Genomic DNA, 57671 nt, shown 5'->3' with positions numbered 1-57671 from the left:
CACTAATTAGAGCGGGTTTTTCTAATGCAACGCTTAATAATGTAGATATTAAGCTACCTATTAAATTAGATGTTAATTATAATTTCGATAAAGCAAAGCTGAATAATACAAGGATTGAATTAGATATCCCTAGTGGGGAGTTAAGTCAACTTAATTTATTGGCGTTATTTGGTGATGATAATCACTATTCTAATAATGTATTCCAGTCAGTATTAACAATTAATGATAAAAAAATTAAAAATGATTTATTGAGTAAATTAAAAAAATCCTTTGATTCAAATATTAGATATTTTGACAATAAGCATGATATAAAAGATAAGTTTTTAAGCAGTATCTAAAAGGTATTGTTACTTAATCGCCACTAGCGCCATCACTTCCCCCTGAATCGGATGATGAGCAATCAGTACTGGAATTATCATTTGAACAAAAATGATTGCTAGCACGATGGGAATTGTCACTAGTGGTACTTTCATAAACTGGGGGGACATAACGGGTATTTGATGAGGATGACGTTCTGTGGGAAGCAATGTCTTGGTAGTTTTTTTTCACTTCAAATATTTGGCTTTTCCCTTTCGACCAACCAATAGTCACAAGCGTCGTATTTTTCTTGACGCTGATATGCAGCATTTTTCCACAAAAAATATGCATTTTACCCAGTGCTTTTATTTGGATATAACCGCTGTCTTTTTCTGTGATAGTCACGGGTTTCTGGCTATGGATGGTGTAACGGTCACCATGAATATCGATGGTGACTGTATACGCTAATGGTTTCGGCTGGATATTAAAAAGGACAAAAAGTAATCTATCGAACATTGTGTTTTATTTCTTAATAAGTCAGGTGAGTACCATAATTGATTGGCATTATTTAATATATCATCATTGTCTGATTCAGTGGTTTATTAACAACTGAATAAATATACATCATTGTATTGAATGTTTTGTCCAAAATAGTGACATGATATTGACTTGATTTTTAGTCGAATAGAGGTAGTCATATGTGTGTAACCAGATTTCATGAGGCTATTTGGAAACAGGATTTTAAAATTTTAGGTAAGGCGTTATCTCGCTCTATCCACGATAAACTTTGTGGGAGGATGAGTAAAATACATAATATTGAAAAACCATTTCCACTGTATAAGTATGACCAAAAGAGAACAAATATAGTCCCTAATTTACAATCAAAATATGTCTATTATGGCGAAGGAGTCCATGATAACTCTGTGGTTTTGTTAAGTTATATAAAGCTCCCTATTTTTTAATAAAAAAATGCCCCAAAATCACATTGGGGCAAATTCTACAGAGATGGCTTAACAATTTGAAAATTATAACGTTGTAGCCTGTTTGCGTTTACGGAGTAATTTCACAATAGGCGGCAGGATTAAAACAACAACGGCGAGGATCAATAAGCTTTGTGAAATAGTACTGCTCCAAAGAATATCGAAATTACCATTGCTGATAGATAATGAACGGCGTAAGTTTTGTTCTAACATCTCACCTAATACAAAACCTAATATAAGTGGGGAAAGCGGGAAATTCATTTTCCGTAGAATAAACCCAAAAACACCTAACCCCATCATCAACAGCAAGTCAAAAGTAGTGCTATGAACTGCATATACACCAACAGCGGAAACACTGGCAATTGCGGGAACTAAAAACCACAAAGGGACAGTCAACATACGTGTGAATAGGCCAATTAATGGAATATTCATGATTAACAACACGACGTTAGCAATAAGTAATGCAGCAATTAGCCCCCAGACAATTTCCGGTTGTTCGGTAAACATTCCCGGTCCAGGAGTGATATTATAGAGCGTTAGCGCCCCCATCATCACCGCAGTTGTCCCTGAGCCTGGAACGCCAAGTGTTAACATAGGGATAAATGAGCCACATGCTGAGGCATTATTTGCGGCTTCAGGTGCAGCGACACCACGTACATCACCATTACCAAAATCGCCTTTTTCACCACTGATTTTCTTTTCAGTCATATAAGTGATAGCGCTGGCGATAGTGGCACCTGCACCGGGTAAAACTCCAACAAAGAAACCGACGAAAGACGAACGCAGTGCGGGCCCTGCGCAAGCTTTGGCTTCTTTGCGGTTAAATAGCATTCTACCCGTTTTGCGGATCAAACCTTGGCCTGTAGCGGTACCTTCAAGCATCAATAAAATTTCACTGACTGAAAATAAACCAATCACAACGACAATAAATTGCACTCCATCAGAAAGATGGACACTATCAAATGTAAAACGATATTCCCCTGAGTTGGCATCGACACCGACGGTGGCGAGTGACAAACCAATTAATGCGGCAAGTAATGATTTAATAGGGTTTTGGCTCATCATACTGCCCAAACAGGCAATAGCAAAAACCATTAAAGCGAAATATTCAGCAGGCCCGAAAGCTAACGACCATTGAGCAAGCAAAGGTGCGAATAAAATAATACCCACAATGGCGATTGTTGAGCCAATGAATGAACTGACCGCTGAAATAGAAAGAGCAACACCGCCTTTTCCTTGTTTTGCCATCGGATAACCATCTAATGTGGTCATTATAGCCGCAGCATCACCCGGAACATTAAGTAGTATCGATGAGATCCGTCCTCCATATTCACAACCTAAATAAACAGTAGCGAGTAAAATTAAGGCAGATTCTGCTGGTAATTTGAGCGCAAATGCGAGTGGCAATAATATAGCGACCCCATTGATAGGACCAAGGCCGGGCAACATGCCAACTACGGTTCCGATAAAACAGCCAATTAAGGCAATCAAGATATTTTGAGGGACGAGCGCAACCTCAAAACCTTGCGATAGATACATCCAAGTTTCCATGAGCTTGCTCCTTAATTAAACAGGCTGCCAATAGGCAAAGTGACATCCAGCAATTTATCAAAGGCATAAAATAAGAAGATGCCAAGGATAGGGCCTGAAATAATGGCTGCCGTTGGTGTCGCACCAAATAGTAGGGCCATGCTGATAGTCAATAAACTGGTAGCAATAGGAAACCCTAACCACTCAAATGCCCATGCATAGATAACTAGTGCGATGACTAAGAGTATTAAGCGGCGCAATACATAAGGTTTCGGCCATTCAACAGCTTCTTGTTTGCCAAATAATAAGGCAAGGGCACAAATAGCCATTAAAGATAGTATGGCGACCGGAAAAGGGCGGGGGCCCAGTGGTTCGTATGAAAATTCACTTTGGATCCCCCAGCCGATATAGATCCCGATAGCACACAGTATTAGCCAGACTATGGCGAATATGCGTTGACTCATCGTTTTCTCCGTTATTTGGCTAAACCAAATGCACGGGCTTGCTCACGATACTGTTCGATTTCTTTTTTTACGTAGCTATCGAGTTCTTGCCCAGTTAAGTTATATTCAAACAAGCCACGAAGTTCACGTTGCTTTTTGAAATCTTCGGTTTGTTGGAGTTTTTGGAATGCCTCGACCCATTGGTTGTAGTCCTCATCGGACACTTTGGGCCCCATATAGAAACCACGAATAATTGGCCAAACAATGTCATAGCCTTGCTCTTTCGCCGTAGGGATTTCGGATAAGCCATCACCGAGGCGTTTATCGGCATAGACCGCTAGGATACGAATTTTGCCTTCATTGATATACGGGGTCATCTCGCTAATATCCCCTGATAACACCTGAATATGGTTTCCAAGTAGAGCTGTTAGGGTTTCACCACCACCTTCAAAAGCAACGTAACGCATTTTTCTTGGATCTATATCGATAGCTTTAGCGAGTAGTGCGGTTTTCATCCAGTCTTGACTGCCAATAGAACCACCGGCTCCAAACACGATGCTATTCGGGTCTTTTTTAAAGGTATCCATTAAATCATTAAGGGTTTTATAAGGGGAATCTGCACGTACAGCAATCATCCCATAGTCGCTGCCCACACTGGCTAGCCAACGGACATCATTCTCGTTATAGCGACCAAACTTACCTTGCGCTAGGTTGAGTAATGAGCCACCTGAGAAGGCAACAATCGTTCCTGGTTCAGCAGGGCGCTGCGCTACGATGGCATTATAGGCTACCGCACCAATGCCTCCGGGCATGTAAGTAACACGCATTGGTTTTTCAATTTCTTTAGTTTCAAGCATGGAAACTTGGACTAATTTACAGGTTAAGTCGAACCCCCCTCCAGGTTTGGCTGGGGCGATACATTCAGTACGCTCTGGTAGAGCACTTACTTGGTTAACGCCAACTAAAAATATTGCTGTTGCTAAGGCCTTGATTGTATATTTTTTCATTTTTCTTTCCTTACTAAGACAATAATTAAAGAACTATGTTATTTACTTCTTGTTGTGTAGATGTTGCATCATTGTCTGACAAAGCTTTCATTTACCTTTCATTAACAAATATTATTATTTTTATGTGATATATATCAGATTGTTTTGTATTTCTGCTTTTTTGTTATGTTAATTTAATGTTAAATTTAAATTATTGATTCCATTTAACCGTAATAGTTGTGATGGATACAGTAAAAACGATGACAATTGCTTTTCAATCACGATAGGTAATGCCAACGTATACAGATAAGTAATTATAATGAGTATGCGGAATGAGAATTTTATTGGTTGAAGACCATGACGAGTTGTCATTGTGGTTACAAAAGGCATTATCGTCATCAGGGTTTGCGGTTGACATTGCCAGTGATGGCGCCATCGCAGATCAATTATTACAAACAGAACAATATGCCCTTGTTGTGCTTGATGTATCTCTTCCACGAATGAGTGGGTTGGAAGTATTGGCGCAAATGCGAAAACGTCATCAAGAGATCCCTGTTTTGCTGTTGACGGCAAACTCGGATGTGGCTGACCGTGTTCAAGGCTTAAATGCAGGTGCGGATGATTATTTAACAAAACCTTTTGATATCGCTGAGTTAGAAGCTAGGATTCGTGCCTTACTAAGGCGTAGCCAAGGGCAAGTCAATGAACCGCAGCGTTTTGGTGCGCTGTGTTATCACGAAGAAGGTTATTTTTTACTTGGTCAAGAACCATTAGGGTTAACCCCAAGGGAATATGCGGTATTAAATACCTTGTTTCACCGACGAGGACGCCCAGTTTCAAAGATGCAATTATTTGAACAAGTGTTTTCTTTGTCCGATGAAGCCAGTTTACAAAGTATTGAATTATATGTTCACCGAGTGAGAAAAAAACTCGCAGGTTCGGATGTTAACATCAATACGTTACGCGGATTGGGATACCGATTAGAGCAGTGTAGTGTATGAAATTAGTCTCTCATCCACGCTCTCTCTTTCATCAGTTGCTGCTCTTTTTCGGTATCCCCCTCATTTTATTGGGGGGATTTTCGGTTTATACCCATTATTATAGTGCTAAGAACGCTGCAAATTTAGCTTATGATAGAACGCTACTCGCCTCTGCTCGTACTGTGGCAGAAAGGCTACAAGTGGTAAATGGGCATTTATCTGTTAGCGTACCTTATGTGGTATTGGATAGTTTCGAACTGAATAATAATGACCGAATTTTTTATCAAGTTATTTCCCCTGACGGTGAGACTATCTCTGGTTATGATGACTTACCGCCAATTCCCTCTTATTGGATGCGCTCACAGCACTATACTGCGCTAGTTTATTTTTATGATGCACAGTATAAGGGCTTACCTATTCGCATTGCAGCGTTTTATCAACCCATTAATGAAGGTGGCATCACTGGAATGGTTGAGATCCGTGTTGCAGAAACCGTTTATTCACGACAAGATCTCGCTAATCAATTATTAATCTCCGCGCTGATGAGCCAAGGTACGGTGGTGCTTTTAACCTTAGTTCTTGCCTATATTTTACTTAGTAAATTATTGGCGCCATTGAAAAAATTGTCCAACTTAATGTTAAGCCGTTCCGCTAATGATTTAACACCATTGCCAGATTTACTGCCATGGTCTGATTTATCGCCATTAATTGATGCATTGAACCGCTATATTTCCCGTTTAAAGCGGATGGTGAGGCGACAAGAGCGTTTCAGTGCGGATGCATCCCATCAATTGAAAACACCATTAACGGTGTTGAAAACACAGGTTTCAGTCGCGATTAACAGTCAAGATGCTAATCAGCGGCAACAGAGTTTACAAGCTATCGATAAAACCCTCGATAATACGATTATTCTCACTGATAGGCTTTTGCAACTATCTCGGTTAAAAGCGCATGAAAAAGAAGCCGTCACGCAGTACCGTGCTGTTAATCTAGTCGAAATTGTTCATCAAACCTGTTTTACGCGGCTGACTCATGCAGAAAGTCAATGTGTGGATTTGGGCTATGAAGGGCTCGATGTGGCTTGGATCAAAGGTGAACCCATTTTATTGGCAGAAATGTGCGCAAATCTAATCGATAACGCAATAAAATATACGCCAGCAAATGGCGTGGTGACAGTGCGTGTTGTAAATAGTGATGACAAGGCGCATTTTGTTTTGGAAGTCGAGGACTCAGGGCCAGGGATCCCAGATGCAAAGATTAACCGTTCTATGGAAGCGTTTACTCGTTTAAATAATGCCTTAGGGAAGGAAGGGGCTGGTTTAGGTTTGGCTTTGGTTAAAGATATTGCTAGTTACCATGGCTCTGAACCACAACTATTAAAAAGTAAATTACTCAATGGATTGTTGGTTCGAATCGCATTTAAAGCTAGTCAAGCACCACGGTAAGAGAAGCGCCCTTATTTGGGCGCTTTGGTGCCAAAGTTTAAACGCAGTAAAAACTGGATGTGTTTAGTCTCGCATTGGTATTAGTGTATTTAGTTGTTTGTTATTTGAAGAACTGTGTTTAAAATCACTAGCCATTGTGTTTTGTTTGAGACTTGCCATTGAGGATGATAATAATGATTCCGTATCTAACTGGTTTTTGTTATTGAAAGGTGTATTAGTCAACTTCTCATTATTTTCTTTTTCATTTAAGGATGCTTCGATTGATTTTATTTTTACATCTGTATTGTATATTTCGTCAAGTAAAGTCGATAAATCTTGTGAAATTAAATTGTTTTCTTTATTTTCTGAATGGTCGTAAAGGTATTTTGCAAGGTTGTTTTTTGAATTAGTTATTTTTTCTTCCCGTAAATAGATCTTATCAGTAGATTCTAATTTCTTTTTTTCGTTTAATTGATGGCGTTGTTCAGTAATCTCTAACAATGCATTTCCAATTGTTTTATAATAAGTTTTCTCGCTAACATTAGATATGGCAGATTTTAATGGAACATAATTATGAATGTTAGAAATAAAATCATTCTTCACTGCTGTTAAGTATTCTTTTTCTCGCCGCATCTCCGATATATTGATATTTTTTTTATCAGATTGTCGAGGAGTTAATAGATGGGGATTATTAATTTCATTTTGTTCGTTTTTTGTGTTTTTAGTGATTGATTTTTCTCTGTTTACTATAGATGTGTTTGATGCATTATTTTTTAGATTTGAATTCACAATAAATACTCCATATTAATTAGGGGCTTTCTAACGTTTGTAATCCGTAATCAATAAAATATAAACCAACTAAACAAAGATAACTAATTTTTATTTAAAATGAGTTCTAAATAGTTATTATTGGAATAATTATATGACTAATTTTTTAATAATTAGATGATTTTAAGCGGAATTCTATATTTATCAGGAATATATTATTAGATATATTGATAAGCTTTTGTGTTTTATTGAAAATCAACTAGGAAAAGACTAAATGTTATATCCATAAATGGTAATCGGAACTAAACAATATAACCGACTGATATATTGAAGTATCCAAATAATAACTGATAATAATAAAAATGATTCAATAAAGGCGCTAAAGCAAATTAGCGCCGTTATCGTTAATTATTTATTAATGAGTTTAAAATCCCACTCTTTTAGTGCTTTAATTGAGTCCTCGTCTTGGTATTTAGCACCGAGTTCAAGGTAATCATGGGCTTTTTGCAGGTCTGCTTTGCTCTTTGTTCCGACCCAACCATTGTAATACATGTAGGCCAGCTTGTATTTTGCCATTCCATGATGAGTCCCTTGCTCTAGGTTTGTCATATCATAATATTTGGCTGCACCAACATAATCTTTTGGTACTCCTTGGCCAAAATACAGCATATCACCGGCTTGGTGCGCGGTATTACTGTCATTTTGTTGTGCGCCTAAGTCAAAGTAATAAAGCGCTTTAGGAAAGTCTTTCTCAATACCGCGCTCATTGTCTTTGCGGTAAAGGTTACCTAAAATATTATAAGCACGAGGATAGCCATTTTTACCTGCTAATTCATAGTAGTAGATCATCTTTTGCGTGTCTTGCGGTACTCTTTCACCCCGAGCATAAGCGATACCTAAGGAGAAAGCTGCCATTTTATCACCCGCTTCAGCCTTCACACGTTGTTCTTCAATTTGTTTAGCAAAGCGACCATATTTTTGGAATGTTTGCTCATCATTGAAACGTTGTTCAATCGCTTGTCGCTCCTGTGGTGATAACTGCTCTAATAATTCAATATTTTTAGGGTCTTTTTTCAGACGCAATGCCGTGTAATAGGCTTGTTTCGCATCCCCTTTTTCCACATAGGCTTTGTACAGGCTACTTAGCGCATGACTCTCATGATAGTTCAATGAAATTAGATACCATTCAATAGCCTTATCGATATCTTTTTTCATATCACATTCACCAGCTAAGTATGTATCCCCCATTTTTTTACTTAAACTTTCAGCTGAACGAATATAATTCCGCGCAGTATTCTTCTCGAAATTCTTCTTTTTTAGCCACTCTTTTAAGTAAGTGCTTGCCTTATCCAGATCGGCATTATCGCTATTACTGCAATATTCACCAGGGTAGTTTATTTCATACAGTTTCTCAATGGCATCTAAGTCGCCTTTTTCATAAGCACGCTGTAAGTAACCCAAAGCTTTCGGCGCATCGGTTCTTGCGTAATAGCTATAAAGATTAAGCAATGCATCTGTACGGTTATTTTCTTCGCTTTGCAGCAATTCTAAATATTTTTTATCATCTTTAGGGCGGTTAAGGTTTTTCTTGTTATTACGAATACCTTTTTGATACAAATTGGCTAATGTATTGAATGCCATACTAGAAATTTCATCATCAGCTGATTTGATACCTTCTTGTAGGTATTGAATGGCTGAATTATAGTCCGTTGAACTGGTTAGAACGTCGCTGTCATACAGGTAGTCTTTGGCTAGTTGGACCTTGGAAAATAAGTCACCTTTTGCTGCACCTTCAAGGTAATTTTGGTGTTTTACTTGTTTATCGCTGGTGACTTGGTCAAGAGCTTGATAAGCGGCTAAATTGCCTGCTTCAATGCTCTTTTTATACCAAGTTTGGGCGGCTAATGCGCGACTGTAATCCTTATACCAATCTCCGAGTTTCATATAGGCTGAAGTATCACCATTTTGCGCAGGAACAACGATGGAGTTATAGGTTTCGATATAATTATCAACACGTTTAGGGTTTGAGTGTTTTTTTAAATAAACAATAGCTTGATCCCAGTCTGGTTCTTTCAACCAAGACATTTTGTCTTCGTTGAGTATCCCCATATACAGGGTTTTTGTATAAAGGCTAATTGCGTTATCATTTCCTTCATCGCTAGCAAGCTTTAAGTATTTTAAGGCTTCTAATTTGTCTTCTTTGATCCCTTTACCATAATAATAGGCTCGGCCTACTTTATATTTAGCCTCTGAACTTTCATTGAGCATTTTCATGCTGATGTCATAGTCATTCATATACTTAATGAACTCGTTCCCCCAACTTCCTGCTTTAATGTAATATTCACGGGCTTTTTGGCGATTTGGTGCAACAAGGCGACTACCGTTTAAATATTGATGTGCTAATTTGCGGGTGTAGTCTTTGCTACCGATAGCGGCTAATTGGTCGTAATAACCAAGAATCTTTGCTTTATTAGCATCAATGAGTGTGTCTTGGCTGTAATAATCCACTAATTCTTTTAAAGCGCTTTTATTATTCAACTTTGCACTAGCGGTCAAGTATTGTAGCCATTTTTTCTCATCGACTTTTTGCCCATAGTTACCGAATTTATAAGCATTGGCGAGGGTACGAATGGCATCAGAGTCATTATTTTTTGCCTTTTCCTGAATAGTAATCAACGAGGCTCTTGCTTTTTCAATTTCTCTTTTACGTGATTTTAAAAAACTGAAATCTGGGTCAGAGATTTTGTTGTAATATTCCATTGCGAGATCATAGTCAGAATCTTCCCCATAATTACCTTTTTGGTAAATTTCCCCCAGCTCATATAAACAGCGGTTGCTGCCTAATGCTGCACACTTTTTATATTGTGGGACGAGGTCTTTCGGTGTTAACCCTGTGATTTTCTGAAAACGCTGCTTATAGTAGGGCTTGTCATTATAATAATTAACGCCATCCAAATTTTGAGCAATATATAAAGACGCGGTGGTATTGCCTAATTCTGCGGCTTTTATAATGGTATCGTAATAAGGTTTTAGCTCGGCATCACTTAGGGTATCAACTTGGGTCAACTGGGTAAGTTGCTTGATGCCATAAAAGTAAGTGATATCCGCATCAACCCCAATTTGTGGTTCGATACGCTTTAAGGCTTCAGTGTTATTTTCGGATAGGGCTAAATCGACTAATAAACGCTTAGCGTGTATGGTAGCCAAACCAAGTTTTAATAAAATGTCATTGGCGGTATTAAAGTCTTCTTTTGACAATCGTGACTTGCTATCAGGTGAAGCGAGTACGTCAACAACTAAGTTCACAGCACGTTTGTTTTCTTCTGGCTTATATTTTAATAATGAGGCTGCATAATGAATACGGCTGCTATCATTATTTTTACTGGATTCTTCATACAGTTCAAAGGCTAGATTGCTATTTTTCTCCGCATCTTCGCGTAATAAATAATCCGCATAGAAATGCGCTAATGTATAGTTTTTTCTTTCAATGACATCATTTTTGAGAATATCAATGATCGTTTTCTCGTCGACGTAGTCTTTTATATCATATTGATAATAGAGTTGAACTAACAGGCGGTCAGCTGTCGACTTGTAGCTATTTTTACTTAAACCTTTTTTCAGTATCTCTACGGCTTCTGGCAAATTCTGCTTAGTACCAAACCCATTGATATAGTAACGAGCTAACTGCATTTGTGATTCATAATCGGGTGCAATTCGGTTAGCTTTTGCGAGTGTTTCAAAGGATTTTTCTGGTGAATAGAATGGGCTATTTTTATTGCGGTATACTTGGCTTACAACGATCAAAGCTTCTGGAGAATTAGGGTATTTCTCGATTAATATCGGAGTATATTTTTTTATAGTATCTACTAATTGTTTATTTGGAAAACGGTAACTGTAAATAGCTTTTTCGATAATAGTAATTAACGATTTTTGATGGCCTAAATCTGCGGCGTTAATTAAATATTTATTCGCTAATTCATCATCGCGTTTTACATCATAATTAAAGGTATTACCTGAATAGACCTGATAGGCTTGGTATAATGCATCGGGATATTGCCCCTCAGCGGCCTCTGTCAAATCTTTAATATTATCTCTATCTGCGAGGTAATTAAAATATAGCGCTTTGGGAGCCCGTTGTTGTATTAAAGGCCGCAAATACATTACAGCTTTATTTTTATTCTTACGGACATCTTCGCCTGTCATGTATTTTTGATATAAAATATACATAGCAGTTTCATCACCTTGACTGGCTCGGGTTTCAAGGTTAGCGATTATTTGTTGTTTTTCTTCTGGCGTTAGTGAGCCATAAATTGATAATGGCGCAGGTTCAAATCTCTCAGCATCGGCAATAAATTCGAAAGCTGATGCCATTGACATACTTTCATATTTTTTTGCAAAAATCTTATTTGGCGTAATACCATTGCCGCCTTCTTTATAAATAGATGCTAATAACATAGCCGGTAATGGGAAGTCTTTACTGACTAAGGGGGTTAAGATTTCGACTGCCTTTTTATTATCTTTATCAACCTTATGGGCAATATAACCGAGTGCAAATTTAGCTAGACGTGAATCTTGTTCCGCAGCCAGTGTAAAGTATTTCCGAGCTAGTTCGGTATTCTGCGGAATATCTTCATATTTAGCTTCCATATAAATACCGCCAACCATCACTTGAGCCTCAATTACACCAAGATCTGCAGCTTTAGTTAAAGAGGTTACGCCATATTTATCGTCAGGGGTATCCTCTATTTGTTGATCATAACGGTAAAAGCCCAGATTATAGAGCGCATTTTTATTGTTCTGTGCTGCAGATTTAACCAACCAACTTAGTGCTTTACTCTCATCAGGTTGAGTACCTATTCCATCTTTATACATTGTGGCTAATGCATAAGCGGATTGGGAGTCAACATCAGCCGTATTTTCAAATTGCTTAAAAGCGGCTTCGGTATCGCCTTGTTGATAGAAATCGTAACCGGCTTGTGCAGAATTGGAATGGCCTAATGCATTGATAAAGTAAATGCCAACTGCAATAGCAATTACTATAAATATGCAAAGCCAAACTTTAAGTTGTTTAGTCATTGTTATTCCTTATTAAAGGTCATGTATGACATGACGTGTTCCATCAGTGCACATCGAGTCAATATTTGGTCTTGAGTGAAAATACTACTTAATGGGTAGAATGATTTTAGTTAAGTCTAATTGCTTAAGAAGAAGATTCAATCAGAATTTCCCTTTATTGCTCAGATTAGCTTTGCACAAGCTTATCAGCGAATGACAGACAAAGGGTGACTGAGACGTTTTAGAGCGTTACAAAATATAAATGACGAAAAACCGTGCAGGAGTGTGGGAAGAAATATATTGAGGAAAATAGATAAAACATAGCCCCACAGAGTGGGGCATATGAGTTCACGACATTGCTTTTATTGCTTTAAGTTATAAGTTGTAGCGGCAGGTTACTGACAAGTATCTTCTTGCTGTGCCACTTTTTTATTACGGCTAAATACTTGCGTCAGTGGGGTACGTAATTGTTGCGCTAACATTACCCCTAATAATACAACACCTCCACCTATTAAATGATAGCTTTTTAATTCTTCGCCAAGAGCAAAAACGGCAATAATGGCGGTAAAGACCGGAGCAAGGTTCATAAAGATAGACGTGGTATTTGCCCCTAACCGCATTACACCTTGGATCCATAGCGCAGGCGCAATGATGGAGGCGGCTATCCCAGCAAATACGACTAGCCCAATATTGTGGCTATTGAGTGACACATCATCAGCTAATAAAAAGTTAGGTAATAGCAGAATAACCCCAAAGAACACCTGCACATAGAGTGAATCCCAGCTAGATAATTGGATTGACCAACGCTTAGTTAATACACCGTAGAGGGCATAAGCTGCTGATGCTATTAGCATCATGATTTCGCCTTGGCCTAAGCCATGAGAAAATAATGAGATAGGGTTACCTTGGCTAACGAGCCACGACAGGCCCAATAATGATAGGGCGGAGCCCAATACAATACCAACAGTTGGGATAACACGTAATACGAAAATACTGATCACAACGGTTAATAATGGGATCAGTGAGTTCATTATCCCCATAAAGGTCGCACTGACACTATGGGCAGCGTAATAGGCTAAGCTTTGGTATAGCATCATACCCAGAGCCCCTAAAATGGCTAATTGCCACCAGTGTTTCATGACGACTTTGTGGTTTCGTAGCACCGAACGTAATACAAATGGGGTCATGACGATTAGCGCCAACGCCCAGCGGTAAAAAGAAATTGCTGCAGGGTCAATAGCCGTGGATGCTGCTTTGTTAACAATCGCATTGATAGACCATAATAAAACCGCAATTAGCGGAAAAAGAAGACTTTTCATTAAAACACTCTCCCGTATCGAATGCGCAGTAGTATACATCTGTCTGGTTTTTTATATATACTGATATTCAGACAATCGATAACGCTTTTCAGACAGGTATCATGGAAACTTCAAAATCAGATATTTGGCAAGTCAGTGAATGCAATATTATTGAGCCTGAACTTATTGCTTTTCGCCACGAGCAAACCGCCGCGCTGACGGAGTACAAATCCCATTCACACCCATTTGGGCAAATGTTATATGTGGTTTGCGGTATTATGGAAATGGAAGTTGCGGGTAAGCACTATTTAGCGCCACCTGAGTTTTGTATTTGGATACCTGCAAATATTTCCCATGCTAGCTTTAATAAAGAAAGTGTCAAATTTCGTATTATTGATTTCTCACATCAATACAATCAAATATTAGCTCAACGGCCGTGCGTGATTAAATTAAGTCCTATATTTCAATCCATCATGAGCGATATGTATCAAAGAGGCATTGTACAACCAGAAACTGAACAAGATCTACGGTTAGCTCATGTACTCATTGACCAGTTTTCATTATCACCTTGCCAAGATACTTATTTGCCTAACACTAAAGACAAGTTTTTAGCGCCAATCTTACTGGAATTGCAAAATGACCCTGCGGATAATACGACCTTGGCTGGGTGGGCAAAACGTTTTTATACCTCAGAGCGTACATTGTCACGACGCTGCCAACAGGAACTCGGTATGTCATTTAGTGAATGGCGTCAGCGCTTGCGCTATCTTCATGCGGTAGCGGGTCTTGAATGTGGTAAAAGTGTACACGAAGTGGCACTTGATGTTGGATATAGCTCTGCGTCGGCATTTATTGCGATGTTCCAACAAATTTCAGGGGTAACCCCCGACCGTTTTCGAGCGAAAGAGTTTGTGACAGAAGATTAGTTTACATTGGAACGTTAACTCTCATAGGCATCTGGGGCAAAGCGTGGCAAAATATTGCGATGCAAAGCCGTATCGTCAATAGATTGGGACAAAACAGTGAAAATTTTAGTTGATGAAAACATGCCTTATGCTCAGGCATTATTTAGTGAACTGGGCGAAGTTAAAGCTGTACCGGGGCGTCCAATACCCGAACACGAATTAATAAACGCGGACGCATTAATGGTACGGTCGATCACCAAGGTGAATGAATCTCTATTGAAAAATACGCCGGTTAAATTCGTTGGAACGGCAACAGCAGGTTTTGACCATGTAGATACTGCATGGTTGGCAACGGCAAATATCGGTTTTTCTTCTGCACCCGGTTGTAATGCTATTGCGGTAGTGGAGTACGTTATTTCATCGTTATTATTCCTTGCGGAACGTGATAACTTTGATTTACGTGATAAAACAGTAGGGGTCATTGGTGTAGGGAATGTCGGTGGGCGTTTAGCTGAGCGGTTAAACGCTTGGGGCGTAAAAACCTTATTATGTGATCCTCCACGTGCCGCTATGGGCCAACAAGAAGATTTTGTGTCTTTTGAAACCGTATTAGCGCAGGCGGATGTGTTAACTTTCCATACGCCATTGAATCTTTCAGGGGAATATCAAACTTTTCATTTAATGAACCAAACCCACTTAGAAAACCTACGTGATGGCACCATTTTAATTAATGCTAGCCGGGGTGAGGTGGTTGATAACCAAGCATTATTAAAAACATTGCAACAGGGGAAACCGTTGAGTGTGGTACTGGATGTTTGGGAACCGGAACCTGATTTGTCTACTGAGCTATTAGCTTTGGTCGATATTGGTACACCGCATATAGCAGGTTACACCCTAGAAGGTAAAGCAAGGGGAACGACGCAAGTTTATGAAGCTTACTGTCAATTTATCGGTAAATCCGTGCAAATTTCCCTTTCATCATTGTTGCCAAAACCAGATATTAGCGAGTTAACCTTCAATGGTAAATTAACGCAAAGCCAACTCAAAAGATTAGCCCATCTTGTGTATGATGTACGCCGTGACGATGCCAAGCTGCGCAAGGTAGCAGGTATTAAAGGGGAATTTGATAAGCTGCGTAAAAACTACCAAGAACGTCGCGAATGGTCATCACTCAATGTGGCTTGTGATAACGCCGATGTTGTCGCGCAGCTTAATGCATTAGGGTTCAGTGCTTATTTAGCAAATTAATTGGTATAATTTTTTATCATTAAACGATCTCATTAATGGGGTCGTTTAGTTTTTATTACTAGAGGAATAGCCATGACTGAAGGTTGGAATATTGCAGTATTAGGCGCAACTGGGGCTGTAGGTGAGGCCATTATCTCACTGCTAGAAGAAAGGGAGTTTCCAGTTGGCGAACTGTATTTACTAGCCAGTGAGCGTAGTGCGGGGGAGAGCGTACGTTTTAGTGGCAAAAGTATTCAAGTTGAAGAGGTGAATGGTTTTGATTGGTCGCAAGCGCAAATTGCTTTTTTTGCGGCTAATGAAGCGGTTAGCATGCAATATGCAGAATTAGCGGCACAGGAAGGTTGTATTGTTATTGATACAAGTGGCGTATTTGCTCAAGAACCTGATGTGCCATTAGTGGTACCAAATGTGAATCCTCAAGTTTTAGCTGATTACCGCAATCGTAATATTATTTCTTTGGCAGATAGCTCCGTGAGTCAATTAGTCACAGCGATTAAACCGCTGGTGGACGCAGCAGGCTTAGGGCGAATTACCTTAACGAATATGTTATCCATGTCGAGTTATGGTAAAGCAGCCGTCGATGAACTTGCAGGGCAAAGTGCACGTTTATTAAATGGTATTCCTGCGGAAGAAGGGCGTTTTAGTAAGCAACTTGCTTTCAATATGTTGCCTTTATTGTCAGACATGGAGGGGAGTGTTGTTCAAGAACGCCGTCTTGTTGAACAAGTGCGCAAAGTACTCCAAGATGAAGGTTTACCTGTTGCTGTTAGTTTTATTCAGTCGCCTGTTTTTTATGGAAATGCTCAAGTTGTCTACTTGGAAACGTTACGCCCTTTGAGTGCAGAAGAAGCGAATGAAGAACTTGAACGTTTTGCGGATATTCAGGTCTCAGAAGAAGGGGATTATCCAACTCAGGTAACGGATGCTTCTGGTAATGACCAACTAAGTGTCGGCTGCGTTCGTAATGATTATGGCGTTCCTGAAATATTACAGTTTTGGTCGGTGGCGGATAATGTGCGCTTCGGTGGGGCACTGATGGCAGTAGAAACCGCTGAAAAATTAGCTCAGGAGCTATTCTACTGATGTCAGAACCAACAAAGTTGTATCGGGTTGCGTTAGGGGTCGAATACAACGGTAGTCGCTATTTTGGTTGGCAACGCCAACAAGAAGTGAAAAGTGTGCAAGGGTGCTTAGAAATCGCCTTGTCAAAGATTGCCGCAGAGCCGATCAACGTATTTTGCGCGGGTCGTACGGATGCAGGTGTTCATGCCACTGGGCAGGTGGTGCATTTTGAAACCTCAGCCAATCGCAAAGAAGCGGCTTGGACTATGGGGGCAAATACACATTTGCCTGCGGATATTGCAGTTCGTTGGTGTAAACCTGTGAATGATGAGTTTCATGCACGGTTTAGTGCCACCGCTCGCCGCTACCGTTATGTGATTTTCAATCATCGCTATCGGCCTGCAATTTTATCTAATGGTGTAACTCATTTTCACTACCCATTAGATGAAAAAAGAATGCATCAAGCGGCTCAGTCACTTTTAGGTGAGCGTGATTTTACCTCATTCAGAGCAGTCCAGTGCCAATCAAAGTCTCCATGGCGTAATGTAATGCACGTGAATGTGAGTCGCCATGGTCATTATGTGGTGGTGGATATTAAAGCCAATGCCTTTGTTCACCACATGGTTAGGAATATTGTTGGTAGTCTGTTGGAGATAGGGTGTGGCAATCAAGGTGTTGATTGGATACAACATCTTCTTGAGCTAAAAGATCGCACCAAAGCAGCGGCAACGGCAAAAGCTGAAGGCTTGTATTTGGTGAGCGTCGATTACCCTGAACAATTTGCATTGCCGCAGAATGTTATGGGGCCTCTTTTTCTTGCAGATGAACTGATATAAAGCAAAATTTTTATTTGTCCCATCATTGTTGGGAATGGCATGGACGCTATCATTAATGAGGATTATATGGAATTCATCACTTTTATTATCGACTTTATTTTACACATAGATGTGCATCTTGCTGAACTCGTTAGAGACTACGGTACATGGGTATACGGGATCTTATTCCTGATCCTTTTTTGTGAAACAGGTCTAGTGGTCACACCATTTTTACCTGGGGATTCGTTATTATTTGTTGCGGGTGCAATTTCAGCATTAGACAGCAATGATTTAAATGTTCACTTAATGGTCGCATTAATGATTACTGCTGCGATTATTGGTGATGCAGTGAATTACACCATTGGACGTGTTTTTGGCGAAAGGTTATTTAAAAACCCGGACTCAAAAATTTTTCGTCGCGTATATTTAGAAAAAACCCATGAATTTTATGAAAAACATGGTGGTAAAGCGATTATACTGGCTCGTTTCGTGCCGATAGTAAGAACATTTGCGCCTTTCGTTGCAGGAATGGGGAAAATGTCTTATCGTCATTTTGCCTTTTATAATGTCGCAGGTGCATTTATATGGGTATTATTATTTACCTATGCAGGTTATTTATTCGGTGATTTACCGATTGTACAAAAGAATTTGAAATTATTGATAGTCGCGATTATCTTTGTTTCAATTTTGCCGGGTGTGGTTGAAATTATTCGCCATCGCCGTAAGGCCGCGAAAGAAAAGCGTGCTACAGCGCAAAAAATCGATAACCGTTAAGCGGTTTAAAAAGTTTTTATCTACAGTGAGATATCATTGTGGTTTAATGGCAAAAAATACCTACTGGTGATAACCAGAGTGAATCAGACAAAAAGGTCCATTAATGAGCTGGATTGAAAAAATATTAAAGAAAGGTAACTTGACCCAATCACACAAAGCCAATATCCCAGAAGGGGTTTGGACGAAATGCGATAGCTGTGGGCAGGTGTTATACGGTGCTGAATTAGAGCGTAACTTATCAGTGTGTCCTAAATGTGACCACCATATGCGTATTCATGCACGCCAACGTTTAGAAACCTTCCTTGATGAAGACTCAACGTCCGAATTAGGTAGTGAACTTGAGCCAAAAGACCTCCTCAAGTTTAAAGACTCAAAAAAATATAAAGACCGACTTTCAGCCGCACAGAAAGAAACGGGCGAAAAAGATGCCATTATTGTCATGAAAGGGACCCTAAAAGGGATGCCGGTTGTCGCTGCGGCATTTGAATTCGCCTTTATGGGTGGTTCAATGGCATCGGTTGTTGGTGCTCGTTTTGTCCGCGCAGTGGAACAGGCTTTGGAAGATAACTGTCCATTGGTGTGTTTTTCATCAAGTGGTGGCGCTCGTATGCAAGAAGCGTTGTTATCATTGATGCAAATGGCAAAAACCAGTGCAGCGTTGGCAAAAATGCAAGAACGCGGCTTACCGTATATTTCAGTACTAACTGACCCAACTATGGGTGGCGTTTCTGCTAGTCTTGCAATGTTAGGGGATATTAATGTTGCTGAGCCTAAAGCCCTGATTGGTTTTGCCGGCCCGCGTGTTATTGAACAAACGGTACGTGAAAAACTGCCACAAGGTTTTCAACGCAGTGAGTTTTTACTCGAAAAAGGCGCTATCGATATGATAGTCCGCCGCCCTGAAATGCGTGACCGCTTGGCTGAAGTCTTGGCAATGTTAACGAATAAGCCTAGTTTTACTGAGGCGCCAATTATTGTTGCAGAAAATGTAGAAGTTGACATTGATATTACTGATGAGACTGATGGCTTTGAGGTAGACGTACAAGAAAAGGAACCTGCAAAGCATAAAAAAGATGATGAGTAATTTAATCATTCCTAATGCCAAGTCTCCATTGGAGACTTGGCTTTCTTACCTCACCGACTTACATAGCCAAAATATTGATATGGGGTTGGAACGAGTCGGTCAAGTCGCTAGGCAAATGAACCTCACACAGCCTGCACCTCGAGTTATCACTGTCACTGGAACTAACGGTAAAGGGACAACGTGCCATACGTTAGAGTCTATTCTGATGGCATCAGGGCTCAAGGTTGGGGTCTATAGCTCACCACATCTTGTTCGTTATACAGAGCGTGTGCGTATTCAAGGCCAAGAACTTGCAGAGTCAGAGTTTTGCGCAGCGTTTGCGACCATTGAATCACAACGTGAAAACATTTCGCTTACCTACTTTGAATACGGTACCTTGGCTGCATTACAGTTATTTAAGCAAGCTGAACTGGATGTGGTTATTTTAGAAGTGGGGCTAGGCGGCCGCTTGGATGCAACAAATGTTGTGGATGCCGATATTGCAGCGATCACCAGCATTGCGTTAGATCATACAGACTGGCTTGGGGCTGATAGAGAACATATTGGCTATGAAAAAGCGGGTATTTTCCGTTCTGGTCACTATGGTGTAGTCGGTGAACCTGATATGCCTGCGTCTATTGCTCAAGTGGCGGATAAACTAGGTACGGTGCTTTTTCGTCGTGGTACGGATTGGCAATATAGTGAACAAGCGGGAAGTTGGTCATGGAAAAGTGCTCAACATGAGTGGCATAATTTACCATTACCGAATGTCCCATTAGCGAATGCAGCAACCGCGCTTGGTGTTATTAGCTGCTTATTATTGATTGATGTTGATATCGCCCAAAAAGTTACAGAAAGCGCAATTCATCAAGGGTTAAAATCGGCTCAATTGCCAGGGCGTTTTCAGGTTATCGGTGAAAAACCATTGATGATTTTAGACGTGGCACATAACCCGCATGCTGCAGGCTATTTAGTCAGTAAATTAGCCGAACTTCCTGTTATGGAAGGGCGTCATATTCGTGCGGTTGTCGGTATGTTAGGTGACAAAGATATTAAAGGCACTCTTGATTGCCTGTCACAGCAAGTTACTGATTGGTATATTGCGCCATTAACTGAATTTAGAGGGGCTGATGTCGCTACGCTTAGCCAACATTTAGCGCAAGCGAATGAATTTGATTCCGTAGAAAAAGCATGGCAACAAGCTTGTCTCGATGCAAAAGAGCAAGATGTGGTTGTTGTGTGTGGGTCATTTCATACTGTCGCCCATGTTATGATGTTATTAGAAAACCAAAAAGGATAGTGCCGGTGGCTAGTAAATTTCAGAATCGTCTTGCTGGCGCCATTGTTCTTGTTGCTGTAGGGGTTATCGTTCTCCCTGCACTGCTTGATGGCGATAAGAAATATAATGAAAATGAATTTGCGGCCATTCCTATTATCCCTAAACCGGGTGATGAAGAAGATATTGAAGCGATAGCGCCTATCGCCAGTACGACATCAACAGCTTCTTCTGAAGGGGCTTCTGAAGCGATGCTGTCAGAAGCGATAACACAGCAGCAAAATGAACAAGTTGAAGCGGCAACATCGGCTGAAAATAATCCACCTGCTGTTGTTGAGCCAGTAAAACCAATCAAGCCAGAAGTTAAACCAGAGCCTAAGCCACAACCGAAAGTTGAACCAAAACCGGAGCCTAAACCCGAAGTGAAACCAGCTCCGCAAGGTAAAGCGTTTGTTGTGCAAGTTATTGCCTTAAACAATGCAGCTAAGGTAGAAGAAATTGTGGCAAAACTCAGGTTGTCTGGTTACCAAGTGTATACGGTTCCCGCTAAGCCAGTGAATAATAAACTCACACGTATTTACGTGGGGCCAGAAGCCTCTAGGCAAAGGCTAGAGGCCGCGTTACCAGAGCTAAATTCGATTACAGGGACTAAAGGGATAATTCAAACCTATAAACCTTAAAATTAAAGATCCAATAATCCCTAAAAGGTAAGGGGATTTAGTAACTTACTGCGGCGATTATGATTTTTTCTTTTCGCCGCTATTTTTTTAAATTTGATAGAAAAATGGTTACGCAAACGTTTTCGTTTTCTGTTAGAATGCACTTCGCTGATGTCGTGAGTGCGAATTTTGGAATGGAATATGGTCTGGATAGATTACGCAATTATCGCCATTATTGGCTTCTCGGCACTGGTTAGCTTGATCCGTGGTTTTGTACGTGAGGCATTATCACTAGTGACGTGGGGTTGTGCTTTTTTTGTTGCAAGTACCTTTTATCCTTATTTAGCCAGCTACTTTACGCGCTTTGAGGATATACTTGTTAGAAATGGCATTGCTATCGCTGCATTATTTATTGCCACCCTTATTGTGGGGGCAGTAGTGAACTATGTGATTAGCTCATTAGTACAAAAAACGGGGTTATCAGGCACAGATCGGGTTCTGGGGATCTGCTTCGGTGCGCTGCGTGGTGTGTTAATTGTTTCGGCCTTATTGTTTTTTCTCGATACATTTACACCACTTCCTCAAAGTGAGGATTGGCAGCGTTCGGAACTTATTCCGCAGTTCAGTCATATCATCAGGTGGTTTTTTGACTACCTGCAAAATGCGTCAAGTTTCCTACCGGAGAATATTTCTCCGTCTGGCTGATGAGGAAAGACTAAATGTGCGGTATTGTCGGTATCGCCGGTGTAACACCGGTAAACCAATCGATTTATGATGCTTTAACGGTGTTACAACACCGTGGGCAAGATGCAGCAGGTATTGCCACTATTGATGGCAAAAATAATATTCGTTTACGCAAAGCGAATGGTCTGGTTAAGGATGTGTTTGAAACACGTCACATGCTCAGGTTACAAGGCTGTATGGGGTTAGGGCATGTTCGTTACCCAACTGCGGGGAGTTCAAGTGCTTCTGAAGCTCAACCTTTCTACGTAAACTCACCTTTTGGTATCACCCTTGCTCATAATGGTAATCTGACAAATGCTCATGAACTCACTCGGAGTTTATTTGAAACAGCACGCCGCCATGTCAATACCACATCGGATTCTGAAATATTACTCAACGTATTAGCTTATGAGCTAGATAGGTTTGACCATTTCCCTCTTGAGCCAGATAACGTGTTTAGTGCTGTCTCAGCGATGCACAAAAAACTACGCGGCGCCTATGCTTGTGTGGCACTTATTATTGGCCATGGGATGTTAGCATTCCGTGACCCTCATGGTATTCGTCCCCTAGTATTAGGGCGTCGGGTCACAGAGAAGGGTGAGCACGAATATATGGTGGCTTCTGAAAGTGTCGCACTTGATACACTAGGTTTTGAGTTTTTACGGGATGTCGCCCCCGGTGAAGCGGTCTATGTCACTGAGAAAGGCCAATTATTTACCCGTCAATGCGCAGAAAACCCACAATTGACGCCATGTATTTTTGAATACGTTTATTTTGCTCGCCAAGATTCCTTTATCGATAAAGTCTCGGTCTACAATGCAAGGTTGCGCATGGGGCAAAAACTTGGCGCTAAAATTGCCCGTGAATGGGAAGATTTACACATCGATGTTGTGATCCCTATTCCTGAGACTTCGTGTGATATTGCTCTGGAAATAGCACATATCCTTGATAAACCGTATCGCCAAGGGTTTGTAAAAAACCGTTATGTGGGTCGGACGTTTATCATGCCTGGTCAACAAGAGCGTCGCAAATCAGTCCGTCGTAAGCTCAATGCGAACCGAGCAGAGTTCCGTGACAAAAATGTCTTATTGATTGATGACTCAATAGTGCGTGGCACCACATCTGAGCAAATCGTTGAATTAGCGCGTGAAGCGGGAGCAAAAAATGTTTACTTTGCTTCAGCGGCACCGGAAGTGCGTTTTCCGAATGTCTATGGCATTGATATGCCAAATGCTAATGAGCTAATTGCTCATGGTAGGGAAGTGGATGAAATTCGTAAATTAATTGGTGCAGATGGGTTAATTTTCCAAGATTTAGCTGATTTGGTGGATGCGGTTCGTGAGGAAAATCCAGAAATTAATGAGTTCGAATGTTCTGTGTTTGATGGTATTTACGTCACTAAGGATATCGACCAAAGTTATTTAGATTATCTGGAAAACTTACGTAAAGATGACGAGCTAAAATTGAAAGATAAGAGTGAGGTTGAAGACCTCGAAATTTATAACGAAGGCTAAATTTTCGTCATAGTTTCGGTTACAGCGTTGTTGGCTTCATTCAGCTACCCAAGTCACATACTTTTGTAGGCTCCTTGGGATAGCTTCATTTGCCGCCTAGCTGTAACCAAAACTATTTAGAAAATTAATCGTGATTCTATTTTTATCATTATTTAATTTTCTAACGTTGTTAGCTTCATTCAGTTACCCAAGTCACATACTTTTGTAGGCTCCTTGGGATAGCTTCATTTGCCGCCTAGCTGTAACCGAAACTATTTAGAAAATTAATCGTGATTCTATTTTTATCATTATTTAATTTTCTAACGTTGTTAGCTTCATTCAGTTACCCAAGTTACCTACTTTTGTAGGCTCCTTGGGATAGCTTCATTTGCCGCCTAGCTGTAACCGAAACTATTTAGAAAATTAATCGTGATGCTATTTTTATCATTATTTAATTTTCTAACGTTGTTGACTTCATTCAGTTACCCAAGTTACCTACTTTTGTAGGCTCCTTGGGATAGCTTCATTTGCCGCCTAGCTGTAACCGAAACTATTTAGAAAATTATAACGTTAAATGAAGGCGTAAGTTACAGTTATATCTGATTTAAAATGCGCAAAATTCGAGTAAACTAGAGGGACATTAACTGCCTATCTGGAGCTATATATGGCTGATTTCAACTCCCTTCCTGATGTGATTAAACCTTTCGTAGATAAAATCAAAGCCACTAAAAAATCCCTTGTTGAAATGACCTTAACCCCCGTTGAAGAGTATGTGTGGTGGGAAAGCCGTGTGGGCGGAATGCCTTATTTGCCGCTTGGTGAAAAATACCCAACAAATAGTGAAGGGACACCACTAAAACTGCTTGCGCAAATTAACTTTGCACAAATGCCTAAGTTAGAAAATTACCCAGAAAAAGGGCTGTTACAGTTTTTTATTGGTGGAGATGATTTGTATGGGGCTGATTTTGAAGATAAGCAAAAACAAGAGGATTTTAGAGTTATCTATTGGGAAAATATTATTGAAGATATTAGCCAGTTAACACAAGATTTTTCCTCAGTAATTGCCGCACATACTGATGACTATTACACGCCCATCGACCATCAATATAGTATTGAATACACACCTGCAGAACAATACATTAGTATCGATGATTTCCAGTTCGGGCAGAAAATCCTTGGGGTTGATAACCTCTATGATTATGAAGAACAGTTTGAAGGTGAAGACTTCTATGATGAATGGGTTGAACCTTACAGTGATTCATTTGAATCGGGTGCGCACTGTATTGGAGGCTACCCATTTTTTACTCAATCTGACCCAAGAGAATATGAAGAAAATATCCAGCAATACGAACTATTACTGCAAATAAATACGGATTATGAAATCGGTATTATGTGGGGGGATATGGGCGTCGGTAATTTCTTTATTCACCCAGATGACTTGAAAAAAAGAGATTTTAGTCGAGTAGTGTATAACTGGGACTGTGGCTGATCACCAAAATCCTTAATATCCTATAGGCTTTTGTCGTGTTGGCAGCGCTTTTCTAACCAAGTTGTATATTCTTGGGATGCCTTCATTTGCCGCCAAGCGACAACTGGAAGCCTTTGGTATATAATCGCAAAAAAATCGCGAATTGGGCTGCTAAATGAAAAAACTGATCATCGGGTTAACTGGGGCAAGTGGTGCTATTTATGGCATTAGGCTGCTTGAAGTATTAAAACCTGTCAAAGGGATAGAAACCCATTTGGTGATGAGTGCAGCCGCACGGCAAACATTGGCGTTAGAAACCAAGTTTAGCGTAAAAGAAGTACAACAATTAGCTGACCATTATTATGATAGCCGTGATATTGCAGCGGCAATTTCATCAGGTTCTTTTCGTACTGAAGGGATGGTCATAATGCCTTGCACAATGAAAACCCTTTCTGGGATTGTGCACAGCTATACTGATACTTTGGTGACCCGAGCTGCGGATGTTGTACTCAAAGAAGGGAAAAAACTCGTCCTAGGGGTACGGGAAACGCCATTACATGTCGGCCACCTGCGTTTAATGGTGCAAGCGGCTGAAATGGGAGCCGTGATCATGCCCCCCATGCCTGCATTTTACCATCAGCCTGAAACTATTTTAGATATTGTTGACCAAACCGTTAACCGCGTTATCGACCAGTTTGATATTACCCTTGAACACGATTTATTTCATCGTTGGCAAGGAGCTAAATAATTTAGTACGGTAGTTATGCTTGGTTATTAAGTATTCTTGAGCCAAACATAACACTAGAGTCAGTATTAAGGTTAAAATTTTCCATCGAAATAGGTAAAAACCATTTCGTCTAGAGATATGAGTAGCGTTAAGAAGGGTTACCTTTCTTTGGAAACCAATAAGTCTTCTAATGCAATTTTTAATTCGATAAATTCGAACTGAAATCCCGCTTCTTCTAAACGTTTAGGTATGGCTTGCTGCCCACCTAATACTAAAGCCGCGGATTCGCCTAAAATAGTTTTGATCACAAAAGCTGGCGTGCGGACAAAAGAAGGGCGGTTAAGTACATCCCCTAAAACAGCAGTGAATTGGTCATTATGCACAGGATAAGGTGCAGTCATATTGAAAGGGCCTGAAAGTGTTGGAGTAGTCAGCAAAAAGTAAATCGCATTGACCATATCGTTGATATGTATCCATGGCATGTATTGTTTGCCGTGACCGATTGGGCCACCAGCCCCCATTTTGAAAATGGGCAGAATTTTACCTAGAACCCCACCATTGGGGGATAATACGAGGCCTGTACGTAATAAACACACGCGTGTTTTGTCGGACGCGGCATTTTCAGCAAGGGCTTCCCAATGTTGCGCGAGTTGATGGGTAAATTCGTCGTGGGGTTGTTCATCTTCTGTGACGACAGATTGGCCTTGATCGCCATAGTAACCCACGGCTGAGCCCGATAAAAAGACGCAAGGCGGTGTTTCACTAGCAGCAATCAGTTCAGCGAGTCGCTGGGTGATTTTCCAACGGCTATCACAAAGGCGTTTTTTCTGCTCATCAGTCCAGCGTTTTTCAGCAATAGGTTCGCCAGCTAAGTTAATGACGGCATCAAAGTCATTGAGATGATTGACGTCATTTAACGTTGTCCAACATTCAACAGCCTTACAAAAATGGCTATACACTTTTTGTGGCGAACGGCTCAATACTGTGACCTGATGACCAAGGGAAATGAGTTTTTGGACAAGAGGCGTACCAATGAGCCCCGTACCACCAGTGATGAGTATATTCATTTTTTGCACCCCTTAAAGCCTCGCCAATGATGAATGTTTACATTATCAATTTTATCGCTGTAATTCAGTGATTGTATGGTTTTTATTTTCTAACTATAGCATTTATAAACTAAGTTTGTGTATTCCGGCGACACGAATGTAAAAATATTGTTACCAATACACATCTTCTCGTCCGATGATCTTTTTTGTGATAGCAACTCAATGCAAATTCAGCTAGGATCGAAAACCGAATGTTAGTTAAAGCATATCTTGTATTGCCTTTTATTGCGGCAATCAATCTATGGCATAAGCTGTTTCAGGCAATTTTGAAAAGGTTTACAGGATGGAACAACAAACCGAAGTCGTTGAGTGGGTAGATATTGTTGATGAAGATAATATCGTGATTGCTCAGGCAACCCGTAGCCAAATGCGAGCTGAGAACTTACGCCACCGTGCAACTTACATTGTGGTGCATGATGGCATGGGGAAAATATTGGTGCAACGACGTACTGAAATTAAAGATTTTCACCCTGGTTTTTTAGATGCAACGGCGGGTGGCGTTGTTACACAAGGTGAGAATATTCTTGATTCTGCTAAACGTGAAGCCGAAGAAGAGCTGGGTATAGCAGGCGTGCCTTTTGCCGAGCATGGCCATTTTTATTTTGAAGATGAGCACTGCCGTGTATGGGGTGGGTTATTCAGTTGTGTGAGCCATGGCCCTTTTGCATTGCAAGAATCAGAAGTGGCTGAAGTGAGTTGGTTAACGGCTAAAGAAATCAGTGCCCGTTGTGATGAATTTACCCCTGATTCTTTAAAAGCACTTTCTTTATGGTTAACTCGTAATAACGAGTCTGAAAAAGCCATTACTTGTGCTGAAAACTCTCAATAAATAAGTTTTAAATTTTAAAAGGGCTATTTTATTTAGCTCTTTTAATTATTTCTATCATATTCAAATCGTTAGCAAGGTATATTTCTGACTAGTATATAATTATTAGTTATATAAAACTTGCACGTTACACGATGTATTCATTTCAACTCTAGATATAATATGATTGAGCTTCGCATTTATCGCTTGCGATATTATGTAATTGCTTGATGTATAAAATAACGCTTCGAGAGAATAAAAATGACAATTCATAAAGCAGACCTCCTTTTGAAACACCAACACCTTGAGAATGTAACAAACAAAGCACGTGAAATTATGGAGCGTGAAGGTATTGAAGCTTTAATTGCAACGGTAGGGGATAATTTTTATCACTTAACCGGTTTTGCCAGCTTCTTTATGTATACCTTTAGGCAGACTGGCTCTGCAATTGCTGTTATTTTTCGTGACCCTTCAATTGAATCTTTGGTGATCATGAATGAATTTGAAGCCGCAAATTTATCGCTTCAAATGCCAAATGCTAAAATTAAAACATTCCCAATATGGGTCGATGTTGACGATCCTTATAATCCTGATAACGGTAAAGTGGTAAAAGCACGGCCGATAAATAGCCCGATAGAAACCATTTTTACGCTCTTAAAAGAGGCGTTATCTGAAGCTGATGTTTATGGTAAACCGGTTGCGATTGAACTAAACCAAATAACCCATATGGGAAAAACATGGTTAGATAAAGTTATCCCAAGCTTAAACTTAGTAGATTCATCCGCTTTATTTAATGAGTTGCGGATGATTAAAAGTGAGTGGGAAATTGCTCACCTAAGAAAATCTGCACAAATTACAGAGGCGGGGATCGCAGCAGCAAGCCAATTAATTAAAGTGGGATGCACCTCTGCGCAATTGACTGCGGCATTTAAAGCTAAAGTGATGGAATATCCAGAGACTAATTATAGTCGTTTTCACCTTATTTCAGTTGGCAGCGATTTCTCCCCGAAAATGTTACCCGATGACGTGCCAGCCAAAGAGGGTGATCTCATTAAATTTGATTGCGGGGTAGATGTTGCAGGCTATGGTGCTGACATAGCACGCACATTTGTCGTCGGTAAGCCGGATGAAAAAGTGAGCCGTATTTATCAAACTATTTTAAAAGGTCATCAATATATGCTAAGTCGCATAGCACCCGGCGTGGCATTAAGTGACGTTTTTAATGAGACGATGGCACTAATCCGTTCTTCAGGGTTACCGTATTATAACCGTGGGCACCTAGGTCATGGTGATGGGGTATTCGTTGGGTTAGAAGAAGCCCCTTTTGTGAGTGCAGCAACGACAGAAGTCTTTCGTGCTGGCATGGTAATGAGTTTAGAAACACCATATTACGGGATTGGTGTTGGCGGTATTATGATTGAGGATATGCTGCTAATTACTGAAGATGGTGTTGAGATGTTAAGCCATTTGCCTCGCGAATTGGTTTCATTAGGGTAAATGGAATAAGGAATTTTCTATGAAATGGTACCATTATTTAGTGATTTTCCCGATCCTAGCATTAACGGTGGGCATTTATTATGCTAACCAAGTAGAACCTTTTGTGATGGGGCTACCCTTTTTAATGTTTTGGATTGTTGTATGGGTGATTATTACCGCCTTAGTGATGTTACTGATAAATGTATTAGATAATAAAAATACTAAGGAAACATCATGAGCTCTGCGTTAATTATTATTACCATTTTTTTCCTTTTTAGTATCTATCTTGCTATTCGGGCTAAAAAAGGGAAAACGATGGATCACGAAGGTTGGTCTGTCGGTGGGCGTAGTTATGGCGCTCTATTGGTTTTTTTACTGAGTGCAGGGGAAATCTACACAACATTTACTTTCCTTGGTGGGAGTGGTTGGGCATATGGCAAAGGCCCTGCTATTTTATACACATTATCCGTCAATGCATTTATGGGGATCTTTTTATATTGGGTACACCCGAGAGTTTGGCGTTTTGCAAAAGATAATGATGTTAGGACAATTTCTGAATTATTTGCTAAAAAATACCAAAGTGCAGGCTTAGGGCTACTGATTAGCTTAATTTCTATTGCTGCAATGGTGCCTTTATTCGTTTTACAACTTAAAGGATTAGGCATTATAGTTTCTCAAGCATCTTATGGTGCTATCCCCGCAGATATGGCGATTTGGATTGGTATTATTGCTGTCACCTTATTTGTAATGATTTCAGGTATTCATGGCTCAGCTTGGACATCGGCACTTAAAGATTTAATGATCTTAATTGTGGTTGTGTTTATTGGTATTTATATTCCATTACATTACTACGGTAGTTTTGGTGAGATGTTTAAAGCCATTGATACTGCAATGCCAAGCTTCTTAACTTTCTCAGATACAGGGCTCAATATTCCTTGGTATATTTCGACTGTATTTCTGTCAGTGGTTGCTTATTTTTGCTGGCCTCATTATATGGCGGCGGTATTTACTGCAAAAGATGAAAAATCTCTGAAGCGAAATAGTATTTTAATTCCAGCGTACAGTTTGATTATGTTATTTGCTTTTTTTGTGGGTTACGCATCAATTCTACAAATTCCGCATCTTGAAGGAGCCGCTGTAGATTTATCCCTGTTTGAAATATCGAAAGAAACGTTTTCACCTGTTGTCGTTGGGTTTATTGGCGCAGCAGGGATGTTGACCGCTTTAGTGCCGGGCTCAATGTTGTTACTCACAACGTCTAACATGCTTGCAGGTGTGGTGCAAAAAGCACTAGGGGTGAGTGAGGAAAAACAACAATCAGGGATGTATGCACGTTTTATGGTGCCATTTGTTGCATTAGTGAGTCTGTATTTTATATTCCACAGTAATGACACGCTGGTCGCAATCATGCTATTAGGGGTTAATATTGTGGCACAGTTCTTCCCTGCGCTGCTGATGAGCTTTAAACAACATAATCCAATGACCCCTGCGGGTGCAATTTGTGGGATTATGGCAGGGGTATTATTCCTTGCAGTGACGTATATTGAAAAAATTTCGTTAGCTCAATTGTTCCCATGGTTAGGGGAAGGCTTAAGCTATATGAATATTGGTATTGCTGCATTTATTCTGAATATTATTATTGCGTGTGCTGTGTCGGTATTTACGCGTAAAAAATTATAATTATTTTCATTGCTACAATTAAATGCCAGTTAAATAATTAACTGGCATTTAACATCTAAATTATTAATTGAGTTTTAATTTAAGTTTGGCATCAGTTTTAAACCTATTTTAAATAATGGTGCGATATTAAATTTGATGGTTTTATTTTGTTGTATAAACAAGGCTTAGCTTTATTATTAATTATGTCATCTGACAGTTTCTTATTTCCTTAATAGTAAACATTAATATAGAAGATATAATTATGCCAAATAATAAATCAGTTGAGTTATTAAAGAATCAGAAAGGAAAAGATAAGTGCCCACCTAATAAGCTAGCTTTATACACTAATATTAATTATAACAATTCAGAACTTGGCGATATTCTTCTTATCTCTCCCAACATTCAACTTGATCAACAAGAGTTAGCATCGTATGGGTTTGATGTTGGTCATCATGATGGGGTTTCTTGTGTTGTTAATAATATGGGTCAGTCAGCCACTCTCGTTGCTGGGCTTAATCTTGATGGGGAAATACTCAAAGTCCTTGCGATGACATCAATCCCTTCTCTTGTTGATTACGGTTGGAATGATGCGACCCGCTCAGTGGTTTCTGCTCCCGTTGAACTAGTGGAGCTTGTGATATCATCTCAAAATCCAGCTGAATTAAAATTAGGCCAACAAGAGCACTTTGAATTTAAAATAGAAAATAAAAGCGGTGTCGATGTCCCTGATGTAACGTTGGATATTACGTCTAAGAATAGTGGTGTAGTTGAAATTATTTCCTATCCTAATACGGTTAATCTCCCTGCAGGAGCCATAACGACAGTTGAGGTATTAGTCGATGGAAAGGGGCTGGGTAATACTGAGTTAAGCGTACGAATTAATACGCCAATCGGTTTTATTAATCAAAACAATAATACTTATAGTGTGACAGCAAAAGTGAATGGCGTTGTGAATTTAACACTGATGGTTGATAGGCAAGTTACTTTACTGAGGGGGATCACAAAGCGCATACCATTAAAGATCACTAATAAAAGTGAAATACCAGTTAATGGTGCTGTCATTGAAGCTGAATCAGAGAATGAATTACTTATGATAGTGAGTGACATTGACCCGATAGTCAATATTGATGCAAATGATTCGACAGTGATTGATATCCCACTCAATACAAGTGCATCACGAGTGGGAAGCACAAGGTTAATTTGCAGTATAACGCCTCCTGCCGGCTATGAAAATGAAGGCGACCATAATGTTAGTTCTAATATCATAGTCACTGCAGAAAAAGATTTAGAGGTCTTACAGAAATATCAGGCAAGTTGGGCTGGGGAAGGTGGTTATCTTTATAGTTATATGCTGACATTAATATCAGAAAATACACGGGTCACTTTATGGGAGTTATCCTTCCAATTACCTCCTGGAGCGAAAGTCTCCGAAAATTGGTATGAAAGCCAGAAAAATTGGTTAAATAAGAGGGAGTCTGGTGGGAATGTGATACTGAGTAATACTAGTGGGCATACAATTGACCCTGGTGTTGAACTCCCATTACAAATTCAGTTAGTTTATCCTAACCAAGCTGAAGCCTATGAATATATCTACAGCCTTCATCTTCGACAAATCAGATAAGGTGTTTCTCATTCAGTTGATACATGAGTATTGAGTGAGGGAATTTTCATTTGGTTGCTGTTTGTTATCTTGGTGAAAAACGGAATGTGTTGCACACATGTCATTATCAAGAATATATTTGCAAGCCGTATTGCGCTGCTATTAGAGATTAAATTTTTTTATAAAAAAGCCAGTCAGTTGAAAGTAACCTGACTGGCTTTTTAACATCAATTATTTATTGATTAGGCATTTTCGTTTTGTACTGCTTGGATAGCAGTTAACGCAACGGTATAAACGATGTCATCAACTAATGCACCACGAGACAAGTCATTGACTGGTTTACGCATACCTTGCAGCATTGGACCAATAGAGACTAAGTCAGCAGAACGTTGTACGGCTTTATACGTGGTATTACCGGTATTTAAGTCTGGGAAGATAAATACGGTCGCTTTACCTGCAACTGGTGAATTAGGCGCTTTGGATTTAGCAACATCAGCCATTACTGCGGCATCGTACTGCAATGGGCCATCAATCATCAAGTCTGGACGTTTTTCTTGTGCTAAACGTGTTGCTTCACGTACTTTCTCAACATCACTACCAGCACCTGAATCACCTGTAGAGTAAGAAATCATCGCAACGCGTGGGTCAATACCGAACGCTTTTGCAGAATCAGCAGATTGAATAGCGATTTCTGATAATTGCTCTGCAGTTGGGTCTGGGTTGATAGCACAGTCACCATAAACAAATACTTGTTCAGGTAATAGCATAAAGAAGACGGAAGAAACTAATGAACTGCCCGGTGCTGTTTTAATTAATTGCAGCGGTGGACGGATAGTGTTGGCAGTGGTATGGACCGCGCCTGAAACGAGGCCATCAACTTCACCTTTTTCAAGCATCAGTGTCCCTAGGACGACATTATCTTCGAGTTGTTCACGAGCAACAACTTCAGTCATACCCTTGTTCTTACGTAGCTCAACCAAACGAGCGACATATTCTTCACGTACTTTGACAGGGTCAACAATTTCAATTCCTGTACCTAACTCAATACCCTGCGCTGCAGCAACACGACGAATATCATCAGGGTTACCTAATAAAATACATGTTGCGATCCCGCGCTCTGCACAGATAGAAGCCGCTTTGACTGTACGTGGCTCATCACCTTCAGGTAGAACGATTCGTTTACCTGCTTTGCGCGCTAATTCCGTTAATTGGTAGCGGAATGCAGGTGGTGATAAGCGATTAGGGCGCTCAGAATCTGCAACCAGTGATTCAATCCAATCACTGCTAATATGACGAGCAACGTAGTTTTGAATTTTTTCAATGCGTTCATGGTCATCTGCGGGAACTTCTAAGCTAAAACTTTGCAGATTCAAGGATGTTTGCCATGTGTTGCTTTTTACCATGAAAACCGGCAGACCCGTCTCAAACGCTTGTTCACACAGTTGACGGATTGGTGCATCGATATTGTAACCACCAGTGAGTAGTACAGCACCAATTTCAACACCATTCATCGCGGCAAGCGAAGCAGATACCAGTACATCAGGACGGTCTGCTGAGGTCACTAATAAAGAGCCTGGGCGGAAGTGCTCAAGCATGTGCGGGATACTGCGCGCACAGAACGTGACTGATTTAACGCGACGAGTTTTAATTTCACCTTCGTTAACAATTTCAGCGCCTAAGTGTTTTGCCATATCAATTGCACGAGTGGCAATTAAATCAAAATTCCATGGAATTGAAGCGAGCACAGGTAAATTTAATGACGCTAACTGTTTCGTATCAAGATTAGCAACAGTTGCTTTGGTGGAGTCATCAAAAATTTCAGACAAATCAGGACGCGTGCGACCTTGCTCATCAACAGGTGCATTTACCTTATTAATGATAACACCGATAATATTTTTATTACGTTGACCACCAAACTCATTACGGACAAGTTCTAAACGCTCTTGCATTTGTGTAATGTTACTATTACCAGTAGCAGTAACGAAAACAATTTCAGCACCCAATGTTTTTGCAATTTCATAGTTTAATGATTGAGCAAATGAGTGCTTACGGGTAGGAACAAGACCTTCAATAAGAATAACTTCTGCATTTTTTGTGTGCTCATGATAACGAGCAACAATTTCTTCCATTAAGACGTCTTTTTTCGACGAGGTTAGCAGCGATTCAACGTATTCCATGTTTAATGGTTCAACAATGGTAGTAATACTTGAATGCGAACGAAGTACTTCGGTAGTTTGGTCTTTATTGCCAGAGACGCGTGGCTGTGCGATAGGTTTGAAAACGCTTAATTGAACACCTTTTTGTTCCATTGAGCGAACGACACCTAGGCTAACGCTAGTTAAGCCAACGCTGGTGCCAGTAGGTATTAACATAATTGTACGGGACACGGGAACCTCTTTATTTCGGTTACTCTAATGACAAAACGATACCGCCAGCAGGTTGCTGGCGGTAGAAGTTGCTTATGCGGTTAAACGCGCAGTATCTTGGGCAATAACCAATTCTTCATTGGTTGCGATAACCAGCGCTGGGCGGCTTTGATCGGTAGTGATTAAACCTTCTTTACCGAAGCGTGCCGCTAAGTTGCGTTCGTGGTCATATTCGAAACCAAGGATTGCCAGTTTCTTCAAGGTGATTTCACGAACTTGTGCTGAGTTTTCACCAATACCACCTGTGAAGATGATAGCATCAAGGCGGCCTTCCATCAGTGCACTATATGCACCCACGTATTTCGCTAAACGATGGCAGAAAACATCCATTGCGCGAGTTGCGTCTTCTTGAGTGCCATAGTTGTCTTCAACATAACGGCAGTCGCTGGTCACGCCTGTTAAGCCAAGTAAACCTGATTCTTTAGTCAGCATTTTATTGATTTGTTCAACGCTCATACCTAAAGAATCATGTAAATGGAAAATGATTGCAGGGTCGATATCACCACTACGTGTTCCCATTACCAGACCTTCTAATGGCGTTAAGCCCATGGAGGTATCAACACATTTACCGTTAACAATCGCAGTCACAGAACCACCGTTGCCTAAGTGGCAAGTGATAACATTGAGCTCATCAACAGGCTTATTCAGTTTTTTTGCAGCTTCACGGGAAACATAGTAATGGCTTGTACCGTGCGCGCCATAACGGCGGATACTATGCTCTGAATAGAGTTCGTATGGCAATGCATACAGATAGGATTCTTGCGGCATGGTCTGGTGGAATGCGGTGTCAAAGACAGCAACATTTTTATTGACCAAGTGCGGGAATGATTTTCTTGCTTCTTCAATACCAATAAGGTGAGCAGGGTTGTGCAGTGGTGCGAATGGGATAGCCGCTTCAATACCGGCAATAACGTCATCAGTAATTAAAACCGAAGACGTGAATTTTTCACCGCCGTGAACAATACGGTGACCGATAGAAGTGATCTGCTCTGACAACTCTGGTTTTTCAGCAAGAATGGTGTTAACAATGAAATCCAATGCTTCGCTATGCGCCGCACCAGCACCTAAAGGAGCTTCCTTTTTAGCACCGTCCATTTTCCACTTAATACGAGCTTCAGGGAGGTTGAAGCACTCCGCTAAACCGGATAAAAATTCATCTCCATTAGTCGGATCGATGATGGCGAATTTCAGTGAGGAGCTACCGCAGTTTAAAACCAGTACCAGCTTACTTGACATGGAAATACCTATCGTTAATTGTTGTTGTGAAGCCTTTTGAAAAACATGAAAAGACTCAGATTAAAAATATATTGCTAGAGCCTAGCGTATTTATGACCTGAAACATCATGATTGATATCATGTTAAAGGCGAAAAAGTTAAAGATCGTGAGACCTTTAGGGGTTGATAAAGCAGGCGCTATCCTTTTTTGCAAAGGCATATAAAAGTAAACCTCTGCACCTAGTGTTGAAATAACGACCAAAAACCCCAATATATATAACTGTTGTCTATCTTCAGTTTCGAAGATGGATAAAGTTACAAAGTAACAAATGCAACAGCAATTCTAAATGTGGCAGATTCTACTAAAATTATTTTATATTTTATACGTTTTTTTTAAAAATAGAGACTTTGATTGATTAAAATCATAAGTGACGTATAAAGTGGTGTTATAGCACAGGGTTACATTGCTATTAGAATAGCTGATATTTAGTAAAGTGACTTAACTTAAGGTAAATGTAATGAAATAATTTCGTTATCTTAAATGTGCTATCATTTTACCATGGTGCAATCTACAAATTATTGCCTCAGTTTTTCAGAAGTCGATAGGAAACGTTTCATGAGTACATTACAAAGTACACCGCCCGGTTTTTTTAAACGCTTTAGATTAGGTAACCGCTATCTGAAGACCTTTCCTATGGAGAAAAAACTGTCGCCAATTTTCCCCGAAATTCGTATCAACAAAGCAGTTCGCTTTGGTATTCGTTTTATGCCGCCCATTGCAATTTTTACATTAGCATGGCAAATCGCGTTAGGTGGGCAATTGGGACCCGCCATTGCTACGGCTCTTTTTGCCTGTAGTTTGCCAATGCAAGGCCTATGGTGGTTAGGTAAACGTGCTGCGACGCCTCTACCATCTAGCTTGCTGAGCTGGTTTCATGAGATCCGTGATAAATTTACTGAAGCAGGAATTGCCATGGCACCGATTGAGCAGCAACCTGATTATATGGCGTTAGCTGACTTGCTAAAGCGCGCATTTAACCAATTAGATCGTTCCTTTATGGAAGATATTTAAGAGATGATTTCTATTAAAAGGTAGATTTAACAATAAGTAATGTAAAAAGGGTATTTAGATCAATAAAAGTTGTGTTTTCACTGTCTATGATTAATGTTGAATGCGAAGATAAGCCATACTTTTTAGTGGGAGAACCATGATGGAAATGACTAACGCACAACGCTTGATCTTATCGAATCAATATAAAATGATGACCATGCTTGACCCTGATAATGCAGAACGTTATCGTCGTCTACAAACCATTATTGAACGTGGTTATGGGTTACAAATGCGTGAGTTAGACAGAGACTTCGGCCATTTAAGTGAAGATACCTGCCGTACTGTTATTGATATCATGGAAATGTACCATGCACTGCAAGTTTCTTATAGCAACATGGCTAACAAGGAAGAGATTGATGGCCGCCGTGTGCAGTTTTTGGGCTTTGATGCCGCAACAGAAGCACGTTATTTGAGCTACGTCCGCTTTATGGTAAATACAGAAGGGCGTTATACCCACTTCGACAGCGGGACGCATGGGTTTAACTCACAAACGCCAATGTGGGATAAATATGTACGGATGTTAGCGATTTGGCATGCTTGTCCACGCCAGTATCATCTTTCAGCGGTAGAGATTTCCCAGATCTTCAATGCTTAGTGCTCGTCGTATTTTGCGCTGTAGCGTTGTTGACTGCGTTCGGCTACTCGTCTCTGGTCGCTTAGCTACAGCACAAACTTCTTAGAGTAAATTTGTTCGTCATACTTCTACTTGGCGTCAAGGCGAATAATTTAGAGCAAATGAAATTAATAAGTATAAAAATTTCAAACTCAAACTCAAACTCAAACTCAAACTCAAACTTAAATTAACATTTCTTTTCTGTTTTAACTCTCCAGTGCACTCAAATCTAAGCCATTAACGCAAATCTTGATTATTTTTGTTATTGAGGTTGCGCATTGGCGTCTATTTAGCGTTAACTAAGAGATAGAATCGATTCAAGAACAAGAAAGGGGTAGACGTGAAATTAAAGGCAAAAGGGTTTCTATTTGATTTAGATGGCACATTAGCAGATTCGCTCGCAGTGGTTGAGCGTTGTTGGTGTAAGTTTGGTGAGCATATCGGTAAAAGTGCTGAGGAAATTATTAGCTATATTCATGGGAAGCCAGCATTAACCAGTTTACGTCATTTTTTACCCGATGCGACTGAAGAAGAGGTCATGGATTATTTCCGCTGGTTAGAGAAAATGGAAAGTGAAGATATGGAAGGGGTGGTTGCCTTGCCGGGGGCTGTAGCGCTATTAACGCGTTTAAATGAAATAGGTGCACCTTGGGCAATCGTGACTTCAGGAACAGTGCCAATCGCTCATGGTCGTCAGCAAGCAGCGGGTCTACCGGAACCAAAACACTGGGTAACCTTTGAAAAGGTAACTAAAGGTAAGCCAGATCCAGAGCCATTTTTATTAGGTGCAAATGTACTTTCTTTATCGCCAAAATCCTGTATTGCTTTCGAAGATGCTACGGCAGGCATTCATTCTGCACTTAGTGCTGGCTGCCAAGTCGTTGCAGTCCATGCGCCAGAAGAAATGGCCCGTCGTGATGAAATTAATGTAATCATCAATTCATTGGCACAAATTTCAGTTATGGGCCCCGACAATAATGGGGATTATGAACTTTTAGTGTCTAATTCGGATTAATGATGATCTAATCAAAGAAATTCTCCGTAAAACATGGTTAACTAAAGAAAAACTTTAGCAATGTATTTTTTCGTCGAAAGGGGATATTTTGAACGGAGAATTGCTGTGGGTATTAACCTTACTGTTGATCGCGATAGTTTTATTTACCACAAATAAAATCCGTATGGATGTGGTTGCGCTATTAGTGATTGTCGCTTTTGTTCTGAGTGATACTTTAACACTTGAGCAAGCAACGGCAGGGTTTGCTGACCCTAACGTACTATTGATTGCGGCTTTATTCGTTATAGGTGACGGTCTTGTCCGAACTGGCATCGCATATCAAATGGGGGATTGGCTTGTTCGCGTAGCAGGAAGCAGCGAAAGCAAGATGCTGGTTTTTTTAATGCTCACCGTTGCGGGGCTGGGTGCATTTATGAGTTCAACAGGGGTGGTTGCTATCTTCATTCCAGTCGTTCTCAGTGTTTCTGCCCGGATGAAAACTTCCCCAAGCCGTCTGATGATGCCACTTGGTTTTGCAGGGCTAATGAGCGGCATGATGACATTGGTTGCAACGCCTCCGAATATGGTTGTTAACAGTGAATTGGTTCGTGAGGGGATTGAAGGTTTTAAGTTTTTCTCAATTACACCTATCGGTATTCTGATTTTATTGGCGGGTATTGCCTATATGTGGGTTACACGTCGCTGGTTAGGAAGCAACGAGCCAGACAAACTCCCTGAACGCTATCAGCGTAGTTTTCGTGATTTAATTCGTGATTATAAATTGACTGGTAGAGCACGCCGCCTCGCTATTCGCAAAGGCTCGCCATTAATAGGCCATACCCTTGATGAATTACACCTACGTTCTCGCTATGAAGCAAACGTTGTGGGCATTGAGCGCTGGCGTAAATTCCGTCGTGTTATGGTCAGTGCGACAGGGGGGACGGAACTGCGCGAACGTGATGTTTTATTGGTTGATATTTCGGTCAGTGATGATGAGTTGCGGCAGTTTTGCAGTGAGCAATTACTCGAACCAATGATTTTACGTGGTGATTACTTTTCTGACCAATCCCGCGATGTGGGAATGGCTGAAGTTTCCATGAACCCTGATTCAGAACTGCTTGGTAAAACGTTAAGGGACATTAAATTTCGTACTCGTTATGGGCTTAACGTCGTCGGGATCCGTCGTGATGGTAAAGCATTGGATGGAAAGTTGGTTGATGAACCACTAAGACTTGGCGATATCTTGCTGGTAATTGGTGATTGGAAGTTAATCCGTATTTTATCCACTAAACCACGTAATTTTATTGTATTAAACCTTGCTGCGGAAGTAGAAGCAGTTGCGCCAGCGTCATCACAAGCTCCCCATGCGCTATTTTGCCTAGCCCTAATGGTGGCAATGATGGTGACTAATGAAATTCCAAACTTTATCGCTGCGCTGATTGCGTGTTTGTTAATGGGTAAATTCCGTTGTATTGATATGGAAAGTGCTTATAAGTCTATCCATTGGCCAAGTATTATTTTAATCGTAGGGATGATGCCGTTTGCTATAGCTTTACAGGAAACAGGGGGGATTGCCCTTGCGGTTGACGCGTTGATGAAAGTTGCAGGGGGGTTAGGCCCTCATGTGATGCTGTTATGTCTCTTTATCTTATGCGCTACTATTGGTTTGTTTATCTCAAATACTGCAACTGCGGTGTTAATGGCCCCTATTGCGATTGCTGCCGCACGTCAAATGGAAGTTTCACCGTTGCCATTTGCTATGGTGATTGGGATTGCGGCTTCAGCTGCCTTTATGACGCCAGTTTCATCTCCTGTTAATACATTAGTTCTTGGCCCCGGCGGATATAAATTTGCTGACTTTTTGAAAATGGGAGTGCCATTTACTATTATTGTTATGTTAATTAGTGTGGCAGTTATTCCGATACTATTTCCTTTTTAAGCTCATAGAAAATAATTTTAGCAAAAAGCTCTAATCTATATTAGAGCTTTTTGCTATTAAAATTAATGATATTTTTAATATTTAATATATTTTAAAAGAAATTTTTTTGTTGATATTCTCTGTAATTCAATACATTTCAATTATAGGTGAATAAAATGAGTCAAAATGAATCATGGGGAGATGATAAATTCAATTATGGTTATTGTGACTTTGAAAATTATTGGGGGGAGACATTGTCACATGTTGAACTAACTCACTTCGTTGCAGGTTATTTTGATGTGACTAAAAAACTTGCTACGTCAATAAAACTATATGATATTCCAGATAAATCTGAGCTAAAAAAAGTATTTACCATATTATTTGAACGAAATAAAATAGATTCATATGATTTTTGGTCAATAAAATTTGTGACGAAGAAAGGGGAAGTATATAAAACTAAAGAGCCTTTACGTTGTACTATCTCTATTGATGACTCTGAATATGTAATACTAGGTATTAATGGGGATAAAAAAACATTTTATATTGCATTTTCTACTATGATAGGTTGCAATAAAAAGCTAGTGAAGGTTGAATAACCTTTTTTATAGAATAAACTCGAATCTAATTTGCTATTATTAGATTGGTAAATCAACAGATATATAAGTAGATATAAAATACTACTACTTATATATTAATTGCTGATTTCATCTAAAGATAAAGTAAAACTGGGTACGAAGGTTTTCATAAAATATTCCATCTCTGGGCTATTTCGTTCAGCTAACATTTTCTCTAGACGCCTTTTGGCTAATTTAAACTCACTATTCCCTGCGGACAGCTCTTCTAGACATTTTAAATAGGCACATAATGTATCTGCTTGTTTTACGATAAAATGCTCTTCTTCCGATTGTAAATCTTCAATAATTAATTCTTTAAAGTCGTCTTGTAATTCTTCAGGTAGCATGTCGATAAGCTTTTGTTGCGCAAATTTCTCTATTTTTTTATATTCATGGGCTATTTGTTGATTATGATACTTGATAGGAGTAGGGAGGTCACCGGTAATGACTTCACTGGCATCATGGTACATGGCAAGTAGTGCGATTTTCTCTGCGTTTACATTACCTGCAAACTTACGGTTTTTAATGATGGCAAGTGCGTGAGCGACCATAGCAACCTGTAAACTATGCTCAGAGACATTTTCAGTACGTACATTGCGCATAAGTGGCCAGCGGTGGATCAGTTTCATTCTAGCGAGATGGGCAAAAAAGTAGCTCATAATTCCTCTTCATATTGTTTGTAGGCCATAGAAATTATATCGAAAATAGAAGTAAAGTGATATCAGTTTATTGTTTTTTTAATTAGTTATTTCTAAAATATAAAATAAATAACATTCAATTATCAGTCGCAATCCGAATATCTATTTTGGAACTTTTTAATTAATATATTAATTATATTGAATTATAATATTAAAAAAATATAATGGACTTTTAAATAAGAAATAAAGGGGCAATATGAAATACTTTCCATTTATATTATTGGGGTTTTTCCTTGTGGCAATCTATTTTATTTCTATTATTTGATTATCAAAATAATACAGTCAATAAAAGATGATGAAATGTAAAATTTAACAAGCCTCCAAATAGGAGGCTTTATTTTTGGAATAACTAAAATACCATATTACTGGCGATAACCTTCTAAGAAACGGCCAAATTTATTAATCGCCATTTCTAAATCATCTGCATAGGGTAGCGTGACAATTCTAAAATGATCAGGTTCAGGCCAGTTAAATGCGGTGCCTTGAACTAATAGCACTTTTTCTTGTAATAACAAGTCTAAGATCATTTTTTGGTCGTCATGAATATTAAAGCGTTTAATATCAATTTTTGGGAACATATACAGCGCCCCCTGAGGTTTAACACAAGAAACCCCTGGAATTTGGTTAATCAGTTCCCAAGCGCGTTCGCGCTGTTCATATAGGCGACCACCTGGCTGAATAAATTCGCTAATGCTTTGATAACCACCGAGAGCCGTTTGAATGGCATGTTGCATAGGGACGTTGGCGCATAAACGCATTGAGGCTAACATTTCTAACCCTTCAATATAGCCTTTAGCATGCTTTTTAGGACCATTTAGTACCATCCAACCTTGACGGAAACCAGCAACGCGGTAGGTTTTTGATAAACCATTAAACGTGATGGTTAATAAATCCGGTGCTAATGCTGCGATTGAATGGTGGACTGCACCATCATATAGAATTTTATCGTAAATCTCGTCCGCATAAATGATGAGATTATGTTGTCGAGCAATTTCGACGATTTCCATCAACAGGTCTTTGCTATATACAGCACCTGTTGGGTTATTTGGGTTGATAACAACGATACCACGGGTTCTTGGTGTAATTTTTTTGCGGATATCTTCGATATCTGGCATCCACCCTTGTTGTTCATCACACATATAATGAACGGCTTTCCCACCAGAGAGGGAGACGGCGGCGGTCCACAGAGGGTAGTCAGGTGCAGGGACAAGCATTTCATCCCCATTATTAAGTAACGCTTGCATTGCTTGCACAATGAGCTCTGATACCCCATTACCAATATAGACATCTTCAACGGTCATTTCATGAATACCGCGAGCTTGGTAATGTTGAACGATAGCTTTACGGGCAGAATAGAGCCCTTTTGAATCACAGTAACCTTGTGAACTAGGCAAATTGCGTAGAACATCAACGAGAATTTCATCAGGCGCTTCAAAGCCAAATGGTGCCGGGTTACCAATATTCAGTTTGAGAACTTTGTTCCCTTCTTCTTCTAAGCGCTTAGCTTCTTTTAACACAGGCCCGCGAATGTCATAGCATACATTATCGAGTTTATTAGATTTGGTTAGATTATTCATTGTTCTCTCATTACCCTAACGGGGTTACTTTGGTAGGGACCGGCATTATTACCTTACTGTACTCTTCTGTCAGAAGCTTTTGAAGATGCTAGGTAATCTTTGGTGTAAAAGGTTGATTTGAGCATAAATGTAATACTTGGGCTCTGAATATATTCATTAAGTTAGCCTTACAGTCTAATTGTATGTTTTAAGTTGGAGTTTAATTTCGATAATCTTTAGGGTTTTAGTATAGAAATGGTAAAAATGAGGAAATCCTAGCTCTTAAAAGAAAAATTGTATCGAAATGTAATATTGATAATGGAATCATGAATACTGTCATAATTTATACGCTATAACGGCCTTTTTTTGTAATTTTTAGTGGGGTTTTGTTAGTAATATTGATTGTTTCGGCTGGTTTTTTTTAACTTAAAGTGCTGCATTTTATTGTAATTTATTGATTTTTAATCATATTAAAAAATAGTGAAATGATTTTTATAATGTGCTTACATTAAAATAATTGTGATTACATTAAATATGTTACTATTTAGGTGTACTAAACGAAGGGATTTTAATTAGCTTTTAAGAAGTATATTCCTTTTTTAAAATACATTTTTGATTTTTTGGAAGTATTCTATTTATCTCAGCTATTTTGTCGCTAATAAGCGCTATATTTGTGTTAAATAGGTAAAATAAAGAAAAGTAGAAGAGAAGTTATTGCAGATCTATGGATTAGAAATGCACTCACTTAGTAGTCGCACAAAACTCGCTGATTCTCATGGAGGAGAGCAGAAACACCAGGTTACATAATATTATATAAGAGAATGAACGATGATAAATTCCAATCGTCCCATTATGAACTTAGATCTTGATTTGCTACGAACTTTCGTTGCTGTCGCTGATCTAAATACATTTGCAGCCGCAGCGGCTGCGGTGTGTAGAACGCAGTCTGCGGTAAGCCAGCAGATGCAACGTTTAGAGCAATTAGTCGGTCGTGAGCTTTTCGCTCGTCATGGGCGGAATAAACTGCTTACAGCACATGGATTGCAATTACTCGGTTACGCGAGGCAAATTCTTCGTGCAAATGATGATGCAACTGCATCATTGACTTATAACGATGCAGAAGGTGAACTTCGTATCGGAGCATCAGACGACACTGTTGATATTTTGCTGCCATTTTTACTTAACCGGATAGCATCAGTATACCCACGAGTTGCTGTTGAAGTTCGCATCAAGCGAGCGCAATTTATTGAGTCAATGTTAGATAATCACGAAGTGGATTTAGCATTAACGACAACAAGGATTAGTCATCATCCTAAGACGGCATTAAGGACAGTACCTGTGTTATGGCACAGTGCTCCTGATTTCCAATTGCGCCCTAATGAGCCAATACCGTTAGTTGTTATGGATGAAACTAACCCTTATCGTAAACTGTGTACTAATGCGTTAGATGAAGCAGGGTTGCCATGGCATGTAGCCTATGAGGCTGCTTCTTTACCAGCTGTTCGTGCTGCTGTGAATGCAGAGGTTGGGGTAACTGCCAGACCAATGGAAATGCAAAATGCGGATTTACGTATTTTAAATGAATCAGATGGGTTACCTCGTTTACCTGATATTCAGTATTGGTTGTATAAAAATGCAGATGAACAGAAAGATTTTGTTTTAACGGTGTTTAGTGCCATCGAAAACAAAAAAATACCTTATGTTGCATCGTCAGCGAGTGAATTGGCTGATAGCAATGATGGGGAGAATTAAGTTAATCGTTTCGTCTAATTTAGCTTAATCATAATATATAATTTATTTATTTGTTTCGACGGTACTTCCAACCTGCTTGGAAGTACCGTTTTTTATATCATTTTATTAACTTACAAGTGATTCACTTGTTTGTGATCAATGCGTTAGTGCTTATAGACAGATATTATTTTAACGGCGCATCAGGTGGAAAGGGCACAACTTACACAATCAAATTACAACGTGATAAAAAGTGGCAAGATAATCCTATTTGTGACTTGTTGCTGCTGAGCACAAACAAAAAAATGCTTACTGACTGAAACGATTATTTCACGTTACCGTGTTTAATGTTCAATATTGGGAAACGGTATCAAGTAATCCTATTGAGTCAGTGTTTAAATAGTCAAAATGCTTTTTATCGTTATCAAGTTCAAATTTATCATTTTATTTCCGATTTTTGCTTATAAAAAAATCAATTAACCACTTAATAAGTATGGTTAAATATTGAAGAGCATGAAATAATTGTGATGTAGCTGGCATAACCTGAATTTCATTAGTTAGTTAATGATTTGTTATGTTATTAACAATTTTTTTTAGCAGAATTGGTAAAATAGCGCTGGTATGTCAGTTAGTTACTTAAATTAAACAATAAAAATGCGTTAAGGCTTCTTAAAGTTAAATTGAATGTGATGTAAACAAATTGAGTACTTTTTCAATAAAACTGTGCGTTAGATCAAATAAAAAGAGCAATTTTTCATCTGTTAAGACAGGTTTTTCCTGAGATAATGGTGTAGTAAAAACGAATAATCAGTTAAACTAGTTTGCGTCTTTACTTGTGTATCATTACACTGACACGTTTTAGCAGATTATGAGTACTTTTTGTTATTTTAGTGTTTTTAGTCTGTGAGGTTTTTGTAACAAATACGGGTTATTTTACCTAATTTGGGTAAAGTAAATTGTAATGAGAGAGGACAAACCAAACGCGGTCAACAGACTGATTTAAGTTTGGTGATCTTTTAGTTGGTGATCAATGTTTGGTCTTTCTTCTCGATTAACTGGGCAATTGTGGTGCAATACTGCCGTGTTGTAAAAAAGAGCAGTTTACGCACCATAAGTAATGAGTAAGCAACGAGTATGTCTACATCAATCCTAGCGTTAGCCCATAACTGGGCGTTTGCGATATTCCTTATCGGCACTATCGGTCTGTGTGCTTTCATGCTGGTCGCAGGTCACTTCTTGGGTAGCCGCGCCAAAGCCAGAACAAAACATGTCCCTTACGAATCAGGTATTGATTCGGTCGGTAGTGCACGTCTTCGTATGTCAGCTAAGTTTTACTTAGTCGCCATGTTCTTCGTTATCTTCGATGTTGAAGCCATGTTCCTATTTGCATGGTCAGTCGCCATCCGCGAAGCTGGCTGGGTAGGCTTTATCGAAGCCGCTATCTTTATTTTGGTATTGTTGGCGGGATTGTTTTATTTAGTTCGCGTTGGAGCATTGGATTGGACACCAGTCCGTTCTCGCGGAAAAGTAAAGCATCCTAGTGAAGTTATTAAAATCAGCAATCGTCATCCGCAGTAAAAAGCGAGGCATTATACAATGGATTATACGCTCACCCGCATAGATCCGAACGGTGAGAACGACCGTTACCCACTGCAAACTCAGGAGATCGTAACTGATCCACTGGAGCAGCAAGTTGAAAACAGTGTGTACATGGGGAAACTTTCTCATGCACTTCACGATGTTGTTAACTGGGGGCGCAAAAACTCTCTATGGCCCTATAACTTTGGCCTTTCATGTTGCTATGTAGAAATGGTGACTTCGTTCACGGCTGTTCATGACGTAGCCCGCTTTGGTGCGGAAGTACTACGTGCTTCTCCTCGCCAAGCCGACTTCATGGTCGTTGCAGGCACATGTTTCACTAAAATGGCGCCTGTTATTCAACGTCTGTATGACCAAATGCTTGAACCAAAATGGGTTATTTCCATGGGTTCATGTGCTAACTCTGGTGGTATGTATGACATTTATTCTGTTGTACAAGGCGTCGATAAATTTATCCCTGTAGATGTGTATATCCCAGGTTGCCCACCGCGCCCAGAAGCCTATATGCAGGCTCTGCTTCTGTTGCAAGAATCTATCGGTAAAGAGCGTCGTCCGCTGTCTTGGGTCGTTGGTGACCAAGGGGTTTACCGTGCCAACATGCAATCAGAAAGAGAAAGAAAGCACGGTGAACGTATTGCAGTGACGAACCTGCGTACACCAGACGAAATTTAAGGCTTAAAGCCATACAGCGTAACAGAGCAATGTTGTTGCGAAATAATAAACCTGATCAAGCGTTATGGTGAAGAATGATGACAGATCAGATAGCGCAAGCGAGTAGTACCCAGCCAGGATGGCAGACACAGGAACATTTAAATGACCCTGTGCTTCTGGAACTGCGCAATCAATTTGGGCCGGATGCCTTTTCTGTTCAAGCAACCCGCACTGGTATGCCAGTGGTTTGGGTTCGTCGTGAACAATTACTGGAAGTTGTAGATTTTCTAAAGAAACTACCAAAACCGTATGTCATGCTATTTGACTTACACGGGGTAGATGAACGCCAAAGAATCCACCGTCAAGGCCTGCCTGAAGCAGACTTTAGTGTTTTCTATCACATTATTTCTATTGACCGTAACCGCGATATTATGTTGAAAGTCGCTCTTAATGAGAAAGACCTCAACGTACCTTCTATGGTTTCGCTGTTCCCAAATGCAAATTGGCATGAACGTGAAGTGTGGGATATGTTTGGGATCACCTTCCAAGGTCACCCAAATTTACGTCGCTTACTGATGTCGCCAAGCTGGGAAGGTCACCCACTGCGTAAGGATTATCCTGCGCGTGCAACTGAGTTCGACCCCTTTGTTCTGACTAAACAGAAACAAGATCTGGAAATGGAAGCTTTAACTTTCAAACCAGAAGAGTGGGGCATGGCACGTGGAAATGAAAATGAAGATTTCATGTTCCTGAACTTAGGGCCAAACCACCCATCATCACACGGTGCATTCCGTATTGTACTGCAACTTGATGGTGAAGAAATTATCGACTGTGTGCCTGATATCGGTTACCACCACCGTGGTGCTGAGAAAATGGGCGAGCGCCAGTCATGGCACAGTTACATTCCTTACACTGACCGTATTGAGTACCTCGGTGGGTGTGTGAATGAAATGCCATACGTGTTAGCCGTTGAAAAATTGGCTGGCATTGAAGTGCCTGACCGCGTAAAGACCATTCGCGTCATGCTGTCTGAATTATTCCGTATTAATAGCCACTTGCTATACATCAGTACCTATATTCAAGACGTCGGCGCAATGACACCTGTATTCTTTGCGTTTACTGACCGTCAAAAAGTGTACAACGTGATTGAAGCTATCACTGGGTTCCGTATGCACCCAGCTTGGTTCCGTATTGGTGGTGTTGCACACGACTTACCGCGCGGTTGGGAAAAGTTGCTGCGTGAGTTACTTGATTGGCTGCCGAAACGTTTAGAGTCTTATGTCACGTCTGCACTGAAAAACTCCATCTTAAAAGGCCGTTCTATTGGTACAGCAATGTACAACAAAGAAGAGGCATTGGCATGGGGTGTGACAGGTGCGGGTTTACGTGCTACAGGCGTTGATTTTGACGTGCGTAAATGGCGTCCATATTCAGGTTATGAAAACTTTGAATTCGATATTCCTATCGCTCACAACGGTGACTGCTATGACCGTGTGATGATCAAAGTTGAAGAGATGCGCCAGAGTATCCGTATTCTTGAGCAATGCTACAAGAATATGCCAGAAGGCCCATTCAAAGCCGACCATCCATTGACGACGCCGCCACCAAAAGAGCGTACGTTACAGCACATTGAAACCCTGATTAACCACTTCTTGCAAGTGTCTTGGGGGCCAGTGATGCCTGCGAATGAATCATTCCAGATGGTTGAAGCCACGAAGGGGATCAACAGCTACTACCTGACCAGTGATGGCAGCACGATGAGCTACCGTACACGTATTCGTACGCCAAGCTATGCCCACTTGCAGCAAATCCCTGCGGTTATTCGCGGTAGTTTAGTTTCAGACTTAATCGTCTATCTGGGTAGTATCGATTTTGTAATGTCGGATGTGGATCGCTAACCATGCATAATGAACATGATAAACACAATCAACTCGATGTGGTGAATGTATTCGAACCCCAAGCTCATCATGGCTTTGTTTTAACTGACGAAGAGCGTGCAGAAATAGAAGGTGAGAAACATCACTATGAAGATGCGCGAGCAGCATCTATCGAGGCACTGAAAATTGTGCAAAAAAACCGTGGCTGGGTTGAGGACGGTGCGATCTATGCTATCGCTGACGTCTTAGGTATCCCCGCTAGTGATGTTGAAGGTGTGGCAACATTCTATAGCCAAATCTTCCGTCAACCTGTTGGACGCCATATTATTCGCTATTGCGACAGTGTTGTTTGCCATATTACTGGTTATCAGGGTTTAGAAGCTGAAATCATTAAACAGCTGAATATTCGCCCTGGCCAAACAACAGCCGATGGTCGCTTTACATTGCTGCCAACCTGTTGCTTGGGTAACTGTGATAAGGGTCCGACGATGATGATCGATGAAGATACTCACAGTTATGTGCAGCCTGAAAATATTCAAAAATTACTGGAGCAGTATCCATGACAAATTCTGTTAATCCAGTGATCCGTACTGCTGAAACTCATCCCCTAACATGGCGTTTGCGTGATGACAATCAGCCTGTTTGGTTAGATGAGTACCGCAGTAAAAACGGATACAAAGGTCTTGAGCGTGCGCTCAAAGGCATGGCACCGGATGAAGTTGTTAACCTTGTCAAAGACGCTGGCCTGAAAGGGCGTGGTGGTGCGGGGTTCTCAACAGGCCTGAAATGGAGCCTGATGCCAAAAGACGAAAACATGAAACTGCGTTATTTCTTATGTAATGCGGATGAAATGGAACCGGGCACCTACAAAGACCGCTTATTGATGGAGCAACTGCCTCATTTGTTAGTTGAAGGGATGATCACGGGAGCATATGCACTAAAAGCTTATCGTGGTTATATCTTTCTACGTGGTGAGTATGTTGAGGCAGCTCAACACTTGCGCCGTGCCATCGAAGAAGCGAAAGCTGCGGGCCTGTTAGGAAAAAATATCCTCGGTTCGGGGTTTGATTTCGAGCTATTTGTGCACACCGGTGCTGGGCGTTATATCTGCGGTGAAGAAACTGCACTGATTAACTCTTTAGAAGGTCGTCGTGCTAACCCGCGTTCTAAACCACCATTCCCTGCAACATCAGGTGCTTGGGGTAAACCAACTTGCGTAAATAACGTTGAAACTATCTGTAACGTGCCGGCTATTTTAGAGCATGGTGACCAGTGGTACATCGATTTAAGCGCAGGTAAGAGTAAAGACGCGGGCACTAAATTAATGGGCTTCTCTGGGCGTGTGAAAAATCCGGGTCTATGGGAATTACCATTTGGTACAACGGCACGTGAAGTATTAGAAGATTACGCAGGTGGTATGCGTGATGGTTTAAAACTTAAAGCATGGCAGCCGGGTGGGGCAGGGACAGACTTCCTGACCAATGACCACCTCGACTTACCAATGGATTTTGAAAATATTGCCAAAGCCGGTAGCCGTCTTGGTACTGCATTAGCAATGGCGGTTGATCATGAAATCAACATGGTTTCGTTAGTTCGTAACTTAGAAACCTTCTTTGCACGTGAATCCTGTGGTTGGTGTACGCCATGTCGTGATGGATTACCGTGGAGCGTGAAAATTTTACAAGCACTGGAAAAAGGCGAAGGCCAACCGGGTGACATCGAAACATTAGAGCAACTTTGCCGTTTCTTAGGTCCGGGTAAAACATTCTGTGCTCACGCACCGGGAGCAGTCGAACCGCTGCAAAGTGCCATCAAATATTTCCGTGATGAATTTGAAGCGGGTATCTCACAAAAAGATCTGCGTAACATCGTGCAGATTGCGGGTATCCAACCAAACCTGCTCAAGCAGCGTTGGTAATTATTTAGCGATTGAGCAACCGCTAAAGAGATTTTTCACGAAGAACGTATTTTTGATTAACGCCTGCTTTATGCGGGCCTTTGGGAAGCATGCTGACTATGGCTACAATATATGTAGACGGCAAAGAATATGACGTAAACGGGTCTGAAAACCTGTTACAAGCCTGTCTTTCTCTCGGGCTAGATATTCCTTATTTTTGCTGGCATCCGGCGCTGGGAAGCGTTGGCGCTTGCCGCCAGTGTGCGGTTAAGCAATATCAGAACGCGGATGATACTCGCGGTCGCCTAGTAATGTCTTGTATGACACCGGCAACGGAAGGTACCTACATCTCAATTGATGATGAAGAAGCCAAACAATTCCGTGAAAGTGTTGTGGAATGGCTGATGACCAACCACCCTCACGACTGCCCAGTCTGTGAGGAAGGCGGTAATTGCCACCTACAAGATATGACGGTGATGACCGGTCATAATATGCGTAAATATCGTTTTACGAAACGTACACACATTAACCAAGACTTAGGGCCGTTCATTAGTCATGAAATGAACCGCTGTATCGCTTGTTACCGCTGTGTGCGTTATTACAAAGATTACGCAGATGGCACGGACTTGGGGGTTTATGGGGCACATAACTATGTGTATTTCGGTCGTACAGAAGACGGTACGCTAGAAAGTGAATTCTCAGGTAACCTAGTTGAAGTCTGTCCGACAGGGGTCTTTACCGATAAAACGCACTCTGAGCGCTATAACCGTAAATGGGACATGCAATTTGCCCCGGGTATCTGCCAACAGTGCAGTATCGGTTGTAATACTAGCCCTGGTGAGCGCTATGGTGAAATCCGCCGCATTGAGAACCGTTATAATGGTTCAGTAAACCACTATTTCCTATGTGACCGCGGTCGTTTTGGTTATGGCTATGTCAACCGTAAAGACCGTCCACGTCAAGCTGTGTTAAATAAAAATGGCGTAAAACAGGTTATATCGGCTATTGAGGCAATGCAAAGCGGTGCGCAAATTATCAATCAAGCGAAGAAAGTGATTGGTATTGGTTCACCACGTGCAAGCATCGAAAGTAACTATGCGTTACGAGCACTTGTCGGTGCAGAAAACTTCTATTCAGGTGTTTCTTCGAGTGAGCAACGCCGTTTAGCGCTGATGCAAAATATCCTGCAAAATGGCGGTATCTATACGCCAACACTGCGTGAAGTGGAAGGTTACGATGCGGTGCTGGTACTGGGTGAAGATTTAACTCAGACAGGTGCGCGTATGGCGTTATCTGTACGTCAAGCGGTGAAAGGTAAAGCACGTGAAATGGCGGCAGCACAAAAAGTCGCTGACTGGCAAATCGCGGCAATCATGAACATTGGTCAACATGCGAAATACCCACTGTTTATCACCAATGTGGATGATACCCGCTTAGATGATGTCGCCGCATTTAATTACCGTGCTCCTGTGGCTGACCAAGCACGTTTTGGTTTTGCTATTGCCAACATGATTAATGGCGATGCACCAGCAGTGAATGACTTACCTGAAGACCTCAAAGCGAAAGTTGAAACCATCGCACAAGCACTTTCAAGCGCGAAAAAACCACTGATTATCAGTGGTAGCCATAGTGCTAGTGAGGCGATGATCCAAGCCGCGGCTAACGTGGCATTTGCACTAAAAGCGAAAGGTGCGCAGGTAGGCTTATCTTACTTAGCCTCTCATGCAAACAGTTTTGGTTTAGCAATGATGGACGCACAGCCATTAGACAGCGCATTAGCTCGCATTGAAGCGAACGAAGCGGATGTGGCTATCGTTATCGAAAACGACCTGTACCGTCATAGCAATGTAGATGCGGTTAATAGCGCATTAGCGAAGCTGAAGCATTTGATTGTTGCTGACCATCAGCAAACCGACATCATGGATAAAGCAACATTAGTTCTGCCAGCAGCAAGCTTTGCTGAAGCAGACGGTACGTTGATTAACCAAGAAGGTCGGGCACAACGTTTCTTCCAAGTCTTCGACCCAACTTATTACGACAAAGCTATCGTGATGAACGAAAGCTGGCGCTGGATGCATTCATTGCAAACTGAAGCACAGGAACGTGATGCAGACTGGTCGCAACTTGACCATGTGATTGCTGATTGTGTTGCTACACTGCCACAATTTGCAGGCATTGTTGATTCTGCACCAAAAGCCTCTTTCCGTATCCGTGGTCAAAAACTGGCACGTGAACCTCATCGTTACAGTGGTCGAACAGCGATGCTGGCTAACCAATCTGTTCATGAGCCTCGTCAACCGCAAGATATTGATTCTCCATTTGCTTTCTCAATGGAAGGGAACAACAGCCCAACGGCACCACGTCAGCAAATTCCATTTGCTTGGGCGCCGGGTTGGAACTCACCACAAGCGTGGAATAAATTCCAAGCAGAAGTGGGGGGCCATTTGTTATTTGGTGACCCAGGTGTGCGTTTGTTCAATTCAACAGAAAGTAAATTGGCTTACTTCACTGATATTCCAGCAGCTTATCAAGCGACTGAAGCTCAGTGGGTGGTGGCGCCGTATTACCATCTGTTCGGTAGTGACGAAATGTCACAGCGTTCAGACGTGATCCAACAGCGTATGCCTGAGCCTTATATCATGCTGAATGCGCAAGATGCAGAGTCACTTGGTTTGACAGCAGGAACCAAAGCTGAATTTAGCCATGCAGGTCAAGCATTTAACTTAACTGTACGCCTCAGTAATCACCTATCGACTGGTCAAATTGGTTTACCATTAGGGATGCCGGGTATCGCACCTGTTCTGGCTGGCGTGTCAGTCAATAATCTGCGGAGGGGAGCATGATGGATTGGATTTCTCCTGAAGTAATGGAAGTCCTTATTTCCATACTTAAATCTGTCGTCATTTTATTGGTTGTTGTGACTTGTGGAGCCTACATGAGTCTGGGAGAGCGCCGTATTCTCGGTCTGTTCCAGAACCGTTACGGCCCTAACCGTGTTGGTCCGTTTGGGATGGGCCAGTTAATCGCGGATATGTTCAAAATGCTGTTTAAAGAAGACTGGATCCCACAGTTCGCGGATAAGAAAATCTTTACGCTAGCGCCAGTTATCGCATTTTGCTCATTATTCCTTGCATTCGCCATCGTACCTGTTAGCCCAACTTGGCACGTGGCAGACCTTAATATTGGGATTTTATTCTTCCTGATGATGGCGGGTCTAGCGGTGTATGCGGTGTTATTCGCTGGTTGGTCAAGTAACAACAAATACTCTTTATTGGGGGCGATGCGTGCGTCAGCACAAACCGTGAGTTACGAAGTGTTCTTAGGCCTTTCTTTAATGGGCGTGGTTGCACAAGCAGGTTCATTCAACCTGATTGATATTGTTAACTCCCAAGAAGGCATGTGGAACATCATTCCTCAGTTCTTCGGCTTTGTAACTTTTGCGATTGCAGGTGTTGCGGTATGTCACCGTCACCCGTTTGACCAACCAGAAGCAGAGCAAGAGATTGCGGATGGTTATCACGTTGAATACTCAGGGATGAAGTTCGGTCTGTTCTTCGTTGGTGAGTATATCGGTATCGTAACGGTCTCTGCTCTGATTGTGACGCTGTTCTTTGGTGGCTGGCATGGACCATTCTTGCCGTCATTCTTGTGGTTTGCGATTAAAACTGCGTTCTTCATGATGATGTTTATCTTGATCCGCGCTTCTTTGCCGCGTCCACGTTATGACCAAGTGATGTCTTTCGGTTGGAAAATTTGTCTGCCGTTGACACTGCTTAATCTGCTGGGTACCGCAGCAGTGATTTTATACAACGCTCAGTAAGGGGTGATTGAACCATGACATTAAAAGAGTTATTGGTCGGTTTCGCCACCCAAGTACGTAGTATTTGGATGGTCGGCCTACATGCGTTCGATAAACGCGAAACGCAAATGTACCCAGAAGAGCCGGTTTATCTGCCACCCCGTTACCGTGGGCGTATCGTATTAACACGCGACCCTGACGGTGAAGAGCGTTGTGTAGCCTGTAACTTATGTGCGGTGGCTTGCCCTGTGGGTTGTATCTCACTGCAAAAAGCTGAACATGAAGACGGCCGTTGGTACCCCGAGTTTTTCCGCGTGAACTTTTCGCGCTGCATTTTCTGTGGCTTGTGTGAAGAGGCTTGCCCAACTACGGCAATCCAATTAACACCTGACTTTGAAATGGCCGATTGGAGACGTCAGGATCTGGTTTACGAAAAAGATGACCTACTCATTTCAGGTCCGGGTAAATATCCTGATTATAACTTTTACCGTAAATCGGGTATGGCGATTGCAGGTAAAGACAAAGGTGAAGCGGATAACGAAGCGAAACCGATTAACGTCAAAGACCTGTTGCCATAAGGAGCGATATTCATGGAATTTACATTTTATATCGCCGGCCTAGTTGCCATATTAGCAACTTTGAGGGTGATAACTAATACCAACCCGGTGCATGCACTGTTGTATCTGGTTGTTTCTCTGCTGGCTCTGTCGATGGTGTTTTTCTCTCTCGGTGCGTATTTTGCTGGGGCTTTGGAAATCATCGTTTATGCAGGAGCCATCATGGTCTTGTTCGTATTCGTCGTCATGATGCTTAACTTAGGTCGCTCAGTGCAAGAACAAGAGCGGGCTTGGTTAACACCAAAAAACTGGATTGGTCCCGCGGTGTTGTCTGCCGTATTACTGGCCATCTTAGTTTACGGTATTACCTCTTTGTCTTACGACGATGGGATTAAAGGTACCGTGATTGGGGCGAAAGAAGTGGGTATAAGCCTATTCGGGCCTTATGTTCTAGCTGTTGAGTTGGCTTCATTGCTATTACTGGCCGGTTTAGTTGTCGCATTCCACGTTGGGCGTGACCGTAAAGAAAACGGCGCTGACCTTGTCAGTGCACGTAATGCGGAGGAGCAAAAATGATACCTCTTCAACATGGTCTGATTTTAGCAGCGATTTTATTTGTAATGGGACTGAGTTGTCTCGTTATTCGCCGCAATTTGCTTTTCATGCTGATCGGACTGGAAATCATGATTAACTCTACTGCTCTGGCATTTGTTGTTGCAGGGAGTTTTTGGGGGCAGCCAGACGGCCAAATTATGTATATTTTGGCGATTACATTGGCTGCAGCGGAGGCGAGTATTGGATTGGCGTTGTTACTGCAACTCCATCGTCATCGTCAGAACCTGAATATTGATAAAGTCAGTGAGATGCGCGGATGAACCTACTCTATTTAACTATTCTGTTGCCTCTACTTGGGTCGGTGTTACTTGCCTTCTCTCGTGGACGCTGGTCAGAAAACGTTTCAGCCATTATAGGTGCGGGGTCGGTCGGCTTAGCGGCGCTCGTAGCACTTTATGTTGGCAATGAATTTTTAGCTCAACCTGTTTTATCAAATGGTGGATATGAACCATATTCACAACAACTTTGGACTTGGATGTCGGTTGGTACTTTCAACATTCCATTTACCTTAGTCCTTGATGGTCTGTCTCTTACCATGCTGGGTGTGGTAACGGGTGTGGGCTTCCTTATTCATGTGTATGCCTCTTGGTATATGCGTGGCGAGGAGGGTTACTCACGTTTCTTTGCCTACACTAACCTGTTTATCGCGAGTATGGTGGTTTTAGTTCTCGCCGATAACATGATGCTGATGTATCTCGGTTGGGAAGGGGTAGGGCTGTGCAGTTATCTGCTGATTGGTTTTTACTATACCAATCCAGACAACGGTAAAGCTGCGATGAAAGCCTTCTTCGTGACCCGTATTGGTGATGTGTTCCTTGCCATCGGTATGTTTATTCTGTGGAATGAACTGGGCACGCTGAATTTCAGCGAAATGGCAGTATTAGCACCTCAGAAATTTGCTGAAGGTTCGAGTGCTATCAACTGGGCTACCTTAATGTTATTAGGTGGTGCAGTCGGTAAATCAGCACAGTTACCATTGCAAACATGGTTGGCTGATGCGATGGCAGGCCCAACGCCTGTTTCTGCATTGATCCACGCCGCAACCATGGTGACCGCGGGTGTTTACTTAATTGCACGTACACATGTTCTGTTCCTGTTAGCACCTGAGGTTTTACATTTAGTGGGTGTCGTTGGTGCGGTCACATTAGTACTAGCTGGTTTTGCCGCATTGGTACAAACGGAT

At 41.0% G+C, this 57671-nt stretch carries 49 protein-coding genes (2 of these 49 running past the window's edge); 37 read left to right on the top strand and 12 right to left on the bottom strand.

What is annotated here, in order from left to right:
* A protein-coding gene (locus RB151_RS13500; RefSeq protein ID WP_071548195.1) for a hypothetical protein crosses the window boundary here: on the top strand, positions 1 to 338 show its end. The gene continues 463 nt to the left of window position 1, outside the view; the window shows 338 of its 801 coding nt (coding positions 464-801); the start codon falls outside the window, past its left edge; its stop codon occupies positions 336 to 338.
* Between the two features lie 13 nt (positions 339 to 351).
* Here the strand turns inward: RB151_RS13500 and RB151_RS13495 are convergent, their stop codons facing one another.
* The 4 genes from RB151_RS13495 to RB151_RS13475 form a co-directional block, all read right to left on the bottom strand.
* Positions 352 to 813 (bottom strand): hypothetical protein, encoded by a 462-nt coding sequence (locus RB151_RS13495; RefSeq protein WP_071548194.1) that lies wholly within the window; start codon positions 811 to 813, stop codon positions 352 to 354.
* Positions 814 to 1322: 509 nt separating this feature from the next.
* Positions 1323 to 2828, bottom strand: coding sequence for a tripartite tricarboxylate transporter permease (locus RB151_RS13485; RefSeq protein ID WP_042844508.1), 1506 nt, complete (start codon positions 2826 to 2828; stop codon positions 1323 to 1325).
* Positions 2829 to 2839: 11 nt separating this feature from the next.
* A complete protein-coding gene (locus RB151_RS13480) occupies positions 2840 to 3271 on the bottom strand; it encodes a tripartite tricarboxylate transporter TctB family protein (protein ID WP_042844505.1) in 432 nt (143 codons plus the stop codon).
* Positions 3272 to 3282: 11 nt separating this feature from the next.
* Positions 3283 to 4257 (bottom strand): Bug family tripartite tricarboxylate transporter substrate binding protein, encoded by a 975-nt coding sequence (locus RB151_RS13475; RefSeq protein WP_071548193.1) that lies wholly within the window; start codon positions 4255 to 4257, stop codon positions 3283 to 3285.
* A gap of 311 nt (positions 4258 to 4568) precedes the next feature.
* Between RB151_RS13475 and tctD the strand changes: the two genes are divergently transcribed.
* Both tctD and RB151_RS13465 read left to right on the top strand, forming a co-directional pair.
* On the top strand, positions 4569 to 5237 hold the full coding sequence (gene tctD / locus RB151_RS13470) for a transcriptional regulator TctD (RefSeq protein ID WP_042844502.1): 669 nt from the start codon (positions 4569 to 4571) through the stop codon (positions 5235 to 5237).
* On the top strand, positions 5234 to 6661 hold the full coding sequence (locus RB151_RS13465) for a sensor histidine kinase (protein WP_048607532.1): 1428 nt from the start codon (positions 5234 to 5236) through the stop codon (positions 6659 to 6661). Before tctD ends, RB151_RS13465 begins: the two co-directional genes overlap by 4 nt.
* A gap of 63 nt (positions 6662 to 6724) precedes the next feature.
* Here the strand turns inward: RB151_RS13465 and RB151_RS13460 are convergent, their stop codons facing one another.
* The 3 genes from RB151_RS13460 to RB151_RS13450 all read right to left on the bottom strand — a co-directional run bounded on the left by RB151_RS13460 (position 6725) and on the right by RB151_RS13450 (position 13782).
* Positions 6725 to 7429, bottom strand: a complete 705-nt coding sequence (locus RB151_RS13460) for a hypothetical protein (RefSeq protein WP_071548192.1) — start codon at positions 7427 to 7429, stop codon at positions 6725 to 6727.
* A 387-nt stretch (positions 7430 to 7816) separates the two neighbouring features.
* The gene (locus tag RB151_RS13455; protein WP_042844496.1) at positions 7817 to 12484 is read right to left on the bottom strand and encodes a tetratricopeptide repeat protein; all 4668 of its coding nucleotides are present in this window, start codon (positions 12482 to 12484) and stop codon (positions 7817 to 7819) included.
* A gap of 374 nt (positions 12485 to 12858) precedes the next feature.
* Positions 12859 to 13782 carry a DMT family transporter gene (locus RB151_RS13450; RefSeq protein ID WP_042844494.1) on the bottom strand — a complete coding sequence of 308 codons (924 nt, stop codon included), beginning with the start codon at positions 13780 to 13782 and terminating at the stop codon, positions 12859 to 12861.
* Positions 13783 to 13883: 101 nt separating this feature from the next.
* Between RB151_RS13450 and RB151_RS13445 the strand changes: the two genes are divergently transcribed.
* The 12 genes from RB151_RS13445 to RB151_RS13390 all read left to right on the top strand — a co-directional run bounded on the left by RB151_RS13445 (position 13884) and on the right by RB151_RS13390 (position 25995).
* Positions 13884 to 14687, top strand: a complete 804-nt coding sequence (locus tag RB151_RS13445) for an AraC family transcriptional regulator (protein WP_042844491.1) — start codon at positions 13884 to 13886, stop codon at positions 14685 to 14687.
* 96 nt (positions 14688 to 14783) lie between these two features.
* Entirely contained in the window at positions 14784 to 15914 is a 1131-nt protein-coding gene (pdxB, locus tag RB151_RS13440) for a 4-phosphoerythronate dehydrogenase PdxB (RefSeq protein ID WP_042844489.1), read from the top strand.
* Between the two features lie 72 nt (positions 15915 to 15986).
* Positions 15987 to 16997, top strand: coding sequence for an aspartate-semialdehyde dehydrogenase (locus tag RB151_RS13435; protein WP_042844487.1), 1011 nt, complete (start codon positions 15987 to 15989; stop codon positions 16995 to 16997).
* On the top strand, positions 16997 to 17812 hold the full coding sequence (gene truA / locus RB151_RS13430; RefSeq protein ID WP_042844485.1) for a tRNA pseudouridine(38-40) synthase TruA: 816 nt from the start codon (positions 16997 to 16999) through the stop codon (positions 17810 to 17812). The genes RB151_RS13435 and truA overlap by 1 nt, the downstream gene beginning before the upstream one ends.
* A gap of 66 nt (positions 17813 to 17878) precedes the next feature.
* A complete protein-coding gene (locus RB151_RS13425; RefSeq protein ID WP_042845356.1) occupies positions 17879 to 18565 on the top strand; it encodes a DedA family protein in 687 nt (228 codons plus the stop codon).
* A 103-nt stretch (positions 18566 to 18668) separates the two neighbouring features.
* On the top strand, positions 18669 to 19649 hold the full coding sequence (gene accD, locus RB151_RS13420; protein ID WP_042844483.1) for an acetyl-CoA carboxylase, carboxyltransferase subunit beta: 981 nt from the start codon (positions 18669 to 18671) through the stop codon (positions 19647 to 19649).
* A complete protein-coding gene (gene folC / locus RB151_RS13415) occupies positions 19639 to 20928 on the top strand; it encodes a bifunctional tetrahydrofolate synthase/dihydrofolate synthase (RefSeq protein ID WP_042844482.1) in 1290 nt (429 codons plus the stop codon). Before accD ends, folC begins: the two co-directional genes overlap by 11 nt.
* 5 nt (positions 20929 to 20933) lie before the next feature.
* Positions 20934 to 21584, top strand: a complete 651-nt coding sequence (dedD, locus tag RB151_RS13410) for a cell division protein DedD (protein WP_042844480.1) — start codon at positions 20934 to 20936, stop codon at positions 21582 to 21584.
* A 180-nt stretch (positions 21585 to 21764) separates the two neighbouring features.
* Positions 21765 to 22268 carry a colicin V production protein gene (gene cvpA / locus RB151_RS13405; RefSeq protein ID WP_042844479.1) on the top strand — a complete coding sequence of 168 codons (504 nt, stop codon included), beginning with the start codon at positions 21765 to 21767 and terminating at the stop codon, positions 22266 to 22268.
* A gap of 14 nt (positions 22269 to 22282) precedes the next feature.
* Positions 22283 to 23800 carry an amidophosphoribosyltransferase gene (gene purF / locus RB151_RS13400; RefSeq protein ID WP_042844478.1) on the top strand — a complete coding sequence of 506 codons (1518 nt, stop codon included), beginning with the start codon at positions 22283 to 22285 and terminating at the stop codon, positions 23798 to 23800.
* Between the two features lie 643 nt (positions 23801 to 24443).
* Entirely contained in the window at positions 24444 to 25268 is an 825-nt protein-coding gene (locus tag RB151_RS13395) for a YwqG family protein (RefSeq protein ID WP_048607526.1), read from the top strand.
* 154 nt (positions 25269 to 25422) lie between these two features.
* Complete coding sequence (locus RB151_RS13390; protein WP_042844474.1) at positions 25423 to 25995, top strand: UbiX family flavin prenyltransferase; 573 nt, start codon at positions 25423 to 25425, stop codon at positions 25993 to 25995.
* Positions 25996 to 26132: 137 nt separating this feature from the next.
* On the opposite strand, the gene RB151_RS13385 is transcribed toward RB151_RS13390, so the two are convergent.
* Positions 26133 to 27041: a TIGR01777 family oxidoreductase gene (locus RB151_RS13385; RefSeq protein WP_048607523.1), complete on the bottom strand. Its 909-nt coding sequence runs from the start codon at positions 27039 to 27041 to the stop codon at positions 26133 to 26135.
* A 322-nt stretch (positions 27042 to 27363) separates the two neighbouring features.
* On the opposite strand from RB151_RS13385, the gene yfcD reads away from it, so the two are divergent.
* The 5 genes from yfcD (at position 27364) to RB151_RS13360 (ending at position 32641) form a co-directional block, all read left to right on the top strand.
* Entirely contained in the window at positions 27364 to 27909 is a 546-nt protein-coding gene (gene yfcD / locus RB151_RS13380; protein WP_042844471.1) for an NUDIX hydrolase YfcD, read from the top strand.
* A 237-nt stretch (positions 27910 to 28146) separates the two neighbouring features.
* Positions 28147 to 29382 (top strand): M24 family metallopeptidase, encoded by a 1236-nt coding sequence (locus RB151_RS13375; protein ID WP_042844467.1) that lies wholly within the window; start codon positions 28147 to 28149, stop codon positions 29380 to 29382.
* A 19-nt stretch (positions 29383 to 29401) separates the two neighbouring features.
* A complete protein-coding gene (locus tag RB151_RS13370; protein WP_048607520.1) occupies positions 29402 to 29599 on the top strand; it encodes a DUF3311 domain-containing protein in 198 nt (65 codons plus the stop codon).
* Positions 29596 to 31041, top strand: coding sequence for a sodium:solute symporter family protein (locus RB151_RS13365; protein WP_071548191.1), 1446 nt, complete (start codon positions 29596 to 29598; stop codon positions 31039 to 31041). The genes RB151_RS13370 and RB151_RS13365 overlap by 4 nt, the downstream gene beginning before the upstream one ends.
* 241 nt (positions 31042 to 31282) lie before the next feature.
* Complete coding sequence (locus RB151_RS13360) at positions 31283 to 32641, top strand: hypothetical protein (RefSeq protein WP_071548190.1); 1359 nt, start codon at positions 31283 to 31285, stop codon at positions 32639 to 32641.
* Between the two features lie 221 nt (positions 32642 to 32862).
* Here the strand turns inward: RB151_RS13360 and pta are convergent, their stop codons facing one another.
* Together pta and ackA are read right to left on the bottom strand one after the other, a co-directional pair.
* Positions 32863 to 35007 (bottom strand): phosphate acetyltransferase, encoded by a 2145-nt coding sequence (gene pta / locus RB151_RS13355; RefSeq protein WP_048607517.1) that lies wholly within the window; start codon positions 35005 to 35007, stop codon positions 32863 to 32865.
* A 72-nt stretch (positions 35008 to 35079) separates the two neighbouring features.
* Positions 35080 to 36282 carry an acetate kinase gene (gene ackA, locus RB151_RS13350; RefSeq protein WP_042844458.1) on the bottom strand — a complete coding sequence of 401 codons (1203 nt, stop codon included), beginning with the start codon at positions 36280 to 36282 and terminating at the stop codon, positions 35080 to 35082.
* 595 nt (positions 36283 to 36877) lie between these two features.
* Here ackA and yfbV point away from each other — a divergent pair.
* The 5 genes from yfbV to RB151_RS13325 all read left to right on the top strand — a co-directional run bounded on the left by yfbV (position 36878) and on the right by RB151_RS13325 (position 41493).
* On the top strand, positions 36878 to 37333 hold the full coding sequence (gene yfbV, locus RB151_RS13345; protein WP_042844455.1) for a terminus macrodomain insulation protein YfbV: 456 nt from the start codon (positions 36878 to 36880) through the stop codon (positions 37331 to 37333).
* A gap of 139 nt (positions 37334 to 37472) precedes the next feature.
* Positions 37473 to 37967: a YfbU family protein gene (locus RB151_RS13340; protein ID WP_042845353.1), complete on the top strand. Its 495-nt coding sequence runs from the start codon at positions 37473 to 37475 to the stop codon at positions 37965 to 37967.
* Positions 37968 to 38325: 358 nt separating this feature from the next.
* Positions 38326 to 39000: a sugar phosphatase gene (locus RB151_RS13335; protein WP_071548189.1), complete on the top strand. Its 675-nt coding sequence runs from the start codon at positions 38326 to 38328 to the stop codon at positions 38998 to 39000.
* Between the two features lie 88 nt (positions 39001 to 39088).
* Entirely contained in the window at positions 39089 to 40918 is a 1830-nt protein-coding gene (locus tag RB151_RS13330) for an SLC13 family permease (protein ID WP_048607515.1), read from the top strand.
* Between the two features lie 155 nt (positions 40919 to 41073).
* Positions 41074 to 41493: a hypothetical protein gene (locus tag RB151_RS13325; protein WP_048607514.1), complete on the top strand. Its 420-nt coding sequence runs from the start codon at positions 41074 to 41076 to the stop codon at positions 41491 to 41493.
* A 95-nt stretch (positions 41494 to 41588) separates the two neighbouring features.
* Here the strand turns inward: RB151_RS13325 and yfbR are convergent, their stop codons facing one another.
* Positions 41589 to 42170, bottom strand: coding sequence for a 5'-deoxynucleotidase (yfbR, locus tag RB151_RS13320; protein ID WP_042844450.1), 582 nt, complete (start codon positions 42168 to 42170; stop codon positions 41589 to 41591).
* 401 nt (positions 42171 to 42571) lie between these two features.
* Complete coding sequence (locus RB151_RS13315; RefSeq protein WP_042844448.1) at positions 42572 to 43786, bottom strand: pyridoxal phosphate-dependent aminotransferase; 1215 nt, start codon at positions 43784 to 43786, stop codon at positions 42572 to 42574.
* An 807-nt stretch (positions 43787 to 44593) separates the two neighbouring features.
* On the opposite strand from RB151_RS13315, the gene RB151_RS13310 reads away from it, so the two are divergent.
* The 12 genes from RB151_RS13310 to nuoL all read left to right on the top strand — a co-directional run.
* Entirely contained in the window at positions 44594 to 45517 is a 924-nt protein-coding gene (locus RB151_RS13310) for a LysR family transcriptional regulator (RefSeq protein ID WP_042844447.1), read from the top strand.
* A gap of 1110 nt (positions 45518 to 46627) precedes the next feature.
* Positions 46628 to 47071 (top strand): NADH-quinone oxidoreductase subunit A, encoded by a 444-nt coding sequence (locus tag RB151_RS13305; RefSeq protein ID WP_004259806.1) that lies wholly within the window; start codon positions 46628 to 46630, stop codon positions 47069 to 47071.
* A gap of 18 nt (positions 47072 to 47089) precedes the next feature.
* A complete protein-coding gene (locus tag RB151_RS13300; RefSeq protein ID WP_004912254.1) occupies positions 47090 to 47764 on the top strand; it encodes a NuoB/complex I 20 kDa subunit family protein in 675 nt (224 codons plus the stop codon).
* Positions 47765 to 47838: 74 nt separating this feature from the next.
* Complete coding sequence (nuoC, locus tag RB151_RS13295) at positions 47839 to 49641, top strand: NADH-quinone oxidoreductase subunit C/D (protein ID WP_370661202.1); 1803 nt, start codon at positions 47839 to 47841, stop codon at positions 49639 to 49641.
* Between the two features lie 2 nt (positions 49642 to 49643).
* Positions 49644 to 50183 (top strand): NADH-quinone oxidoreductase subunit NuoE, encoded by a 540-nt coding sequence (gene nuoE / locus RB151_RS13290; RefSeq protein WP_042844444.1) that lies wholly within the window; start codon positions 49644 to 49646, stop codon positions 50181 to 50183.
* A complete protein-coding gene (gene nuoF, locus RB151_RS13285) occupies positions 50180 to 51538 on the top strand; it encodes an NADH-quinone oxidoreductase subunit NuoF (protein ID WP_042844442.1) in 1359 nt (452 codons plus the stop codon). Before nuoE ends, nuoF begins: the two co-directional genes overlap by 4 nt.
* A 98-nt stretch (positions 51539 to 51636) precedes the next feature.
* Positions 51637 to 54360 carry an NADH-quinone oxidoreductase subunit NuoG gene (gene nuoG, locus RB151_RS13280; RefSeq protein WP_187265061.1) on the top strand — a complete coding sequence of 908 codons (2724 nt, stop codon included), beginning with the start codon at positions 51637 to 51639 and terminating at the stop codon, positions 54358 to 54360.
* The gene (gene nuoH, locus RB151_RS13275) at positions 54360 to 55337 is read left to right on the top strand and encodes an NADH-quinone oxidoreductase subunit NuoH (RefSeq protein ID WP_042844440.1); all 978 of its coding nucleotides are present in this window, start codon (positions 54360 to 54362) and stop codon (positions 55335 to 55337) included. Before nuoG ends, nuoH begins: the two co-directional genes overlap by 1 nt.
* Before the next feature lie 14 nt (positions 55338 to 55351).
* Positions 55352 to 55894, top strand: coding sequence for an NADH-quinone oxidoreductase subunit NuoI (gene nuoI, locus RB151_RS13270; protein WP_042844439.1), 543 nt, complete (start codon positions 55352 to 55354; stop codon positions 55892 to 55894).
* Positions 55895 to 55906: 12 nt separating this feature from the next.
* Positions 55907 to 56449, top strand: coding sequence for an NADH-quinone oxidoreductase subunit J (gene nuoJ / locus RB151_RS13265; RefSeq protein WP_071548187.1), 543 nt, complete (start codon positions 55907 to 55909; stop codon positions 56447 to 56449).
* Positions 56446 to 56748 carry an NADH-quinone oxidoreductase subunit NuoK gene (gene nuoK / locus RB151_RS13260; protein WP_008910727.1) on the top strand — a complete coding sequence of 101 codons (303 nt, stop codon included), beginning with the start codon at positions 56446 to 56448 and terminating at the stop codon, positions 56746 to 56748. Before nuoJ ends, nuoK begins: the two co-directional genes overlap by 4 nt.
* Positions 56745 to 57671 carry the start of an NADH-quinone oxidoreductase subunit L gene (gene nuoL, locus RB151_RS13255; protein ID WP_048607505.1) on the top strand. 930 nt of this gene lie beyond the right edge of the window, so the window shows 927 of its 1857 coding nt (coding positions 1-927); the start codon lies at positions 56745 to 56747; the stop codon falls past the right edge of the window. Before nuoK ends, nuoL begins: the two co-directional genes overlap by 4 nt.

Origin of the sequence: Providencia rettgeri, assembly GCF_001874625.1 — a bacterium.
GTDB lineage: Bacteria > Pseudomonadota > Gammaproteobacteria > Enterobacterales > Enterobacteriaceae > Providencia > Providencia huashanensis.
Note: the sequence above shows the minus strand (reverse complement) of the source record. Positions and strands in the feature narration are given on the sequence as shown.

Excerpts from the sequence above, each read along its gene's own strand:
- RB151_RS13495 (WP_071548194.1), bottom strand. The coding sequence starts at position 813 with ATGTTCGATAGATTACTTTTTGTCCTTTTTAATATCCAGCCGAAACCA.
- RB151_RS13485 (WP_042844508.1), bottom strand. The coding sequence starts at position 2,828 with ATGGAAACTTGGATGTATCTATCGCAAGGTTTTGAGGTTGCGCTCGTC.
- RB151_RS13480 (WP_042844505.1), bottom strand. The coding sequence starts at position 3,271 with ATGAGTCAACGCATATTCGCCATAGTCTGGCTAATACTGTGTGCTATC.
- RB151_RS13475 (WP_071548193.1), bottom strand. The coding sequence starts at position 4,257 with ATGAAAAAATATACAATCAAGGCCTTAGCAACAGCAATATTTTTAGTT.
- tctD (WP_042844502.1), top strand. The coding sequence starts at position 4,569 with ATGAGAATTTTATTGGTTGAAGACCATGACGAGTTGTCATTGTGGTTA.
- RB151_RS13465 (WP_048607532.1), top strand. The coding sequence starts at position 5,234 with ATGAAATTAGTCTCTCATCCACGCTCTCTCTTTCATCAGTTGCTGCTC.
- RB151_RS13455 (WP_042844496.1), bottom strand. The coding sequence starts at position 12,484 with ATGACTAAACAACTTAAAGTTTGGCTTTGCATATTTATAGTAATTGCT.
- RB151_RS13450 (WP_042844494.1), bottom strand. The coding sequence starts at position 13,782 with ATGAAAAGTCTTCTTTTTCCGCTAATTGCGGTTTTATTATGGTCTATC.
- RB151_RS13445 (WP_042844491.1), top strand. The coding sequence starts at position 13,884 with ATGGAAACTTCAAAATCAGATATTTGGCAAGTCAGTGAATGCAATATT.
- RB151_RS13435 (WP_042844487.1), top strand. The coding sequence starts at position 15,987 with ATGACTGAAGGTTGGAATATTGCAGTATTAGGCGCAACTGGGGCTGTA.
- truA (WP_042844485.1), top strand. The coding sequence starts at position 16,997 with ATGTCAGAACCAACAAAGTTGTATCGGGTTGCGTTAGGGGTCGAATAC.
- RB151_RS13425 (WP_042845356.1), top strand. The coding sequence starts at position 17,879 with ATGGAATTCATCACTTTTATTATCGACTTTATTTTACACATAGATGTG.
- accD (WP_042844483.1), top strand. The coding sequence starts at position 18,669 with ATGAGCTGGATTGAAAAAATATTAAAGAAAGGTAACTTGACCCAATCA.
- folC (WP_042844482.1), top strand. The coding sequence starts at position 19,639 with ATGATGAGTAATTTAATCATTCCTAATGCCAAGTCTCCATTGGAGACT.
- cvpA (WP_042844479.1), top strand. The coding sequence starts at position 21,765 with ATGGTCTGGATAGATTACGCAATTATCGCCATTATTGGCTTCTCGGCA.
- purF (WP_042844478.1), top strand. The coding sequence starts at position 22,283 with ATGTGCGGTATTGTCGGTATCGCCGGTGTAACACCGGTAAACCAATCG.
- RB151_RS13395 (WP_048607526.1), top strand. The coding sequence starts at position 24,444 with ATGGCTGATTTCAACTCCCTTCCTGATGTGATTAAACCTTTCGTAGAT.
- RB151_RS13390 (WP_042844474.1), top strand. The coding sequence starts at position 25,423 with ATGAAAAAACTGATCATCGGGTTAACTGGGGCAAGTGGTGCTATTTAT.
- RB151_RS13385 (WP_048607523.1), bottom strand. The coding sequence starts at position 27,041 with ATGAATATACTCATCACTGGTGGTACGGGGCTCATTGGTACGCCTCTT.
- yfcD (WP_042844471.1), top strand. The coding sequence starts at position 27,364 with ATGGAACAACAAACCGAAGTCGTTGAGTGGGTAGATATTGTTGATGAA.
- RB151_RS13375 (WP_042844467.1), top strand. The coding sequence starts at position 28,147 with ATGACAATTCATAAAGCAGACCTCCTTTTGAAACACCAACACCTTGAG.
- RB151_RS13370 (WP_048607520.1), top strand. The coding sequence starts at position 29,402 with ATGAAATGGTACCATTATTTAGTGATTTTCCCGATCCTAGCATTAACG.
- RB151_RS13365 (WP_071548191.1), top strand. The coding sequence starts at position 29,596 with ATGAGCTCTGCGTTAATTATTATTACCATTTTTTTCCTTTTTAGTATC.
- RB151_RS13360 (WP_071548190.1), top strand. The coding sequence starts at position 31,283 with ATGCCAAATAATAAATCAGTTGAGTTATTAAAGAATCAGAAAGGAAAA.
- ackA (WP_042844458.1), bottom strand. The coding sequence starts at position 36,282 with ATGTCAAGTAAGCTGGTACTGGTTTTAAACTGCGGTAGCTCCTCACTG.
- yfbV (WP_042844455.1), top strand. The coding sequence starts at position 36,878 with ATGAGTACATTACAAAGTACACCGCCCGGTTTTTTTAAACGCTTTAGA.
- RB151_RS13340 (WP_042845353.1), top strand. The coding sequence starts at position 37,473 with ATGGAAATGACTAACGCACAACGCTTGATCTTATCGAATCAATATAAA.
- RB151_RS13325 (WP_048607514.1), top strand. The coding sequence starts at position 41,074 with ATGAGTCAAAATGAATCATGGGGAGATGATAAATTCAATTATGGTTAT.
- yfbR (WP_042844450.1), bottom strand. The coding sequence starts at position 42,170 with ATGAGCTACTTTTTTGCCCATCTCGCTAGAATGAAACTGATCCACCGC.
- RB151_RS13315 (WP_042844448.1), bottom strand. The coding sequence starts at position 43,786 with ATGAATAATCTAACCAAATCTAATAAACTCGATAATGTATGCTATGAC.
- RB151_RS13310 (WP_042844447.1), top strand. The coding sequence starts at position 44,594 with ATGATAAATTCCAATCGTCCCATTATGAACTTAGATCTTGATTTGCTA.
- RB151_RS13305 (WP_004259806.1), top strand. The coding sequence starts at position 46,628 with ATGTCTACATCAATCCTAGCGTTAGCCCATAACTGGGCGTTTGCGATA.
- RB151_RS13300 (WP_004912254.1), top strand. The coding sequence starts at position 47,090 with ATGGATTATACGCTCACCCGCATAGATCCGAACGGTGAGAACGACCGT.
- nuoC (WP_370661202.1), top strand. The coding sequence starts at position 47,839 with ATGATGACAGATCAGATAGCGCAAGCGAGTAGTACCCAGCCAGGATGG.
- nuoE (WP_042844444.1), top strand. The coding sequence starts at position 49,644 with ATGCATAATGAACATGATAAACACAATCAACTCGATGTGGTGAATGTA.
- nuoF (WP_042844442.1), top strand. The coding sequence starts at position 50,180 with ATGACAAATTCTGTTAATCCAGTGATCCGTACTGCTGAAACTCATCCC.
- nuoG (WP_187265061.1), top strand. The coding sequence starts at position 51,637 with ATGGCTACAATATATGTAGACGGCAAAGAATATGACGTAAACGGGTCT.
- nuoH (WP_042844440.1), top strand. The coding sequence starts at position 54,360 with ATGGATTGGATTTCTCCTGAAGTAATGGAAGTCCTTATTTCCATACTT.
- nuoI (WP_042844439.1), top strand. The coding sequence starts at position 55,352 with ATGACATTAAAAGAGTTATTGGTCGGTTTCGCCACCCAAGTACGTAGT.
- nuoJ (WP_071548187.1), top strand. The coding sequence starts at position 55,907 with ATGGAATTTACATTTTATATCGCCGGCCTAGTTGCCATATTAGCAACT.
- nuoK (WP_008910727.1), top strand. The coding sequence starts at position 56,446 with ATGATACCTCTTCAACATGGTCTGATTTTAGCAGCGATTTTATTTGTA.